Here is a 56,907-nt window from a genome sequence, read left to right as displayed (position 1 = left end):
GACCCGGTAGAGCAGGTCGGTGAGCAGGTTGACGATGACGAAGGCGAGCGCGATCACCAGCACGGTGCTCTGCACGAGCGCGTACTCCTTCTGCTGGATGCCGAGCAGCACCTGACGGCCGATCCCGGGCAGCGAGAAGATCTGCTCGACCACGACGGCACCGCCGAGGAGGTAGCCGAACTGCAGGCCGGTCATGGTGACGATCGGCACGAGCGCGTTGCCGAGCACGTGGCGCACCTGGAGGCGGCGGGGAGGCACGCCCTTGGCCCGCGCGGTGCGGATGAAGTCGTTGGCGCGGATCTCCAGCACGGCGGTGCGCGTCGTGCGCATGATGGGCGCGGCGATGCCGAAGCCGAGCACGATCGACGGCAGCAGCATCTGCTGGAGGTTCAGCAGCGGGTCGTCGAACAGCCGCGCGTAGCCCTGGCCGTTGGGGTTGAAGCCGAGCGACTGCGCGAGGATCGCCAGCAGCGCGGTGCCGAGCAGGAACGCGGGGATGGAGAGCCCGGCGAGTCCGACGACCTGGCCCACGCCGTCGCGGAGCGAGTCGGGCTTCGAGGCCGACAGCATGCCCAGCGGGATGCCGATCGCGAGGGCGATCACGATCGACAGGATCGCGAGCTCGAACGTGACGGGCAGGGCGGCCGCGGTCAGGTCGAGCACGCTGGTCTGCGCCCGCGACGAGAAGCCGAGGTTGCCGGTGAAGATGTTGCCGAGCCAGGAGAAGAACTGCACGAACAGCGGCTGGTCGAGGCCGTAGTAGGCCTCCAGCGCCTCGCGCTGCGCGGGGGTGAGCGCCGCGGCCTCGGTGCCCAGTCCCGAGCTGATCTGGTCGCCGGGGATGGCGCGCAGCATCAGGAAGACGAACACGGCGACGCCGAAGAGGGTGCCGAGGGCTGCGAGGATGCGTCGCAGCACGCTGTTGCGGAGGAGCTGTCTGAACATGCGCGTGTGAGGATGCCTGTCGTCGGTGGGGAGCGAGGGGGCGCGGACGGCCGCGCCCCCTCGGTCCGCTACTGGATGGAGGTGGTCCGCAGGTACTGCAGCGAGCCGTTCGCCATCGGGGTGAAGCCGTTCACGCTCGTGGCGGTGGCCGTGTAGGTGTAGCTGGTGAACAGCCAGATCCACGCGGCGTTGTCCTCGAGGTTCTCGGAGACCTCGGCGTAGATCTCCTTGCGCTTCTCGGTGTCGGCGGTCTGACGGCCCTCGGCGAACAGCGCGTCGAGCTCCGGCGAGGAGTAGCCGGCGACCTTGTTCAGGTTGCCCGTGCTGGTGAAGTAGCGCCCGTACATGCCGTCGGGGTCGGGGCGTCCGCCGTTGAGGGCGACCGCGGCGTCGAAGTCGGCGGCGATCCAGCGGTCGACGAACGCACCGGACTCGAGCACCTCGAGGTCGAGCGTGATGTTCGCGTCGGCGAGCTGCGCCTTCAGGTTCTGCGCCTCGTTGACGGAGGTGGCGTACTCGCCCTGCGAGACGATCGTCTGGATGGTGACGCCGTCCTCCTTGCCCGCCTTCTTCAGGTACTCGGCCGCCTTGTCGAGGTCGCGCTCGGGGCACGGGCGCGCGTCGGGGTCGGACTTGAACGCGGGAGAGGTGATCGGGCCGGTGACCTCGCCCTCGCCGAGCGCGGCGGTCTCCAGCACCTCCTCGCGGTCGATGGCGCACTGGATCGCCAGGCGCACGTTCACGTCGGCCAGGTCGCCGCGCGTGGCGTTGAGCTGCAGGGCGTGGTAGCTGAGCTGCGGGGTGGTGGCGACCTCGACGTTCGCGCCCTCGGCGGTCTGCGCGACCAGCGGGTCGTCGAACACGGCGAGCTGCACGTTGCCCGACTGCATGGCAGACACGATGGACGACTCGTCGGGGATCACGCGGAACTCGACCGTGTCGAGCAGCGCCTTGTCGCCCCAGTAGTCGTCGTTCTTGGCGAGCGTGAGCGACTGGCTGGCGGTGCGGTCCTCCAGCACGAACGGGCCGGTGCCGTTGGGGGTGGTGTTGAGCGCCTCCTCGGTGTCGTCGGAGGAGAGCATGGCCATGTTGATCACGGCGAGGTTCGCGGGCAGCGCAGCGTCGGGGGCGCTGAGGGTGAGCGTGACGGTGTTCTCGTCGGTGGCCTCGACCGCGGTGACGGAGGCGAGCGAGCTGCGCGCGACCGCGGCTGTGGCCTCGGCGGCGATCGCGTCCAGCGAGTACTTCACGTCTTCGGAGCCGAACGTGCTGCCGTCGGCGAACGTGACGCCCTCGCGGAGGTGGAAGGTGACGGTGAGGCCGTCGTCGGAGACGTCCCACGACTCGGCGAGGCCGGGCACGACGTTGAGGTCCTCGTCGAACTCGGTCAGCGTGCCGTACAGGTTCTGCAGCACGTTGACGGCCTGGAACTGGGTGGCCTTCCACGGGAACAGGGTGTCGGGGTCGCTGGTGACGCCGATCACGAGGTCGCCGCCGGCCGATCCGCCCGCGGAGGGCGAGGGGTTCGACGCCGGCGCGGAACACCCGGTGATGACGAGCGCCATGGCGACGCCCGCGGCGGAGAGAGCGCCGAATGACGCCCGCCGTACTGTGCTCATGCTGTTTCCTCCTGGCTGGGGACCGCGTCGCCCTGGCTCGGATCAGGCGGTGCTGCCTGACGTCCCGCGGAACATCGTCGGTCTGGGTGGTACCAAAAGTACACGAACGTCGCTGTTGATGTAACAGAAGTTCCTCTACTGTTATGAACACCGATCGGAGAACACATGTCCCACGATGCCGCCCGCGACGACGCCGGCGCTCCCCCCGTGCTGGTGCGCATGCGCGCGATCCGCCCCGAGCTCCGCCCCAGCGAGCAGCGCATCGCCGACCTGTTCCTCGCCGATCCCGCCGCGACCGCGGGACTCTCGGTCGCCGAGCTCGCGCACCGCTGCGACACCTCCACCACCTCCGTCGTGCGCTTCTGCAAGCGACTCGGCTACGAGCACGTGCGGGAGCTGCGCAACCACGTGCTGCGCGAGGTCGAGCGCGAGACCTACGACACCGCCGCACTCCCCGCCGTGTCGGGCGACATCGACCGCAACGACACCCTGGCCGACATCGTGGCCAAGGTCTCCCTCGCCGAGACCCTGTCACTGGCCGATACCGCGAAGGTGCTCGACACCGAGTCGCTGCGCGCCGCGGTCGAGGCGATCACCTCCGCCACCCGTGTCGACATCTTCGGCGTCGGCGCGAGCTCGATCGTCGGACTCGACCTCCAGCGCAAGCTCACCCGCATCGGCCGCACCGCGCTGGAGTGGTCGGACCCGCACGCCGCCTGGACCTCTGCGGCGACGCTCGGACCGGGCAACGTCGCCATCGCGGTGTCGCACAGCGGCGCGACCACCGACACGATCGAGTTCCTGCTGCTCGCCCGCACGGCCGGCGCGACCACCATCGCGATCACCAACCACGCGGGCGCCCCGCTCGCCGGGCAGGCCGACGTCGTGCTGACCACCGCGGCGAGGGAGACCGGATTCCGCTCCGGCGCGCTGGGCAGCCGCATCGCGCAGCTCATGGTCGTGGACTGCATCTTCATCGGTGTCGCGCAATCGAACTACGACCGGTCGATGGAGGCACTCCGCGACACCTTCGCCGCCGTGCACCACGCGCGGGCCAGCGGCGCATGACCCCCGCGCCCCGCCGCATCCGGGTGGGACTCTTCAGCGCGTTCGCCGGGCTCGGCGTGACCGCGGCGTTCGTGCCGGCGCTGCTGCCCGCCGCGGAGCGCGACCTGAGCGCCGGCCTGAGCGCTGCCGTTCCCGCGCTGTTCGCCGGGCTCCTGGTGGGCGTGCTCGCGTCCGGGCCGCTGTTGACCGGGCGTCCGCCGCGCACGACGCTCCTGCTGGGCAGCGCCGTGCAGGCCGTCGCGGTCGCTGCGGCGGCCCTGGCTCCCGCCCCGGCGGTGTTCCTCGTCGCGGCGACGCTGTGCGGGTTCGGGTTCGGGCTGGTCGAGGCCTCGGGGGCCGTCGCGGCCAAGAGCCTGAGCACGGGCAGCACGACCGGGCTGCTGAGCGCCCTGCTCGGAACGGTGGCGGTGTGCGCCGCGATCACCCCGCTCGTGGTCGCTGCCGGTGCCGGCTCGCGCTCTCTGCTCGCGCTGCTCGGCCTGGTGCCGCTGCTCGCCGTCGTCCTGCTCGCCGGACGCACGCCGGCCGCGCAGCCGGTGGACGCTCCGCCGCAGCGCGACCTGCGAGCGCTGTCGGTGCTGCTGCCGTTCGCCCTCGCGCTGCCGCTGTACGTCGGGGTCGAGACCGTGCTGTCCGGCTGGTCGGCCGTGATCCCCGAGCGGATCCTCCCGATCGATCCGGCCGCCGCGGCACTCGGCACCTCAGCGTTCTGGGCGCTGATGGCGCTCGGGCGCTTCACGGCCGCCGGGCTGCGACGGCGGGACGTGCCCCCGGTCGCGATCCTCACGGGCGGCACGGCGACCGCGGCGGTGCTGCTGGCGGTGGCCGGGCTGCTCGTCGCCTCGCAGCCGGTGGGGGCGCTGATCGCGCTGGCCGCCGTCGTGGTGCTGCTCGCCCCCAGCTACGGCCTCATCCTCGGGCTCGCGCTCGACCGGCTCGACCCCGCGCGGGGGGCCGCCGTGACCGGGGCGCTGGTGGCGTGCGGAGCGGTGGGCGGAACGGCCGTGCCGACGCTGGTGCTGCTGGCGGGCGGGGACCCCGCGGCCACCCCGACGTTCCTCGTGACGGCGGCGCTGTGCGCGGTCGTCCCGCTGCTGCTGTGGCGCGCGGCCGGAGTGCCGCGGACCGCCGTGGTCGACTGAGCCCCGGCGCTTCTCCTCCACACCCGGCGCTCCGCGACGATCGCTCGCAGATACCGGAATACCCGCGACCCCTCGGCAGGCTGCGACGTACTCTCGAAGCCACCCCTCCGAACGAAGGACCATCCATGTCGCCCGAGATCCTCGCCGTCGTCGTCAGCGCGATCGGCATCGTGCTCACGCTCGGCACGAGCCTGTTCGGCGCCATGACCTGGGTGGTCCGCCGCATCGACGCTCGCGTCGACGGACTCGACGAGAAGCTCAGCCGCCGGATCGACGCGGTCGCGGCCGACGTCACCGAACTCAAGATCTCCGTTGCCCGACTCGAGGGGCCGCCACGACACCTCCTGACCGCCCGCAACTGACCGCCAGACCGAACCGGAGAAGACCATGTCGCCCGAGATCCTCGCCGTCGTCGTCAGCGCGATCGGCATCGTGCTCACGCTCGGCACGAGCCTGTTCGGCGCCATGACCTGGGTCGTCCGCCGCATCGACGCCGTCGACGAGAAACTCAGCACCCGGATCGACGTCGTCGACGAGAAGCTCAGCCGCCGGATCGACGCCGTGGACGACAAGCTCAGCGCCCAGATCGACGCGGTCGCGGCCGACGTCACCGAACTCAAGATCTCCGTCGCCCGACTCGAGGGGCCGCCACGACACCTGCTGACCGCCCGCCGCTGAGGGCGCGGTCGCCTAGCGGAGCACGAGCGCGGCAGCCCCGATCAGCGGCCCCTCGTCGCCCAAGCCCGAGCGCACCACGCGGGTGCGTCGGGAGTACGGATGCACCGCGTGCGCCGTGAGCGCCTGCTGCACGAGGTCGACGTAGTCATCCGACACCCGCGAGAAGCCGCCGCCGATCGCGACGACGTCCAGGTCGACCAGGGTCGCGGCGTCGGCCAGCGCCTCCCCGACCGCGCGGGCCGAGCGCTCGATCGCGGCGCGGGCGACGGCGTCTCCCGCTGCGGCGTCGCGCGCCAGGTCTTCCCCCGTCGCCCCCTGCCAGCCCTGCTCGCGCGCCCACGCCGCGCTCGCGGGTCCGGCCGCGATCTCCTCCAGCGTCAGACCGCCCTCACGACGGACCTGGCCGAGGTGCCCGGCGTTGCCCGTCGCACCGGGCACGTAGGCACCCGCGACCACGAAGCCCCCGCCGACCCCGGTCGAGACCACGATCGACAGCGAGGCACGGGCCTCCCGCGTGGCGCCCAGCCACGACTCGGCGAGCGCGAGCGCCCCGCCGTCGTGCCCGAGCACGGTCGGCAGTTCCTCGCCCCGCACCGCGGTGACGGCCGCGCGCACCGCAGCGACGAGGCCGAAGCCGTGCGCGAGCGGCATGTTCACCGGCAGGATCGTTCCGTCGGTGCGGTCGACCGGCCCGGCGCTGCCGATGCCCGCCCCCACGAGCTCGGCGTCGGCGGGCAGCGCGGCCAGGGCGTGCCGCACGATCGCGTCGACCGCGGCGATCAGCGTCTCCGGGGTGGCCTCGCGACCGGTCGCCTGCCGGCTGCGGCTGCCGTCGACCAGCGTGCCGTCCTCGGTGACGAGCGCGGCCTCCATCTTGGTGCCGCCCACGTCGACGGCCAGCGCGTGGCGGGTCACTGCGGGTCGAGCCCGAGGTCGTCGAGGTCGAACGCGGCCCGCCACTCCAGGCCCTCCGCCTCGATGGCAGCCTGCGCGCCGGTCTTGCGGTCGACGATCACCGCGACCGCCACGACCTCGGCGCCCTCCTTGCGCAGCGCCTCGACGGCCTTGAGCGCGGACTGCCCGGTGGTCGAGGTGTCTTCGAGCACGACGACGCGCTTGCCCTTCACGTCGGCACCCTCGATCTGCCGGCCGCGACCGTGGTCCTTGGGCTCCTTGCGCACCACGAACGCGTCGAGCGGACGGTCGGTGGCGACGGAGGCGTGCAGCACCGAGTTCGCGATGGGGTCGGCGCCGAGCGTCAGGCCGCCGACCGCCACGACGTCGAGGTCGGCGATCAGGTCGAGCATGATGCGGCCGATCGCGGGCGCGGCTCGGTGGTCGAGCGTGAGCTTGCGCATGTCGACGTAGTAGGTGGCCTTCTTGCCGCTGGAGAGGGTGAAGTCGCCGTGGAACACCGCTTCGTCGGTGATGAGGTCGAGGAGGGTCTGGCGGTCTGCGTCGAGTGCGGTCACGGCATCCAGTGTAGAAGGCGGTGTGGGGCCGTTCCGCGCGGATTCCGTGTCGGAGGCCGCAACTAGGCTGGGGGCATGCGCTTGGCCACCTGGAACGTCAACTCCATCCGCACCCGTGTCGCCCGCACCGTCGAGTTCGCCGTCCGTGAAGACATCGACGTGCTCGCGATGCAGGAGGTGAAGTGCAAGCCGGAGCAGTTCCCGTACGGGCCGTTCGAGGAGGCCGGGTACCACGTGGAGGTGCACGGCCTGAACCAGTGGAACGGCGTGGCGATCGCCAGCCGCCTGCCCATCACCGACGTGCGCACGGCGTTCGACGGCATGCCCGGCTTCGCCAAGGGTCACGAGGGGCCCGACGCCCCGCAGGAGGCCAGGGCGCTCGGCGTCATGGTCGACGGCGTGCGCGTGTGGAGCCTCTACGTGCCGAACGGCCGCTCCCTCGACGACCCGCACTACGTGTACAAGCTGCACTGGCTCGAGCAGCTGAAGCAGTCCACCGCCGCCGAGCTGTCGGCCAACCCCGACCTGCCGCTCGCCCTCGTCGGCGACTTCAACATCATCCCGTTCGACCACGACAACGGCGATCCCGACATCGTGGTCGGCCGTTCGACGCACGTCTCCCCCGCCGAGCGCGACGCGTTCTTCGCGCTCGCCGACGCCGGAGTCACCGATGTGGTGCGCCCGCTGCTGCCGGAGGGGTACACGTACTGGGACTACCAGCGGCTCAAGTTCCCGCGCAACGAGGGCATCCGCATCGACTTCATCCTGGGCTCGAAGACCCTGGCCGACGCGGTCACGGGCGCGTCGATCCACCGCAACGAACGCAAGGGCGAGCAGCCCAGCGACCACGTGCCGGTCGTGGTCGATCTCGATTTCGGCGGGGCCGACGCCGACGACGACCTGCCGATGATCTTCTCCTGAGCGCCCCGCGGCGCGCATCGTGACTCTCCGCCTGATCGCGACGGACCTCGACGGGACCCTGCTCGACCCGTCGGCCGCTGTCACGCCGCGTACCCGTGCGGCGCTCGACGCGGCACGGGCGGCGGGCGTCGTCGTGGTCCCGGTCACCGCCCGGCAGCCGATCGGGCTGCGCGTGATCGCGGCGGATGCGGGGTTCGAGGGCTGGACGCTGTGCGGCAACGGCGCGTATGCCACGCACCTCACCGAGGGGCGGATGCTGTTCGCCGAGGAACTGCCTCCCGCCACGCTGCGCACTCTCGCGGACGCCCTGAGCGCGAGCGTGCCGGGGCTGCTGTTCGCGAGCGTGCGCGAGGGCGGCGAGACGTTCGTGGCGCAGCACGGGTACGCCGCGGTCGCACAGCTGTCCGATCACAAGCGCGACCCCGCGACCATGGGCGGGGTGCCGCTCGACCAGGTGCTGGCCGCCCCGACGCTCAAGCTCGTGATCCGGCACCCGGAGCTCGCGCCCGCCGAGCTGTTCGCGACGCTGCGGTCGCTCGGGCTCACCGGCTTCGAGGCGACGCTGTCTGGCGCGCCGTTCGTGGAGGTCATGGCGCAGGGGGTCACCAAGGCCACGGGGCTCGCGCGGCTGTGCACGCACCTGGGCATCGACCGGGCCGAGGTCGTGGCCTTCGGCGATGCGCTCAACGACGTGGAGATGCTGCGCTGGGCCGGCCACGGCGTCGCGATGGCGCACGCCGACGCGGTGGTGCAGGAGGCGGCCGACGAGGTGGCGCCGTCGAACGCGGACGACGGCGTGGCACGGGTGATCGAGCGCCTGCTGGGCTGACCCGGGCGGTGAGGGGGTCGATCAGGATGCGGCCGCGGTCCGCGGCTTCACTCCTGTTACCTCTCCGCTCCGCCGGTTGATCCGTCTTCTCCCGCGGCCCCCCATGCCCGCAGCGCGTCGATCGCTTCACGCAGCGCGAGACCGCGTTCGGTGAGCGCGTAGGCGCGGGTGTTGTGATGGAGCGGGAGGCGTGCGAGCACACCGGCGGCCTCCAGCTCGCGCAGACGGGTCGCGAGGATGTTGGTCGGGACCCCGAGGTCGCGCTGCAGGTCGCCGTAGCGCTGGGGCCCGTCGAGCAGTCGCTCCACGATCAGCAGCGCCCAGCGCGCCCCGACGACGCCGAGTGCGGCGGCGAGGTCGCTCACGCGTCCGCGTCGGCGTCCGGCTTCATCCAGAAGGGCGAGTAGTGGTACCCGTCTGGGTCGTCGAACTGGCGCTGGTACATGAAGGGGTAGTCGTCGGTGTCGCCGATGCGCCCTCCGGCCGCTCCCGCCCGCTCGACGAGCTCGTCGACCGCCTCGCGGCTGCCGAGGTCGAAGGAGACGGTGACCTTCGAGGGCGTGTCGGCGCCGCCGACGACGTCCTCGGTGCCGCCGACGCTGGCGTACATCTCCCGGCTTCCGAGCATGACGTACTGCTCGGGGGCGATGGCGAAGCACGACACGTTGTGGTCGGACATGTCGGCGTTGAGGGTCCAGCCGATGGCCGTGTAGAAGGCGGTCGCGCGCTCGACGCTCTCGACCGGACAGGTGATGAAGAGGCTCATGCGGAGATACTTGCAAAAAACAAGTACGCGGTCAAGAGGCTCCGCTCCGCCATCCGTCCCACGGGGGATGCCGCCGCCCGGACGCCCGCCCTACGGTGGAGGAATGCCCTTCACCCGCACGCCGACCGAGCGCGACCGGCGCGGCGATCTGCTGCTGGCCCTCGTGCTGTTCGTCGGGGCCGTCCTCAGCGCCGCGCTCTCCTCCATCGCGCAGGTGTACGGCGACGAGCAGGCCGACCTGTGGACGGCCCTGGTCTACGCCGCCGTCCTCGCCGGACCCCTCGCCTTCCGGCGGCGCTGGCCCGCCACGGTCGCGGTGATCGTGTGCGCCGCCTACTTCGCCGCCGTCACGATCCGCGTGCCGGAGATCTACGTCGGCAACATCGCCATGTTCATCGCCCTCTTCACGGTGGGCGCCTGGTTGAACGACCGACGGCGGGCCCTCCTCGTGCGCGTCGCCATCATCGTCGGGATGTTCGTGTGGCTGCTGATCACGATGTACCGCGACGCGATCAGCGAGGCCGACAAGGCCGAGGTCGTCGCGGGGGCCATGTCGCCCTACGTCGCGTTCATGCTCATCCAGATCCTGCTCAACGGACTGTACTTCGGCGGGGCGTACTACTTCGGCGAGCGCTCCTGGGCGGCCGCGGAGCAGCGGGCCGTGCTCGAACAGCGCACGGTCGAGCTCGAGCGCGAGCGCGAGGTGACCGCGGCGCAGGCCGTCGCCCTCGACCGCGTGCGCATCGCCAGGGAGCTGCACGACGTGGTCGCCCATCACGTGTCGGTCATGGGGGTGCAGGCCGGAGCCGCGCGACTCGTGCTCGAACAGGACCCCGCGCAGGCCGCCCGCATCCTCACCGGGGTCGAAGCCTCGGCGCGCGACGCGATCCACGAACTGCGGCAGCTGCTGGAGACCCTGCGCACTCCGGGCGGCGAGACCGCGGACGGTGCGTCGACGCTGGAGCTCGACGACATCGCCGAACTCGCGGACGCCTCGACCGCGGCCGGACTGCCCACCGCCTACACGGTCATCGGCGACCCGGTGCCGGTGCCCTCGCTCGTGGCCGTCAACCTCTACCGCATCGCCCAGGAGTCGCTCACGAACGCCCGGCGTCACGCGGGGCCCGGCGCCACGGCCGACGTGCGGGTGCGCTACGACCACGACGGCGTCGAGGTCGAGGTCGTCAACTCCGGACGGGCGATCGGGCAGCTGCGACCGGGGCTCGGGCAGCTCGGGATGCGCGAGCGCGCCGCCGCCTCCGGGGGCACCCTCGACGTGACGCCGCGACCGAACGGCGGCGTGCGGGTGCGGGCGCGCGTGCCCCTGGCGACCGCCGGCGCGGGAGCGGTCCGATGAGCGGCCCCCCCATCCGCGTGCTCCTGGTCGACGACCACGCGCTGCTGCGCGCCGGGTTCCGCACGATCCTCGACACGCAGCCCGACATCACCGTGGTCGGCGAGGCCGCGACGGGGGCGGAGGCCGTGGCGCTGGCCGCACAGCTACGACCCGACGTCATCACGATGGACGTGCAGATGCCCGACATGGACGGCATCGAGGCGACCTCGCGCCTGGTCGCAGACCCGGAGGTCCGCGCGGCCATCGCGATCGTGACCACGTTCGACCGCGACGACTACCTGTACCGGGCGCTCGACGCGGGCGCGAGCGGCTTCCTGCTCAAGAACGCGGGCGCCGAAGACCTGATCGCTGCCGTGCGCGCCCTGGCCGCGGGCGACGGGATGCTCGCCCCGGAGGTCACGCGACGGGTGCTCGCGCGCTTCGCCACGCACGGGCGCCAGGGCGACCCCCTCCCCTCCCCCCGGCCCCTCAGCGAGCGGAGCGAGACATCCCCCCGGCCCCTGAGCGAGCGGAGCGAGAAGAAGGGCGTGCTCGCGGAACCCCTCACGGAGCGGGAGGCCGAGGTGCTGGCGCTGCTCGCCGACGCCCGCAGCAACGGGGAGATCGCGCGGGCGCTCTACATCGGCGAGGCCACCGTGAAGACCCACGTCTCGCGCATCCTGCAGAAGCTGGGCGCGCGCGACCGGGTGCAGGCGGTGGTCCTGGCCCATCGCCTCGGGCTCACCTGACGCGAGGCGGGCCGCGGCCCGCGATAGCCTCTGAGCCATGCCTGACACCGCTCCTCTGTCGCGCCCGATCCTGGCCGGGGTGGTCACCGCCCTCGTGGGTTTCACGAGCTCGTTCGCCGTGGTGCTGACCGGGCTCGATGCGATGGGGGCGACCGCGGCCCAGGCGGCCAGCGGGCTGCTCGCCGTGACCGTGACGATGGGCGTCGCCTGCGTCGTGCTGGCGTGGCGCTACCGCATGCCGATCACGGTCGCGTGGTCCACGCCCGGGGCCGCCCTGCTGGCCTCCACCGGCTCGATCGAGGGCGGGTGGCCCGCGGCGGTCGGCGCGTTCCTGGTCACGGCGGCCCTGATCCTGCTCACGGCGCTGTGGCCCGCTCTCGGTGCGCTGATCGCCCGCATTCCGCCGTCGATCGCGCAGGCGATGCTCGCGGGGGTGCTGCTGCCGCTGTGTCTTGCGCCGATCACGGGCGTCGTGGCCAATCCGTGGGGCGTGATCCCGGTCGTGCTCACGTGGCTGGTGTTCGCGCGTCTCGCTCCGCGGTGGGCGGTCCCGCTCGCGTTCCTCGCCGCGGCCCTGGTCGTCGCGGTGTCCCTGGTGACCTCGGGCGACGCGGTCGACCCCGCGGTGCTGCTGCCGCGGGTGGAGCTGACCGCGCCGGTGTTCACGGTCGGAGCACTGGTGGGGGTCGCGCTGCCGCTGTTCATCGTGACGATGGCGTCGCAGAACGTGCCGGGCATCGCGATCATGCGCAGCTTCGGCTACGAGGTGCCGTGGCGCCCCGCGATGCTGGTGACCGGACTCGGCACGGCCGTCGGTGCCACCGCGGGCGGACACGCGATCAACCTCGCCGCGATCAGTGCGGCCCTCGCGGCCTCGCCCGACGCCGACCCCGACGCGAAGCGCCGCTGGGTCGCCGGAGTGTCGACCGGGGTGTCGTACCTGGTGCTCGGCGGGTTCTCGGCGGCGTTCGCGACGCTCGTGGTGCTGGCGCCGGAGGCCGTGATCCCCGCCGTCGCCGGGCTCGCCCTGTTCGCGGCCTTCGGGTCGGCCGTGCAGCAGGCGATCGACGATCCGGGCGAGCGCCTCCCGGCGGTGGTCACGTTCCTCGTCGCCGCCTCCGGCATCGCGGTGCTGGGCGTGAGCGCGGCGTTCTGGGCGCTCGTGGCCGGGCTGCTCGTGCGCACCGCGCTGCACGCCGGCCGCCGCTGAGGTCTCCGCTCCCCCGCGCGGCGCCCGCTCACCCGCGCGGCGGACGCCCGGGACTCCGCCGCGTGGGGGATGTCGTGCGCCCCGTCGCTCCGTAGCGTGAGGGGCATGACAGGACTGCTCGAACTCTCCGGCATCACCAAGAGCTACGGCTCTCGGCGCGTGCTCGACGACGTCTCCTTCACGGTCGCCCCCGGGCGCCTGACGGGGTTCGTCGGCGGCAATGGCGCCGGCAAGACCACCACCATGCGCATCGTGCTCGGTCTGCTGTCGTCCGACGGCGGCCGCGTGGACCTCGACGGCGCGCCGCTCACCACCGCGGACCGTCGCCGATTCGGCTACATGCCGGAGGAGCGCGGCCTGTACCCGAAGATGAAGGTGCTGGAGCAGATCGTCTATCTCGCCCGGCTGCACGGCTTCGGCAAGCAGGACGCGACGCAGCGGGCGACCACGCTGCTCACCGAGCTGGGTCTGGGCGAGCGTCTGAACGACACCATCGAGTCGCTGTCGCTCGGCAACCAGCAGCGCGCGCAGATCGCGGCGTCGCTCGTGCACGACCCCGAGGTGCTGATCCTCGACGAGCCGTTCTCCGGGCTCGACCCGCTCGCGGTCGACGTGGTCGCCGGGGTGCTGCAGTCCAGCGCCGCGAAGGGGGCATCGATCCTGTTCTCCTCCCACCAGCTCGACGTGGTGGAGCGCCTGTGCGACGACCTCGTGATCCTCGCCGGTGGCACGATCCGCGCGGCGGGGTCGCGTGACGCGCTGCGCTCCGAGCACGCCCGCAACCGCTACGAGCTGGTGTCCGCGGGCGATGCGGGCTGGGTGCGCACCGAGCCCGGCGTCACCGTGATCGACTTCGAGGGCGGCTACGCGCTGTTCGACGCCGACAGCCCCGAGACCGCGCAGCGCGTGCTCCAGTCGGCCGTGCAGCGCGGCGACGTCGCGAGCTTCGCCCCGCAGCATCCGTCCCTCGCCCAGATCTTCAAGGAGGTCATCCAGTGAGCGCCCCCACCCCCACTCGCACGCCCAGCGGCATCTGGCTCGTCGCGGAGCGCGAGATCGGCTCGAAGCTGCGCAGCAAAGCCTTCCTGATCTCCACGGGCATCCTGCTCGTGCTCGCTCTCGCCGGCGTGCTGTTCGGCGGCTTCGCGAGCAAGAACACCGACACCATGCCGGTCGCGGCGACCGCGGACACCGCGTCCGTCGTGTCGAAGATCCCCGGTGTCGAGGTCACGCAGGTCGCCGACCAGGCCGAGGCGGAGAAGCTGGTGCGCGACGACACGGTCGATGCGGCCGTGCTGCCCGCGAGCGGCACCGAAGGACACACGGGGTACACGATCGTCGCACTGCAGGACGCCCCGGGCTCGCTCGTGTCGGCGCTGTCGCTGTCACCCGAGGTCGAGATCCTCGAACCGGTCACCACCAACCCGCTGTTGCGGTACTTCATCGCGATCGCGTTCGGCCTGGTGTTCATGATGGCCGCGGCGACCTTCGGCGGCACGATCGCCCAGAGCGTCGTCGAGGAGAAGCAGACCCGCGTGGTGGAGGTGCTGCTGTCGGCGATCCCCGCCCGCACGCTGCTCGCCGGGAAGGTCATCGGCAACACCGTGCTGGCGATGGGGCAGATCCTGGCCCTGGCGGCGGTGGCGACCATCGGCCTGATCGTGACCGGGCAGCGCGAGGTGCTGACCACGCTCGGCGCCCCGATCATCTGGTTCGCGGTGTTCTTCCTGTTCGGCTTCGTGCTGCTCGCCGCGATGTTCGCGGCCGCGGCGTCGATGGTGTCGCGCCAGGAGGACATCGGCTCGACCACCACTCCGATCACGATGCTGATCATGGCGCCGTACATCCTGGTGATCGTCTTCAACGACAACCCGCTGGTGCTGACGATCATGTCGTATGTGCCGTTCTCGGCCCCGGTCGGCATGCCCATGCGCCTGTTCGTGGGCGAGGCGCAGTGGTGGGAGCCGCTGCTGAGCCTGGTGATCCTGCTCGCGAGCTGCGTGGCGGCGATCGTCGTGGGCGCGAAGATCTACGAGAACTCGCTGCTGCGGATGGGCTCGCGCGTCAAGCTCGCCGAAGCGCTGCGCGGCTGAGCCCGCATGACGACGCCCCCTGCTCCGCATCGCGCGGGGCAGGGGGCGTCGCCGTGGAAGCCTCGGGTCAGATCACACCCTCGGACAGCGAGGTCGGGTTGCCGAAGCGGTGGTTCGTGATCGACACGGCCTGCTCGTGCAGGAACGGCAGGATCTCCACGCGCCCCGCCCCCGTCACCGCGTGCGACCACACGGCCACGTCGGGCGAACCGTCGAGCGCCTCGAACAGGGCCGAGGCGTCGCCGCCCACCAGCCGCACGCGCTGCCACGACCGGGCGGCCTTGGCGTAGCGCTTGGTCCAGGCCGCGTCGGACTCCGTCTTCACCGAGACCCCGGCGCCGGAGAGCACCTTGGTCACGCGCGACGGCAGGGCCGCAGCCGACACGGTGAACGGGCTGCCGCTGCGCAGGGCGGCCGCGAGCACGCGCACACCGTCGGCGAGGGTCGCGTCCTCCGAGAGTCGCACGTCGACCGCGACCGGACGATAGCGGAACACGTTGCGCTCCACCCCGAGACCGGACTTGTCGCTGACCGCACCGAACTCGTCGACCCAGGCGCGCTCGTCGGAGGCGGCCGCACGGTGCAGCCACTCCATCGCGGCGGGGTCGAGGTCGGCGGCGGCCGCGTCGATCAGCGCGGTCACGGCGGGTGTCACGGCGGCACCGGTTGCGGCGGCGGGAAGCTCGGCCGGACGCCACTCACCCAGGCCGAACAGGTAGTTCGGGCCACCGGCCTTGGCACCGGCACCCACGGCCGAACGCTTCCAGCCGCCGAACGGCTGCCGCTGCACGATCGCGCCGGTGATGCCGCGGTTCACGTACAGGTTGCCCGCCTCGACGCGGTCGAGCCACGTGGCGACCTCGGCGGAGTCGAGCGAGTGCAGGCCGGCGGTCAGGCCGTAGTCGACCGCGTTCTGCAGCCGGATGGCCTCGTCGAGGTCCTTCGCGTGCATGATGCCGAGCACCGGGCCGAAGAACTCCGTGAGGTGGAAGTACGAGCCCTCGCGCACGCCCGTCTTCACGCCCGGCGTCCACTGCTTCCCCTCGTCGTCGAGCTTGCGGGGCTCGACCAGCCAGCGCTCGCCCTTGTCGAGCGTGGTCAGGGCGGTGAGCAGCTTGCCGTTGGCCGGCTCGATGATCGGGCCCATCTGGGTGGCCGGGTCGTCGGGCAGGCCCACGCGCATGGAGGTCACGGCGTCGACCAGCTGCCGCTCGAACCGCTTCGAGTCGGCGACCGAGCCGACGAGGATCGCGAGCGACGCGGCCGAGCACTTCTGACCCGCGTGACCGAACGCGCTGCGCGCCACGTCGGCGGCCGCCAGGTCGAGGTCGGCCGAGGGCGTGACGATGATGGCGTTCTTGCCGCTGGTCTCGGCGAGCAGCGGCAGGTCGGCGCGGAACGAACGGAACAGCTGCGCGGTCTCGTAGGCGCCGGTGAGGATGACCCGGTCGACCTGCGGGCTCGCGACCAGGCGGGTGCCGAGGTCGCGCGAGCCGAGGTCGACGAGCGCGAGCAGGTCGCGCGGCACGCCCGCGGCCCACAGCGCCTCCACCATGACGGCACCGCAGCGCTGCGTGAGCTTGGCCGGCTTGATGATCACGCCGGAGCCCGATGCGAGGCCGGCCAGCACGCCGCCCGCGGGAATCGCGACGGGGAAGTTCCAGGGAGGGGTGACCACGGTGACCTTCGACGGCACGAACTCCGCACCGGACACGGCCTCCAGCTCCTTCGCGCGCTCGGCGTAGTAGTGCGCGAAGTCGATCGCCTCGCTCACCTCCGGGTCGGCCTCGGCGATGGTCTTGCCCGCCTCGTTCGCCATGATCTCGATGAGCTGACCACGGCGTGCGGCGAGCTCGTCGCCCGCGCGGTGCAGCACGGCGGCGCGCTCGGCGGCCGGGAGCGCCGCCCACTTTTCGGCGGCGGCGGTCGCGGCGGAGAACACGGCGTCGAGCTCGGCCTCGGTTTCGATGCGGGCGGCGGCGATCGCGTCGCGGCCCAGAGTGGTGGTGACCGAGCGCCGGAGGATGTCGCGGCCCCAGGCGCGGTTCGCCGCGAGGGCCGGGTCGCTGTCGGGCTGGTTTGCGAAGCCCTCGGTCACACCGGCCGGGCGCTCGGCCGTGCGGTCCTGCGTGCGGTGCGGTGCGGGCACGCGCTGGTCTTCCGGCAGCGAGGCGTCGGCGGCGAGCGCGGCCAGGGACCGCTCGAAGCGCTCCCGTTCGCGCGTGAGCAGCGCGGGGTTCGACGCCAGCTCGAACACGGCCGACATGAAGTTCTCCGGGCTCGCGTTCTCCTCCAAGCGGCGCACGAGGTAGGCGATCGCCACGTCGAACTCGGCCGGGTTCACGACCGGCGTGTACAGCAGCAGGCGGCCGACGTCCTTGCGCACGGCCTCGGCCTGCCCGGTGGCCATGCCGAGCAGCATCTCGTACTCGACCGCATCGGTCACGCCGCGCTGCTTCGCGAGCAGCCAGGTGTAGGCGATGTCGAACAGGTTGTGACCGGCGACGCCGATGCGCACGGCGTCGAGGCGCTCCGGGGTCATGGCCCAGTCGAGCACGCGCTTGTAGTTGGTGTCGGAGTCCTGCTTGGTGCCGTAGGTCGCGAGCGGCCAGCCGTGCACCTTCGCGTCGACCTCCTCCATCGCCAGGTTCGCGCCCTTGACGACGCGCACCTTGATCGGCGCACCGCCCTTCGCGCGGCGGGCGGCCGCCCACTCCTGCAGGCGCTGCATGGCCGCGAGCGCATCGGGGAGGTAGGCCTGCAGCACGATGCCGGCCTCGAGGTTCTCCAGCCCCGGCTGGTCGAGGATGCTCGTGAACGCCGCGATCGTGAGGTCGAGGTCGCGGTACTCCTCCATGTCGAGGTTGATGAACTTGGCCTTGCCCTTGGCCTCGGCCTCGGCCGCGAGGCGGTACAGCGGCGTGAGCTTCTCGACCACGTCGGCGACGGCCTCGTCGAACGACCACATCGACAGCTGGCTGACCACGCTCGACACCTTGATGGAGACGTAGTCGACGTCGGGGCGGGCGAGGAAGTCGTAGGTGCCCTGGAGGCGGCGGCCCGCTTCGCGCTCGCCCAGCACGGCCTCGCCGAGCAGATTGAGGTTGAGCCGGTTGCCGCTCTTGCGGAGCTTGGCGATCGCCGGGCCGAGCTTCGACGGGGTGGCGTCGAGCACGAGGTGGCCCACCATCGCACGCAGCACGCGACGGGAGATGGGGACGACCACGCCGGGCAGCTTGGGCGCCCAGAAGCCGCCGGCCTTGATCGCGGCGCGCAGGTAGCCGGGCAGCAGGGTGGGGGTGATGTCGCTGAGCTCGGCGAGCTTGCGGCCGGCGACGCGGAGGTCTTCCGGACGCATGACGCCGTCGACGAAGCCGACCGTGAAGTCGAGACCGTTGGGGTCCTTGAGCACTTCGGAGAGGCGCTGGGCGGCGGGCTCGACCGGGTGGGTCTCGCTCTCGGCGAGCCAGCGCTGCACGAGCGCGGCCACCTCTTCCGTGCGGGGCGTGGTGTCGTCGATGACGGTCATGGGCGGGTTACCTTCCTCGGCAGCGCACACCCGGGTGTCGTGTGCGGCTGGATCATTGTCCAGCCGCTCGGTAGGCTCCGTCTATCAACCGATTCGAGTGGATTCTGTTCACTCTGGCCTAACGATCGCGAGGCGCCCGTGCTCGACATCACCCGCCTGCGCATGCTGGTCGAACTGTCGCGCCGCGGCACGCTCTCCGCCGTCGCCGACGCCCTCTCCTACAGCAAGGCCTCGGTGTCCCAGCAGCTCGCGGCGCTCGAGCGCGACGTGGGCGTTCCGCTGCTGCGCCGGGTGGGCCGCGGCGTGCAGCTCACCCCCCAGGGCACCGTGCTGGTGTCGGAGGCGATCGGCATCCTCGACCAGCTCGAGCACGCCAGGGTCGCGGTCGCCGAGTCGCTCACCGAGGTGACCGGTACCGTGCGCCTCGCGGTGTTCCAGTCCACCGCCCACTCCCTGCTCCCGCGCGCCCTCGCCGCCCTCGCGGAACGGCACCCGGCACTGCGGGTCGAGGTGACCGAGCGCGATCCGGAGTCGGGCCTCGTCGCGGTGTCCAGCCGCGACGACGACCTCATCCTCGCGGAGCAGTACCCCGGGCACAGCCGCCCGATCCACGCCGACCTCGACCGTGTGGCGCTGGCACACGACGCGATCGCCCTCGCCCGGCAGCCCGGGTCCACGGCGCACAGCGACCCCGGCACCGCGCTGCGCGCCACCAGCACCGAGCCGTGGGTGCTGGAGCCCGCCGGCACCGCGTCCCGCGCGTGGGCCGAGCAGCTGTGTCGCACCGCGGGGTTCGAACCGGACGTGCGCTACGAGCTCGCCGACCTCACGGCGCACATCCGCCTGATCCACGCCGGGCTCGCGGTCGGGCTGCTCCCCGAGCTGGTGTGGGCGGGCGACACCCCCACCGTCGACCTCTCCCCGCTGCCCCGCGCGCCACGCCGCGAGATCTTCTCGTCCGCGCGACGCGTGTCGGCCGATGCCCCGTCGATCCGCGCCGTCCGGGCGGCCCTCGCCGACGCCGCCTCGCACAACCTGCTCGACTGATCTGCCGGGTCATCCGCGGGGAGGACGCGGTGCGGGAAGCCCCGGGCTATCCTCGGCAAGATGTCGCTCTTCCCTCCCCGCCTCCCGGCCGCCCGACATTTCGCCCTCACCTGGGGCATCACGGAGCAGTTCGGCGGGATGACGAGCGCGATGCTGCGCCGGTCCCGCTCGTTCCGTCGGATCGGCGGCGTCGACGTCGACCTGCTCACGCTCGACGACGGGCCGGACTACCCCGAGCTCTCGGAGCGCCTGCGCGCCAAGGGCGAGTTGATCGACGGCCTGCGCATCCGCAATCTGTGGGACGAGCTGCGCGCCACCGCACCGGCGCCACGCGGCGTCATCCCCGCGCTGCCGCCGCTGCTGGTCCCCGAAGCGGGCGACGCCGTGCGCGAGCACGACGGAGTGGTGCTCAGCCGCTCGCGCCGCGACGAGGAGGGTCTCCTCGCGGTGGACCGGTTCCGTCGCGACGGCTCGCTCCTCGCGACCGAGCGGGAAGGGGCCGAGCGACGCGTGGTCGTCTACGGCGTCGACGGCACGCCGCTGCGCTCGTGGCGCAGCACGTGGGGGCTCTACCGCTGGTGGTTCGACCGGCTCACGGCCGGGCGCACGAGCTTCCTGCTCGTGGATTCGAAGACCGCCGCGCGGCCGGTCGCCGGGTACCGCCGCGACCACGTGACCACGGTGCACATCGTGCACGCCTCGCACCGGCTGGCCGGACGCCCGCGCACGCTCCGCGAGTCCCGCGCCTCGGTGCTGCGGCGCGCGGGCGACTTCGACGAGATCGTGGTGCTCACGCAGCGGCAGCGCAGCGACCTCGAGGAGGATCTGACCGCCCTGGGCGTCGAGGCCCGCATCCGCACCATCCCGAACGAGGTGGCGCTGCCGCCCGCGGTGTCCGCCGCCCGCTCGGCCACCCGCGGCGTGGTGGTCGCGTCGCTCGACAAGCGCAAGCGCCTCGGTCACGCGGTCGACGCGCTCGCCCTCGCCCACCGGGCCGACCCCCGGATCGAGGCCGACCTGATCGGCGAGGGGCCGGACGCGTCGAAGCTCGCCGAGCGCATCCGCCGGCGCGATGCCGAGGGGTGGATCCGGCTGCGCGGATTCGACCCGCGCGCGCGGGAGGAGTTCGCGACCGCCGGGTTCAGCCTGCTCACCTCGACCTCGGAGGGCCTGCCGCTCGTGCTGGTGGAGAGCATGGCGGCCGGCTGCATCCCGCTCGCCTACGACATCCGCTACGGTCCGGCCGACATGATCCACGACGGCGTCGACGGTTTCCTCCTGCCGGAGGGCGACGTGGAGGGGATGGCGCGGCGCATCGTGGAGCTGGCCGCGCTGCCGCCCGCACGCCTGGAGGCCATGCGGCGCAAGGCCAGGGCGAAGGCCGCGTCGTTCTCCGACCGCGCCGTGACGCGGCGGTGGGCGCACGAGCTGCGGGCGGCGTACGACGCCAAGCTGCTGGAGGCCGCGCGCGAGCAGCCACGCGGTGTGCGGCTGCGGCGCCGGGCGGGCGCGGTGCGCCGTCGGCTGCGCTGGGCGATCGGACGCTGACACCCGGGAATATGCATGCGCATGTATGGGTTGGGGGGAGGGTAGCCGGACGACGGAGTCCGATCCATCCCACCGTCCGAAAGGCACATCCGTGAGCACTCCCGTCATCGACCGCACCGCGCCCACCGAGCACCCCGTCCTCGACGTCCTCGCCGGCCGGTGGAGCCCCCGCGCCTACGACGCACAGCACGCGATCGACGAGGCCAAGCTCGCCACCGCCCTGGAGGCGGCGCGCTGGAGCCCCTCCGCGAACAACACCCAGCCCTGGCGCTTCCTCGTCGCCCGCCGCGGCACCGCCCTCCACGCGCAGATCGTCGACGCGCTCATGGGCTTCAACCAGGCGTGGGCCGGCAACGCGGCCGCGCTGATCGTCGCGATCGCCGAGACCGAGACCGCCGACGGCACGCCCCTCACCCACGCGCTGTACGACCTCGGTCAGGCCGTCGCGCACCTCTCGGTGCAGGCCCACCACGACGGCCTGGTCGTGCACCAGATGAGCGGCTTCGACCCCGAGGTCGTGCGCGAGTTCGCCGACCTGGAGCCCCGCTTCACCCCCACCACCGTCATCGCGCTCGGTGAGCTGGGCGACATCGCCGCCCTGCCGGAGCCGCTGCAGGAGCGCGAGGTCGCGCCGCGCGTTCGTCGCCCCATCGACGAGACCGTCATCCTGAGCGCCTGACACGCACGCACCAGGAAGGCCCGGGAGGCACTGCCTCCCGGGCCTTCTCTGTACCGTGCCGCGGCCGGAGCCGCCCGACTCAGTCGTCGAGCAGTTCGGCCTCGATCACGTCGTCGTCGTCCGACTCCGGCTCCGGCGCGGGCGAGGTGGCGGTGAGCACCAGGCCCGTGCCGTCGGCGGCCACGTCCACACGGACCGTGTCGCCGTCGTGCACGTTGCCGGACAGCAGCGCGGTCGCGAGCTTGTTCTGCACCTCGGTCTGGATGAGGCGCCGCAGCGGCCGCGCCCCGAACATCGGGTCGTAGCCGCGCTCGGCCAGCCACGCCCTGGCATCCGGGGTGACCGCGAGCGTGAGCCGGCGATCCCGCAGCCGGTCGTGCAGCTGGTCGACCGACAGCTCCACGATCTGCGCGAGGTCGTCCTCGCTCAGGGCGCTGAACATCACGATGTCGTCCAGCCGGTTGAGGAACTCCGGACGGAACGCCTGCCGCACGAGCGCCATCACCTGCTCGCGCTTCTCCTCGGGCGACAGGACCGGATCGATCAGGATCGGCGAGCCGAGGTTCGACGTGAGGATGAGGATGACGTTCGTGAAGTCGACCGTGCGGCCCTGGCCGTCCGTGAGACGCCCGTCGTCGAGCACCTGCAGCAGCACGTCGAACACCTCGGGGTGCGCCTTCTCCACCTCATCGAGCAGCACGACGCTGTAGGGGCGCCGCCGCACGGCCTCGGTGAGCTGCCCGCCCTGCTCGTAGCCGACGTACCCGGGAGGGGCGCCGACGAGCCGGGACACGGAGTGCTTCTCGCCGTACTCCGACATGTCGATGCGCACCATGGCGTGCTCGTCGTCGAACAGGAACGCGGCGAGCGCCTTGGCCAGCTCGGTCTTGCCGACGCCGGTCGGGCCGAGGAACAGGAACGATCCGGTCGGGCGGCCGGGGTCGCTGATGCCCGCGCGGGAGCGGCGCACCGCGTCGGACACGGCCTTCACGGCGTCCTTCTGCCCGATCAGGCGCTTGCCGAGCTCGTTCTCCAGGTGCAGCAGCTTCTCGCTCTCGCCCTGGAGCAGTCTCCCGACGGGGATGCCCGTCCACGCGGCGATCACGGCGGCGATGTCTTCCTCGGTGACCTGCTCGTTGACCATGCGCGGCTCGGTGGACGACGTCGCCTCGGCCTGCTCGGCTTCCGCGATGTCGCGCTCCAGGCGCTTGATGGTCTCGTACTCGAGCTTGGACGCCTTGGTGTAGTCGGCGTTGCGCATCGCGAGGTCGCGCTGGGTGATCGCGTCGTCGAGCTGCTTCTTCAGCTCACCGACCCGGTTCAGGCCCTGCCGTTCGCGCGCCCAGCGGGCTTCGAGCTCGGCGAGCTCCTTCTCCAGTTCGACCAGGTGCTCGCGCAGGGCACCCAGACGCTCCTTCGAGGCGGCGTCCTTCTCGCGCTTGAGCGCCAGCTCCTCCAGCTTGAGGCGGTCCACCTGGCGCTTGAGCTGGTCGATCTCCACCGGCGAGGAGTCGATCTCCATCTTGAGACGGGACATCGACTCGTCGATCAGGTCGATCGCCTTGTCGGGCAGCTGCCGGGCGGGCAGGTACCGGTTGGAGAGTGCGGCGGCGGCGACGAGGGCGCTGTCGGAGATGGTGACCCCGTGGTGCGCCTCGTAGCGGCCCTTGAGCCCGCGGAGGATCGCGATCGTGTCCTCGACGGACGGCTCGCCGACGTACACCTGCTGGAATCGCCGCTCGAGTGCCGCGTCCTTCTCGATGAACTCGCGGTACTCGTTGAGCGTGGTGGCGCCGATGAGCCGCAGCTCGCCGCGGGCGAGCATCGGCTTGAGCATGTTGGACGCCGCGACGGAGCCCTCGCCGCCGCCCGCGCCCATCAGCACGTGCAGCTCGTCGATGAAGGTGATGACGCGCCCGTCCGACTCGGTGATCTCCTTGAGCACCTGCTTCAGCCGCTCCTCGAACTGACCGCGGTACATGGCTCCGGCCACGAGGGCGGAGATGTCGAGCGTGACGAGCTCCTTGTCCTTCAGCGACTCGGCCACGTCGCCGGCGACGATGCGCTGCGCGAGCCCTTCGACCACGGCGGTCTTGCCGACGCCGGGCTCACCGATCAGCACCGGGTTGTTTTTGGTGCGGCGCGTGAGGACCTGGCTGACGCGCCGGATCTCACTGTCCCGTCCGATGACGGGGTCGAGCTTGCCCTCGCGGGCGCGGTCGGTCAGGTTGATGCCGAACTGCTCGAGGGCGGACTGCTGTTCCTGGTTCGGGGATCCGGTCTGCGGGGTGGTCATGCGCTCCTCCTGGAGGTACTCCTTCTGGTCGCTCCCGCCGCCGAGGTCCGGGGCGGGATTAAAAGTTGAGCCTTGTTGACTCAAGTTTACCATTCCGGGGGTCGCGCCTCCAGCCCGTCGTCACCTCTCCCGGACGATGGCATCCCACACGGCCGCGGCGACCTGACGCTTCGACCCCGCCGCGCTCGCGGCCACGACACCACCGCGACCCAGCACGTGCACGGCGTTCTCCGCACGCTCGAAGCCGCGGTCCCAGCCCACCTCGTTCACCACCAGGAGGTCGACCCCCTTGCGCTCCTGCTTCGCGCGTGCGCGGGCGAGCATCTCCGCCTCGTCCTCGGGCGTCTCGGCGGCGAACGCGACCACGAGCTGCCCCGCGCGCCGCCCGGCGGCGAGCCCCGCGACGATGTCCTCGTTCTCCACGAGCTCGATCGGCGGCACGCCCCCGCCCTCCTTCGTGAGCTTGCGTGCCGACACCTCGACGGGGCGGTAGTCGGCCACCGCCGCCGCCATCACCACGACATCCGCCTCCGCCGCAGCCTCGTGCATCGCGGCGGCCAGCTCCGCCGCGGTGCCCACCTCGACCACGCGCACGCCCGGATGCCGCGCGCCCTCGCGCACGTCGTGCGACACGTTCGCGGCCACCAGGGTCACCTCGGCCCCGCGCGCTGCGGCCTCGGCGGCCAGCGCGACCCCCTGCCGCCCACTGGAGCGGTTGCCGAGGAAGCGCACCGGATCGATGGGCTCCCGCGTGCCGCCCGCCGACACCACGACCCGCACGCCGTCGAGGTCGCCCGGGCTCAGCAGCGCCTGCGCGGCCGCGAACACCTCCTCGGGCTCCGACATCCGTCCGGGGCCGCTGTCGCCGCCCGCGAGCTCGCCGTCGGCCGGCCCCACCACGTGCACGCCGCGGTCGCGCAGCGTGGCGATGTTCGCCTGCGTCGCCGGGTGCCGCCACATCTCCGCGTGCATCGCGGGGGCCACCAGCACCGGCGCCTCGGTCGCGAGCAGCGTGGTGCCCAGCAGGTCGTCGGCCAGCCCGGCGGCCATCTTCGCGAGCGTGTTGGCGGTCGCGGGGGCCACCACCACGAGCTCCGCGGCCTGGCCGAGCGCGACGTGGCGCACCTTCGCCACGTCGTCGTGCACGCTCGTGGTGACCGGGTGCCGGCTGATCGCCTCCCACGTCGGCAGGCCCACGAACCGCAGCGCATCCTCGGTGGGCACCACCGTCACGTCGTGACCCGCCTTCGTGAGCAGGCGCACCAGGTGCACCGTCTTGTAGGCGGCGATACCGCCCGTGACCCCGACCACGATGTTCACGTCTCGATTCTGCCGCAGGCACGGGGCCGCCGGGCCGGTGTGCTGTGGCCGCGACCTAGACTCGGGAGGGTGTGCACGGTCGTGATCGATGTCGAGACTGCCGGTTCGGCGCGGCTGCTGGCCGTGCGCGACGAGGATCCCCACCGCGAGTGGGACGCGCTCGGCCCGTGGTGGCCGGAGCAGTATCCGGGGGTGATCGGCATCCGCGACCGCCGCGCGGGCGGTGCCTGGCTGGCGGTGAACCCGCACGAGCGGCGACTCGCCGTGCTGCTCAACCGTGCCGACGTGCACGACCTCCCCGGCACCGCGGAGTCGCGCGGATCGCTGCCGCTGGAGTCGGTGTCGGGCCGTTCGCCGCAGGGCCTTCCCCGCATGCACGGCTTCAACCTGCTCGAGGTGGGGCCGGACGGGGCGCGGGTCGTGTCGTGGGACGGCGCGACGCTGCGCGAGACCCCCGTGACGCCCGGCACGCACATGATCGCGCACGACGACCTCGACGACGAGGAGACCCCGCGCATCACCGCGTGGCTGCCCGAGTTCCGCGCCCTGGGGCCCGCCGCGGCGAGTGCCGACTGGGTCGCGGAGTGGACGGCGCTGCTCGGCGCCTCCGCGGAACTGCCGCCCGAGGACGACCGCGCGATCATCCGCGACAACCGTCCGCACGGCTACCCCACGCAGTCGCTGCTGTACGCCGTGGCCGCGGTCACCCCCGCGGGTGTCGAGGTGCGCGACGTGACGCTGCCGTCCCCCGCCCACTGGACCGCCTGAGCCCGGACCGGCTCACGCGGCCGGCACCGCGTCGTCGGCGCAGGAGAACCGCGCACGATAGGCCGTGGGGGTCAGCCCGAGCACCCTGGCGAAGTTCTGCCGCAGCACGGCCGCGGAGCCGAAGCCGCATTCGCCCGCGATGTGCTCGAGCGGCAGGTCGGTGCGCTCCAGCAGGCGCTGCGCGTGGATGATGCGCTGCCGGGCGAGCCACGCCGCGGGCGTCGCGCCGTACTCGGCCTTGAACCGTCGCGCGAAGGTGCGGGGCGACATGAGCGCCCGCCCGGCCAGGTGGTCGACGCTGAGTTCTTCGCGCAGGTTCTCCACGGCCCAGTCGGCCACCGCGGCCAGGGAGTCGGAGGGGGCGACCGGGATGGGGCGGTCGATGAACTGCGCCTGGCCGCCGTCGCGCTGCGGGGGCACGACCATGCGGCGCGCGATGCGGTTGGTGATCTCGGCGCCGAGTTCGTGGCGCAGCAGGTGGAGGCACGCGTCGATGCCCGCGGCGGTGCCGGCGCTGGTGATGATGCGGTCGTCCTGCACGAACAGCACGTCGGGGTCGATGTCTATCTGCGGGTACATCTCGGCCATGGTGTGCGCATACATCCAGTGCGTCGTGGCCCGGCGGCCGTCGAGCACTCCGGCCGCGGCGAGGATGAACGATCCGCTGCACACGCTCATGACCCACGCCCCGCGCTCGACCGCGGCGCGGGCGAGGTCGAGCAGCCGCGCGTCGATACGGCCCCAGTACTGGCGAGGGACGGGGCAGAACACCACGAGGTCGGCCTCGTAGGCGAAGCTCAGGTCGTGCTCGACGTTGATCGAGAAGCCGAGCTTGGAGTGCACCACTCCCGGGTCGGGCGCGACGATGCGGAAGTCGAAGTTCGGCACGCCGTCGTCGGAGCGGTCGAGGCCGAACGCCTCGCACGCCACACCGAACTCGAAGGGGGCGAACCCGTCCTGCACGACACAGGCGACCGTCTTCATGCTCTCTCCCGGGTTTGGCAGTTTTCTGCCGTAGAGGGTCATTTCTGCCACTCGTGGCCGTAAGGCACCGCGCGTAGCTTTTCTGCCATGATACTCACCATCGCTCTCCTCGCCATCGCCGGATGGGCGGCCGTCGCCACGATCGTGGAACTGCGCCGCGACGGCTACCGCCCCACCCCGACCGACTGGAACCGCGTCGCCGGCCGCGACGTGCACCAGCAGGCCGAGTCGGGCCACGGCTACCGCTGACCCGCGCAACCCCCTCGTCGCGGCGCGAGGGCGCGGCTACGCTCGGGGCATGAGCGACCCCCAGCAGCCCGCCGAGCCCGCCCCCGTGCCGCCGCCCGCCCCCTCCGCGGCTCCCGTCCCTCCCCTCGCCGCCGAGCCCCGCTACCCCGCAGCCCCGGTGCCCGGAACGCCGGGCCCCGCCGCTCACCCCTCCCCGCCCCCGGTGTCCGCGACCTCGAACCCGTATCCGACCGCCCCGTCCGCGGCGCCGACGGGCTCGCCGTACCCGCCCGCCTATCCCACGGCCGCAGCACCCGGCCATCCGGCGTACCCGCAGTTCCCCTCCTCCGCGCCCACCCGCACCGACCGCGGCAGTTCCCTCGGACGGGTCGCGTTCATCGTCGCCGCGGTGGTGTTCGTGCTCGACCTGCTGCTGATCCTGGGCCGCCCGTTCCTCTACATGGGCGACCGCGGCTACTCGCTGATCGGGTTCGTCGAGGGCGCGGCGTCCGTGGTCGGCTTCCTCGGCTACGCGGTCGCGCTCGTGCTCGGCATCGTCGCGGCACGCCGTCCGGGCACGCGGCTGTACGCCGGGATCGCGATCGGCATCTCCGCGGTCGGGCTGCTCAGCATCGTGACCGTGTGGCTGGCCTCGATGTTCTACCGATTCCTCTGACGGGAGCAGCAGGCGCTCACCGTCCGCCCCGCACGCGCTCGTACACGCCGAGCATCGCAGCAGTGCGCGACGACTGCCGGAACGCCTCCGCCACCGCGGGCACGGGTGTCGGCGCCGTCCCCGCAGCGATGTCGGCGGCGGCGCGACGGAGAGTGTCCGCGAGTGCCGCCGCCCGCTGTGCCTCCCGCTCACGCCCCGCCGCGGCCGCGTCGGCTTCCGGCACGGCCCACAGACCGCCCTCGAGCTCGGCCGCGATGTCGGGGTCGCACACCACCGACGGGGTGCCCAGCGTCGCCGCCTCGAACGGTGTCATGCCCTGCGTCTCGAACCCGATCGACGTCTGCACCAGCGCGTCGGCGGCCGCGATGCGCGCGAGCGTCTGCGCATAGGTGAGCCGCCCCGCGAAGGTCACGCCGTCACGCCCGGCGACGATCCGCTCCGCCGCCGCCCGCTGCGCGCCGCCGCCGATGATCTCCAGATCGGCGTCGACGCCCGAGGCCACGAACGCCTCCAGGAACGGCAGCAGCCGCTTCTCCGGGCTCATCCGGCCGAGCCACACGAACCGCGGACGCCCGGGGTGGCGCTCGGCGGGAGCCGCGGCGAGGGTGCTCGCACGGACGTCGTCGTCGATCCCGTTCCAGATCACGTCGACGCGCGGGAACACGCCGTTCTGCTCGAGGCGCCTGGCGAAGTGACCGGACGGCGCGGTGACGGCCGAGGCCCCGGCAGCGAGCCCGCGCAGGTACGACCACCCGTCGCTGCCGCCCGTGGGGATGCCGATGCCCCGCAGGGCCCGACGGCGCCACGCGTTGAGCACCGCGAGCACGGGCCGGTGCAGCGGAGTGACCGCCGCGAGGCCCACGTCCACCCGGTTGTGCATGGTGTGCACCACCGGCAGGCCGTGCCGCTGCGCGTACCGGTGGCCGATGAACGCCCCCCAGAAGTCGGCCTGCACGTGCACCAGGTCGACCGGGGGTCGCTGCGTCATGGCGCGGTCGAGCGCGCGGTCGGTGCCGCGGCCCGGCCAGCTCATCGCATACTCGCGGTCGAGCGTGATCGGCACGGACGGCAGGTCGACGTACGCCCCGGCCGGCACATCCCCCTCGGCGTCGCGGCGGGCGTGCATGCGCGGCGCGACCACGGTGACCGTGTGCCCCGCACGCTCCAGGAACGTCCGCTGCAACCGCATCGACACCTGCGCCCCGCCGAGCGAGTTCAGGTGCTGATCGCCGAAGAAGACGATGTGCATGCGGTCACTCCGGCAGCGGCTCGTCGCGGTACAGCGCCTCGAAGGTGTCGAGCGTGCGGTTGATGTCGTGGATCGCGACGCCGTCGAGCGACGCGTGCTGCATGCGCTCATACTCCCCCGGCGAGGCCGTGAGCACATCGGTCAGGCGGGCGGCGAGCTCGTCGACGTTGCCCGGCTGGAACAGGTGGCCGTTCTCGCCGTCGTGCACGAGGTGCGGGAGCGCGACCGCGTCGGCAGCCACGATCGGCAGCGCCGAGGCCATGGCCTCCATGGTGGCGATGGACTGCAGCTCGGCGATCGACGCGATCACGAACAGGCTCGCCCGCGAGAGCAGCGCGCGCAGCTCCTCGTCGGTGGTGCGGCCGTGGAAGGTGACGCGGTCGGCGAGCCCGAGCTGTGCGGTGAGGTGCTCCAGCTGCTTGCGCTGGTCGCCGCCGCCGACGATGTCGAACGTGGCGTTCAGCGCCGGATCGAGCTTCGTCATGGCCTTGAGGATGACCTCGACCTGCTTCTCCGCCGTGAGCCGGCCGACGAACACGAGCCGGTTCTCGGTGCGCGGGGCGATGACGGGCGTGTACTGCGAACGGTCGATGCCGCAGCTCACCGGGATCACGCCCGTCACCTCGACGGTCCTCTCCAGGAAGTCGGCGGCGCGGCGGGTGGGCGTGGTGATCGCGCGCGTCAGGTCGAACGTGCGCTTGGCGTCGGCCCAGGCGAACTTCAGCACCAGGTCGTCGATGAACTTCGGCATGGTCGTGTGGTCGAGGATGTTCTCGGCCATCACGTGGTTGGTCGCGATGACCGGGATGCCGCGCTGCTTGGCGATGCGGGCGAGACCGCGCCCGATCACGATGTGCGACTGGATGTGCACGACGTCGGGCTGCACGCGATCGAGCACCTTCCTCGCGTAGTGCTTGGAGCGCCACGGCCACACGAACCGCAGCCAGTCGTGGGGCGCCCAGCGCACGGACGGCAGGCGGTGCAGGGTCATCGGCTCGCCCTCGATCACCTCGGTGTGCGGTGCGGCGCGGCGGTACGCCTGGTTGGGGGCGACCACGTGCACGTCGTGTCCGCGCTGCACGAGGCCGGCCGCGAGACGCTCGGCGAAGCGGGCGGCACCGTTGATGTCGGGCGCGAACGTGTCGCAGCCGATCAGGATCTTCAGCGGACGGGGTGTGGCGGCGTCGCGCGACGCATCGATCGGATCGTCGGAGGGGGTCACAGACATGCTGCCTTACGATGGGGCGGCCAAGGGAAAGCCCTGGTCGGGCGCTGGCAACTCTACCCGAGGCCCCTGTCTGCGCCGCCGAGGCATACCGGGGTCGCCCAGCCTGAGCCGTTAGCGTGGGGCCATGCGACTGAACGCCGACGCCGACCCCCAGCTGTGGATCCCCGTCACGGACTCGCTCGGATGGAAGGGTCGCCGGCACCGCAAGGCCGCGATCCGCATGCTGCTCGGCCAGGTGAACGCGGCGGTGGGGGCGACCGAGCGTCCCGGCTCCCGCTTCGGCGCGTGGGCGATGAGCCAGGCGGCACCCATGCTGATGAAGAAGGCCGACGGTCGCGTGCTGGTGTGGACGTGGAAGGCCGAGCCCGAACTGGTGGTGGCGATGGCGACCGCCCAGGTGCTGACCGCCGACGTGCGCATCGCCCGGGCGTCGATGCCGATGGAGTACGACGACACCACGTCGTTCCCGACGCGGCTCGGGGTCGGCGAGAAGCTGGTCGTGGCGATGCCGCCCTCGCCCGCGACACCCCCGTTCACCACCTATACGTGGGACACCGGCACACACCTGATCACGCTGACCGCGGTGTGCAGTGACCGCGAGCGCTTCGGCACTCTGGACGGCGCGCTCGACGACCTGGCCCGCAGCCTCCGCATCGCAGACGACCTCACGGGCGGCGAGTCGCCCACGGTGCTGCGCCTCCCTCCCGCCTGAGCGCGACCCCGCGCGCGGCCCCCGAGCGAGCGCGACCCCACGCACCGGCCCCTGAGCGAGCGCCAGCCCCACGCCACGGTCCCTGAGCGAGCGCCAGCGAGACGAAGGGCGTCACTCCAGGCCGTGCGCGGCGAGCCACTCCTTCGCGACGGTGGCCGGAGCGCGGAGCAGCCAGGCGTCCGTCACGAGCTCCGCCAGCCGATCGGGGTCGAGCGCGTCCAGACGCACGAGCAGCCCGGGGAACCCGTCGAAGTGCGGGATGGAGAACAGCGCCTCCGGCTCCGCCGCGAGCAGCGCCTCCTTCTCGCCCTGATCGGCCACGCGCACCGCCAGCACGGGGCCGTCCGGCCAGCTCCGGCCGAGCGCGGCCAGCTGCCGGAGGTCGGTGTCCCTGGCATCGCGCAGCCACGCGAACTGGCCGCTCTTCACGCGCCACGCGGGAAGGCTCGTGTGGCCGTTGACCGTCTCCGTCACGCCGGGGAAACCGCCCGCGATGCGCCGCACGTCCTCGATGCTCGCCATCCCGTCATGCTCCCGCGCTCCCGCACCCGGCACAAGGCCGCCGCGTGCGGGAATCCGACGAATCCGGGCGGGCGGCGGGGAGCCGGGTTCAGCGGACGATACGGAGGGTGCGCACCTCGAACGGACGCAGCCGCAGCTCGCCGCCCGTCCGCGCCCCGTCGAGGTCGTCCTCGATCAGGCTCACCTCGCGGATCTCGCGATGCTCGAAGCCGACCGACAGGGCGCCGACGGTGCGCCGCCCGAGCGCCTCGTACACGCGCACGATCACGTCGCCGGAACCGTCGTCCGCGAGCTTGACCGCCGAGACCACGATGCCCTCACCGTCCACCGAGACCAGCGGCTCGACCTCGCGCGCACCCCGCACGAGCGTGGGCTGGGCGTTCAGGCGGATGCCCTCGGCCGTGGCGGTCGCGGCGTCGGCCCCGATCACGAAGCCCACCTCGATCGCGTGGTGCCCGTGGTCGGTGTCGGGGTCGGGGAAGCGCGGCGCGCGCAGCAGCGAGAGCCGCACGGTCGTGGTCACGCCGTCGTCGCCGGCCTCGCGCGTGGTGTCGTAGCCGTAGATCGAGTCGTTCACGAGTGCGGCACCGAAGTCCTGCTCGCGCACCAGCACGAACCGGTGCATCGACGTCTCGAACTTGGCCGCCTCCCAGCTCGTGTTCGTGTGCGTGACCCGCGCCTGGTAGCCGAACTGCGTCTCCGCCTCGGTGTGCGTCGCCTGGATGTCGAGCGGGAAGGCGAGCTTGAGCAGCTTCTCGGTCTCGTGCCAGTCGATGTCGTTGCGCAGCTGCACGGTGCGCGATCCCGGCGCCAGGACGATCGTCTGGGTGATGCTCGACTCCGAGAACGAGCGCACCACGGTCACCGTGGCCACGCCGTCGACGAGCGCCGTCTCGATCGACGACACCGCGGTGAGGTCGTGCACACTGTTGCGGTAGTAGCGGTCGATGTCCCACGCGTCCCACATGTTCGGGAGGTCCTGGTGCAGCTGGAACAGGTTCGCCGCCCGCCCCGGCGCGACCGTCTCCCGGCCGGATGCGCGATCGACCGCCGACACGATGAGCCCCTCGGCCGACACGAGCACCGACACCAGCTCGTTCTCGAGGCGCCACCCGCCGTCCGTCTCCGTCAGCGTCACCGGGGCCGCGGCCGACGCCTCGACGAACGCCGCCCCCAGGGCACGGCCGCCCGCGACCGAGGTGGGCTCGAACCGCAGCTCGCGGTCGCCCTCCCCCGCGAGCGAGCGGCGTGCGGCGGCCGCGATGTCGCGCGCATCCGACAGCACCTCGGACAGTACGGCGACGGCCTCGCGGTGCACCCACGCGATCGAGGTGCCGGGGAGGATGTCGTGGAACTCGTGCAGCAGCACGGTCTGCCACAGCCGGTCGAGCTCGGCCTGCGGGTACGCGGCGCCCGTGCGCACGGCGTCGGTCGCGGCCCACAGCTCCGCCTCCACCAGGGCGTGCTCGGCCCAGCGGTGCAGCGCCTTCGTGGCGTGCTGGCTGGTGAGGGTGCCGCGGTGCAGCTCGAGGTACAGCTCGCCCACCCACACGGCGGGGTGCGGCAGCTCGGCCTTCGCGGCGTCGAAGAAGTCGTCCGGGTGCTCCCACACCACCTGCGCGCTGCCCTCGAGGTCGCGCAGGCGCTCGGCCTTGCCGGTCATCTCGCGGGTCGTGCCGCCGCCGCCGTCGCCCCAGCCGACCGGGGCGATCGACCGCGACGTGACCCGGTTCTCCTTGAACTGCCGCGACGCCTTCGCGACCTCCATGCCGCTGAGCTGCGAGTTGTAGGTGTCCATCGACGGGAAGTGCGTGAACACCTGCGAGCCGTCGATGCCCTCCCACAGGAACGAGTGGTGCGGGAACACGTTCTGCTGGTTCCACGAGATCTTCTGCGTGAAGAACCACTCGAAGCCGGCGCGACGCATCAGCTGCGGCAGTGCGGGCGAGTAGCCGAAGCTGTCCGGCAGCCACACGCCCTTCGAGCGAATGCCGAACTCGCGCTCGAAGAACCGCTGTCCCTGCGCGAACTGCCGCACGAGCGACTCACCCGTGGGCATCACGGTGTCGGACTCGACCCACATGCCGCCCAGCGGGAGGAAGCGCCCGGCGGCCACCGCGGCCTTGACCCGCTCCCACACCTCGGGACGGTGCTCCTTGATCCAGGCGTACTGCTGCGCGCTGGACATGCCGTACTGGAAGTCGGGCTGCTCCTCGATGAGCGTGGTCATGGAGGAGGTGGTGCGGGCGACCTTGCGGATCGTCTCGCGCACGGGCCACAGCCACGCCGAGTCGATGTGGGCGTGGCCGACCGCGGAGATGCGGTGGGCGCTGGCCTCGGCCGGGGCGGCGAGCACGTCGGCGAGGCGGGCGCGGGCGTCGGGCGCGGTCTCGACGATGCGCTGCAGGTCGAGCACGTCGAGCGCGTCGTCGAGGGCCTGGAGGATGCGCATGCGTCGCGGCGAGGTGGCGGGCAGCTCGGCCTGCAGCTCGAACAGCACCTCCACGTCGAGCGACAGGTCGAACACCTCGGGCTCGAACACGGCGAGGTCGAGGCGGCGCAGGCGGTACAGCGGCTCGGGCGACGACGTGAGGATGTCGCCCTCCTGCGTGGGAAGGAAGGGGTGGTAGTCGAGCAGCACGGGGTTGGACGCGCCCTCCAGGTACAGCTCGACCGGCTCGTCGCCCGCGGCGGTGTCGGCGATCGGCACCCACTGGTTGCGCGGGTTGATGCTCTTGATCGGCGTGCCGTCCGGCCGGTACGCGAGGGCCTCGCACTGGAACCCGGTCATGTTCACGTCGAAGCCGAGGTCGATCAGCGCCTCGACCCGGCGGCCCGCCCACTCCGCCGGAACGCGGCCGGTGAGCTTGAACCAGGTGGTGCCCCACGCGGGGCCCCAGAGCGCGCCGACAGCGCCGGGCGCGTAGTCGAGGGCGAGACCCTCGCTCGGCGGGATCGGCTCCCCGGGCAGCTGATGCACCTCGACCGTCAGCGGCACGGAGGCGGAGTGGATCGCGGGGCGGATGCGTTCGTCGAGCACTCGCTTGACGCGTCCGACGGTGAGCGAGGTGTCGTCATGCATAGGTCAGTTCTCCGGGCTCGACGGTGAGGGTTGGTGTGATGCTATCGGATTTACTAAAACGATCTAGTGATTCGAGTGTAGGGCACGTCCACCCCGGTTCCGAAGGGCTAAACCGATCAAGTAGGGTGATGCCTATGGCCACGGGGAAACGCGTCACGATCGCGGATATCGCGCGACTGGCCGGCGTCTCCCCCGGCGCCGTGTCCTTCGCCCTGAACGGCCGTCCCGGCGTGAGCGAGGAGACGCGGCAGCGCATCCTCGCGATCATCGAGGAGCACCACTGGCAGCCGAGCTCGGCGGCCCGCGCCCTGGTCGGCGCCCGGGCGAACGCGGTGGGCTTCGCGCTCGCCCGTCCTGCCCGCTCCCTCGGCTCCGAGGCCTTCTTCACCGACCTCATCGCCGGCATCGAGTCGCGGCTGTCGGAGAGCAAGGTCAGCCTGCAGCTGCGCCTGGTCGCCGATATCGACGAGGAGATGGAGGTGCACCGACAGTGGCGGTCGTCGAACCAGGTCGACGGCATCATCTTCATCGATCCCCGTGACGACGACCCCCGCGGCGACAACATCGCCGCGCTCGACGCCCGCGCCGTCATGATCGGCTCCAAGCCCTCGCCCGACGGCGCCGTCCCGAGCGTGTGGATCGGCGACGAGGAGGTGGCCGAGACGCTCTTCTCGTATCTCGCCGCCCTCGGCCACAGTCGCATCGCCTACGTCGCCGGACCCGCCGAGCTGGAGCACACCCGCCTGCGGGTCGCGGTGATCGAGCGCATGACCGCCGACGGCGTCACGGGCGAGGTGATCGCCACCGACTTCTCCCCCTCCCGGGCGTCTGCGGTGACGCGCGCCCTCCTCTCCGGCAAGCAGCGGCCGACCGCGATCGTCTACGACAACGACGTGATGGCGGTCGCCGGGCTCCGCGTCGCGCAGGAGATGGGCCGCACCGTGCCGCGCGACGTGTCGCTCGCGTCGTTCGACGACTCCGTGATCGCGGGGCTCATCAACCCGTCCATCACCGCCATGACGCGCGACACGTTCGAGCTGGGCGAGCAGGCCGCCACGCTGCTGCTGCAGCAGATCGACGCGGGCGCGACGCTGCCGAGCGTGGCCGGTCCGACGCCGACGCTCACGGCGCGCGAGAGCACTGCGCCGCCCGCGGCCTGACCCGCGCGACCGGTGTCAGGCGTCGACGACGGTGTTGACCGAGCCGTAGCGGTCCACCGCGCCGTCGGCCAGGTCGGGTCGGATGAGCTGCACGATGCCGCGCGCCTCGAGCGCCACCGGGTCCTGCGCGGTCTGCGAGGTCACGAGGGCCGGGTCGAGCCCCGCCGCGCACGCATCCACCCACGCCTGGAACACCGCGCCGCCGGGGCTCAGCGCCGCGCGGCTCACGGGCACCTCGCGCTCGTCGACCTCGACCACGATCGCGGTGGGCCGTGCGGGGGCGGCCACGCGGGCGCGCAGCTCGGGGATCAGTTCGGCGAACCGGCGGCCGAGGGGCTTGGCCGCACCGTTCTGGCCGATCAGGCCGAGCGAGTACTCCAGCTCGGGGAAGTCGCCCAGCTCGCGGCTCACGTCGTGGGAGCACCACCACGTGACACCCCACAGGTTGTGCGTGCGGACCGAGGAACGCAGCGTCGCCTCCAGGAACCCGGGCATCTCATCGGGCTCCAGGCAGTTCGACGGTGCGCCCACCTCCTGCAGCCACACGGGTCGCTGCGGATCGGTCGCGAACGCCCGCGACAGCTCGATCAGGTACTCCGCGTGCCGGTCGGCCGCGACCGAACGCCCGCCGTAGCGCTGCGCCGTGCCGTTGAAGATCCAGGAGTGGATGGTGGTCATGGCGCCCAGGCGCGAGGCGTGGGCCGGCGTGAAGCCGTGGTCGTCCATGTACCAGACCGCGTCGTACTCGCTGTGCACGTGCGGCAGCCCGGGCGCCGCGCCCTCGGCCGCCGCGAGCAGCGTCTCGATCCAGGCGCCCGCCTCGTCGACCGTGACCGGCCACGGCGAGGGGTGCGTGTGCGCCGAGAACTGGTTGACCTCGTTGCCGAGCGTGAGCCCGAGGAAGTTGGGCGCGTCGCGCAGGGTCTCGGCGAGCCGCTGCACCAGCGCGACCTGGCCGTCGAGGGCCTTCGGGTCGGTGAACATGTTGCGGTCGTGCCACGTGTACAGCCACGCGGGCACGAAGTCGAAGCTCGACAGGTGCCCCTGGATCACGTCGACGCTCGCGTCGAGCCCGAACTCGGCGGCGATGTCGACCATGGCGCGCACGTCGTCGAGCGCCTTGGCGCGGATGAGCGTGCGGTTGGGCTGCAGCACCGTCCACAGGGGGAACACGCGCACGTGGTCGAGGCCCAGCTCGGCGAGCGCGGCGAAGTCGCGGCGCACGTCGTCGGGCGTGAAGTCGAGCCAGGAGTGCATCCAGTCCTTCGACGGCGTGTAGTTCGCCCCGAATCTCAGGGGAGCGTCGAGAGCGCCACGCTGCGTCATGTGTTCGCACCTTTCGGAGGGAGTCCTTCGACGAGGACAGGTCGCCCCACTATAACGCTTGAGCAGCGGATGCAGGAGACGGGATTCCGCTCGCCGCGCGACCTCGGAGCCGGGTCCCTTGACAGCGACGGAATCGGATGGTTTCATCAGCTAAAGCGCTGTAGTCCCGCTCTCGCGGAGCCGCGCCGAATCGCCCGCCTCGAGGAAGAAGCACGATGAGAGTTCCCGCACGCCTGGCTGCACTGGCAACCTTCACGATCGGCGCCCTCGCGCTCGCCGGTTGCACCGGCGGTGGCGCCGGCTCCGCAGACGCCGGACCGATCGACACCTCCGGCGATCTGAGCGGCACGATCCAGTTCCAGACCTGGTCGCTCAAGAACGAGAAGTTCACGCCCTACTTCGAAGACCTCATCGCGGCATTCGAGAAGGAGCACCCCGACGTCACGGTCGAATGGCTCGACCAGCCCGGCGACGGCTACCAGGAGAAGATCCTCAGCCAGGCCAACGCCGACACCCTCCCCGACGTGCTCAACCTGCCGCCCGACATCGCCTACCCGCTCGTCGCCGCCGGCAAGCTCGTCGACCTCGACACCGCCGACCCCGACCTGAAGTCCGCGTACAACACCGGCGCGTGGGAGGCCTACAGCCAGTACCCGGGCGTCGACGGCACCTACGGCCTGCCCTGGTACCTCTCCAGCGACGCGTCGTGGTGGAACCTGGCCCAGCTCGCGCCCTACGGCGTGACCGCCGACAACCTGCCCACCACGGTCGACGAACTGCTCACGCTCGCGACCGACGTGGCCACCGAGTCGGGCGGGAAGGTGCAGCTGCTCTCCTCCATCCCCGCACTCGACACCTTCACGGCCGCCGGCATGGAGGTCATCAACGACAAGGGCGAGTTCGACTTCAACACCGACGAGGCCGCCGCGATCATCCAGAAGTACGCCGACGCGTACGCCGCGGGCGCCATGCCCGCCGAAGCCCTCACCGGCGACTACGGCGGCAACGCGGAGGCCTACATCCAGGAGAAGGTGGCCTTCACCACCGGCGGTACGGGCTTCACGACCGACCTCCAGAAGGACGCACCCTCGCTCCTGGCCAACACGGTCGCCACGCCGCGCCTCGGCATCGCCCCGCTCTACGTGCAGGGCCTGAACGTCTCCGCCGACTCCGACAACAAGGAGGCCGCCCTCGCCTTCGCCGAGTTCGCGACCAACGAGGAGAACCAGATCGCCTTCTCCTCGCTCGCGGTCGGCACGGCGCCCGGCACCGCGGAGGGTGGCGACAAGGTCGTCGAGAACATCGCCTCCACCGTCACCGACGAGAAGCAGCTCGCCGCGATCGACACGGTGTTCGGTGCGATGAAGGACGCCAAGGCGCTGCCGTTCCAGTGGACGTCCGACATGGCGACGTACATGACGCAGCAGATCGCGCTCGCGGTCAACGGCGAGGCCGACCCGAAGACGCAGCTCGACAAGATCGTCGAGTACGCCAACGCGAACCGCGTGGACCAGTGAGCACGCGCGCGGACACCGGCGCCCGGAGCCGGAGGAAGACGATGAGATCGCACCGGTGGTTCACGCCGTGGCTGCTCCTCGCCCCCGCCGTGATCTGGGTGCTGGTGTTCGCGCTCTGGCCGTTCCTCAACACGGTCGTCCTCAGCTTCACGAACGCCCGCCCGCTGCGGACACCCGAATTCGTCGGCGGCGCGAACTACGAGCGCATGTTCGGCGACGAGATGTTCTGGAACGCGCTCACCACGTGCCTCATCTACGTGGTGGTGTGCGTGCCGCTGCTCACGATCCTCCCGCTGCTGCTGGCCCTGCTGGTGCAGAAGAAGCTGCCGGGCATCTCGTTCTTCCGCACCACGTTCTACTTCCCGGTGATCGCCTCGGTGGTCGTGGTCGCCCTGATCTGGACCTGGCTGTTCGACAGCCGCGGCATCATCAACCAGACGCTCGAGTTCCTCGGCCTCATCGACAAGCCCATGGCGTTCCTGGTCGACCGGTGGCTGCTGCTCGGCTGCGCCATCCTGCTCACGGTGTGGAAGGGCCTGGGCTACTACATGGTGGTGTACCTCGCCGCTCTCGGGAACGTCGGCAAGGAGCTGCACGAGGCGGCCATGCTCGACGGCGCCGGGTCGTTCCGCCGCTTCCTCTCCGTGACCGTGCCGTCGGTGCGCGGCGCCATGCTCCTGATCGCGGTGCTCATCGCCGTATCGGCCATGCGGGTGTTCGCCGAGCTCGACGTGCTGTCGAAGAGCACGGGCGGCCCCGGCGGCTACGACATGTCGCTCGTGATGCTGATCCGTCAGGTGGGCTCCGGGCTCAACGGCAACATCGGCTACGCGTCCGCGATCAGCGTGGCGCTGTTCCTGCTGACACTCGTGCCGCTGGCGGCGATCGCGTTCATGAACCGTGAGAAGAAGGCGAAGGCGTCCGCATGACCACGCTCACCCCGCCGCGCACCGACGACCGCCGCCCCGAGCAGGCCCCGGCCCGACCGGCACGCGAGCGCATCTTCCGCCGCCGCGGCTCCGGCGACTTCAGCAAGCCGACGCTGGGCGGACTGATCGGCCGCTACGCGCTGCTGCTCCTGGTGCTGTTCCTGGTGATCGGGCCGTTCGTGTGGCAGCTGTCCACGTCGTTCAAGGGCCCGCAGGAGAACATCTACTCGTTCCCGCCCGAGCTCATCCCGCGCGACCCCACGCTGCGGAACTACAGCACGGTGGCCGACATCGTGCCGGTGTACCTCTACGCCTGGCACTCGCTGCTGGTGTCGCTGGGCACCGTGCTGAGCAACGTGATCCTGGCGACGTTCGCCGGCTACGCGCTGGGGTGCATGCGGTTCCGCGGCAAGTGGATCGTGATGGGCATCCTGCTGTCCACCCTGCTGTTCCCCGGCGAGGTGACCGTGACCAGCAACTTCCTCACGATCCGGGCGCTCGGCCTCGCCGACACCCTGTGGGGCGTGTTCCTCCCCGGGGCGATCAGCGCCATGAACGTGCTGCTCGTGGCGACCGCCTGCCGCATGATCCCGAAGGACGTGCTCGACGCGGCGACCGTGGACGGCGCGACCACCTGGCAGCGCATCCGGCACATCGTGTGGCCGAACATCCGCGGCATGGTGTCGGTCGTGGCGATCTTCGCGTTCATCGGCGCGTGGGACGACTACCTGTGGCCGCTGATCGTGCTGTCCGACCCCGCCAAGTACACCCTCACGGTGGGCATGGCCTATCTGAACAGCAGCTTCTCGGTCGACCCTCGCCTGATCGCGGCGGGCACCATGATCGCGCTCGTGCCGATCGTGATCATGTTCTCCTTCACGCAGCGGTTCTTCTTCAAGGGCGTGCAGGAGGGTGCGCTGAAGGGGTGACCGCGGCGGAGCTGACCCCGGCCGCCGGTCCGGCCGATCCCCCGTCGTCGCGCCCGCACGCCGGGGTGCTGCGGGGCGACGTGTTCGCGTTCGCGTTCGACCCCGCCCTCGGGCCGCAGCGCCTCGACGCGCCGGGGCTCACCGACGTCGCGGTCACGCCGGACACGGTGATGCACTGGGCATTCTACGCGGACGGGCCCGATGCGACGCACGCTCCGCACGCCGCGCTCGCGGTGACGGTCGACGTGCGACGGGGCGATCGCCGGCTGAGCGACCACACGGCCGTGCGCGACCGCTACGACACCCCGATCACGCCCGAGGCGCAGTTCGCGGCGCGGTGGAGCCTGCCGGAGCAGTGGAACGCCGACACGGTCGCCCTCGCGCCGCTGGCCGACGAGGGCGAGGGCGGCTGGACGGTCGAGCTCGTGCTGGGCGCGCCGTCGCTCGGCGGCGCAGAGGGTTTGCCCGCTCGCGCGACCGGGTTCGTGCAGGTCGTGGTGGCCGAGCAGCCCCCGGTGGGTGAGGTGACACCGGTGGAGCGCGTGGACACCCGCCGCGGCAGCCACTCCGGTCCACGGTTCTCGCGCGGCAACACGATCCCCGCGGTCGCGGTGCCGCACGGCTTCACGTTCCTGACGCCCGCGACCGATGCCGCCGACGCCCGCTGGCCGTACCGCCCGTTCGTGCACGACGACCCGCAGGGCCGCCGGCTGGAGGCGCTGCAGTTCTCGCACCAGCCCAGCCCGTGGATCGGCGACCGCTCGGTGCTGCAGCTCATGCCGTTCCTCAGCCGCGCGCACTCCGCCCGCGCGGCGCGGCGGCGGTGGATCGTGCCGGGCACCGAACGAGCGCGGCCGCACGAGTACGCGGCTGCCCTCGGCGACGGGCTGCACTGCGCCATGACCGCGACCTCGCACACGGGCGTGTTCCGCGTGACCGCGGACGACCCCGCCGCCGCGGTCGGCATGGTGATCGATCAGCTCACCGACGACGGACGGCTCACGTGGACGGACGACGGCGGCTTCGAGGGGTGGATCCCGGAGGGTCCGGAGGACTGGGGCAACGCCCCGCGGTGCTACTTCGCCGGCGTCGCGGTCGGCGGCTCGGGTGCGGGGGTGCAGCGGGCGCGGCTCGACGACGACGGGCGCTCCCGCGTGGCCGGGTCCCTCGGCGCGCGCGGCAGCCTCGAGGTGCGCGTGGCGGTGTCGTTCCTGTCGGTCGCGCAGGCCCGCCGCAGCCTCGCACTGGAGGCTCCTCCCTCCCGCTCGTTCGACGAGCTCCGCGCCGACGCCGCCGCCGCGTGGAACCGGCTGCTCGGGCGCGTGACGATCCCGCCGCTGCCCGCCGCGGAGCAGCCGTACCGCGGGCTCGCCGACGAGGAGCATCGCGCGCGGATCGCGGCCGCCCTGCACCGCATGCACCTGTACCCGAACACGGCGAGCGAGAACGCGGGCACCGTCGCCGCGCCCGAGTGGCGGTTCGCCGACGTGTTCGCGCCGCGGCAGCCGTTCGGCGAGACGGCCACGAGCGCCCCCGTGGCCGAGGGCGAGCTGGTGGTGAACAACGGCTACTGGGACACGTACCGCACCGAGTGGCCCGCGCTCGCCCTGCTCGACCCCGCGCTCACGGGCCGACTGCTCGACGGGCAGCTGGCGCAGTACCGGCGCGGGGGCTGGATGGCGCGGTGGAGTGCCCCGGGGTACGTCGACAGCATGGTGGGCACGTCGAGCGACCAGATCTTCGCGGATGCCGCGCGCTGGGGTGTCGCGTTCGACCGGGAGGCCGCGTTCGAGAGCGGCTGGCGTCACGCGTGCGAACCCGGGCCCGACGCACGCCGCGGCCGCAAGGGCATCGAGCGCGGGCGCTTCACGGGGTACATCGCGTCCGAGGTGCCGGAGGGCATGAGCTGGAGCATCGAGAACGCCGTGAGCGACGCCGCCCTCGGCCGCTTCGCGCAGCAGCTCGCCGACGACGCCGCCTCTCCCGCGGACGCCGCCCGCTACCGCGTCTTCGCCCGCTACCTCACCAATCGCTCGCGCTCCGCCCGGATGCTGTTCGATCCCGGGTCGGGCTTCTTCCGCGGCCGCGACGCCGACGGCGCGTTCGCGGCGGACTTCGACCCGCGGCGGTGGGGCGGCGACAACGTCGAGACCAACGGCTGGGGGATGTCGGTGGGCACGGTGCACGACGGCCCCGCGCTCGCGGCGCTGCATGGTGGCCCGGCCGCGTTCGGCCACCACCTCGATGCGCTGTTCGCCGAGCCGGAGACCGCGGACGAGCGCTTCGGCGGCACGTACGGCACCGTGATCCACGAGCAGCGGGAGGCGCGGGCGCTGCGTTCCGGCATGTGCGCGATCTCGAACCAGCCCGCCCACCACATCCCCGCGATGTACGCGTTCAGCGACCGCCCGTGGCTCGCGGGCGCGGTCACGCACGACCTCGCCCGTCGCCTGTTCGCCGGCGCGCACATCGGCCAGGGCTTCCCGGGCGACGAGGACAACGGCGAGATGAGCGCCTGGTGGCTGTGGGCCGCCCTGGGCCTGTACCCGCTGGAGCTCGCGGCCGGCACCCTGCGCATTGGTTCCCCCCTGTTCGACGACCTCCGCGTGGACCGGGGCGACGGATCGACGCTGCGCCTCCGCGTGCACCGCACCGAGCCCGGCGCACACGTGCTCACGGCCGCCCGGCTCGACGGCATGCGCCTGCCCACGGCCGACCTCCCGATCGACGCGCTGACGGGCGACGCGGTGCTGGAGCTCGAGTTCGGCACGGACCCCGCGGCGGCCCTGGAACGCGCCGACCGCCACCCGCCCGTGGAGCCGTGGCACCGCGACCTGACCTCGGGCGACGGCACGGCGTTCTCCTCCCCCGGCATCGGCCACGCGGCGCGGCTGTTCGACGACGGAGCCCCGGCGGGCGCGGCCGGTGTCACCCTGCGCCCCGGCGACAGCATCGGATGGCGGTTCCCCGTGCCGACGGCCGTGAGCGACGTCACCGTGACCGCGGTGACGGCGGCCGCGGCGGGCGCCTGGCACTGGGAGGTCGAGGGGCCGGACGGCACCTGGCTCCGGGCGCCCCTGACCCATGCGGAGGCGCTGCCCGCCGACCGCACGACCCCGTTCACCCTCGCCGCACGCACCGTGACCCCGGCGATCCGCCTGTGCGCGGATGCCGAGGTCACGATCCGTCAGCTCGAGCTGTTCGACCTGGGCTGAGTCACTTCGTCAGGATGAACGCGACCTCGGTCGTGTTGCCCGCCGCGTCGACGACCTGCAGCGTGTTGACGCCCACGGTCGCGCCGAGCACTCCGGGCTTCACGACGTCGAGGTCGTGCCACTCGGCGTCGTCCAGGTCGGTGGGCACGCTGTTGAGGACGATGCGGTCGATCAGCCCCGTGTCGTGCAGCTGGAAGCTCACCCGCTTGTAGCCGCCGTCCTTGGTCTTCGTGAATCGGGCCCCGTCCTTGACGCTCACCGTGGGCGGCGTGGTGTCGGCGGCGGGCGCGCGGTAGACGGTGGCCTCGCCCTTGAGCGCCTGCGTGATGCCGGAGAGGTAGGCGGACTGGTCGGTCGCGGTCAGGTTGTACGCGACGTACACGCCGTAGCCGTCGTCGACCGTGCGCTGCGCGAAGTCCTCGGCGGTCGCGGCATCGGTGCGGGAGAGGTCGATCGCCGCCGCACCGAGCCGCGAGCGGTCTTCCAGCCTGGGCACCGTGGGGGCGTCGTAGGTGGGGTAGTACGGGTTCCAGGCGTAGTCGATCACGGCGCCCGCGTCGAACTGCGTGAAGTCGGTGGTCGTGTACGACGGGCCGATCGCGTAGAGGGTGATGAGCTTGTCCGGCCCGAGCCGGTCACGGAGCGCGGTGGTGAGCCAGCCGAACGACTGGGCGTTGGGCTGCGGCGTGCCGTTGGCGCCGTACTCGGTCCACTCGTCGTCGAAGTCGATGCCGTCGAGCCCGTACCGGGTGACCGCGTCGGCGAGCTGCGCCGCGAAGGCATCGGCCGCGGCGTACGACGTGAAGTTCGCGAAACCGGCGCCCTGGTGGTTGCCGAGGACCGACAGCAGGACCTTCGTGCCCTGGGCCTGCAGGGGGCGGATCTGGTTCTCCGCGTCCGCCAGGGTCTCGGTCACCCGGTCGTTGAGGTGCAGGTACGCCTGCTGCCCGTCGTAGTTGATGTTCGCGGCGAAGATCATCGCCAGATCGACCGCGGGGCGCCCGGAATCCGCGAGGGTGTAATCGGCCACGTTCGCTAAATCGTTCGAGTTCACCTCGACGTAGACGGCGAGTTTCGGCTCGTCGGTCGTGGTGTCTGCCGTGGCGGAGGCGGTTCCCGCGAGAGAGGCCACGCCGGCGGCGGCAAGCACTGCAGCGGCCGCGATGGCTCGACGGAAGCGGGGCGGACGGGATGATGACGGACTCATGGGGGATCGTCTCCTTCGGCATCGTTGTCGAATGCGGGTCGCGGCGGCGCAACCCGCGGCCGACTATATCGCTTAAGTGAATTTGTCGGAAGCCTCCGCGATCCTGCCCTGGCCTCGACCGCGGTTCCGCGGGATGCTGGGTGCCATGCGCCCCCTCCGAATCCTCTGGCGGTATCCGGTCATCACCCTCACGGTGCTCGTGTTCGCCGCGGTGGGCCTGCTGCACGCGGCGGACCAGGAGGCCGTCGGGCGATGGGTGGCGACCGTGTACGTGGCTGGCGTCGTCGTCTGGACGCTCGTGGGCATGGTGCGCGACGTGCTGAAGGGTCACGTGGGGCTCGACATCCTCGCGGTCGTGGCGATGGTCGCGACCCTCGCGGTGGGCGAGTACATCGCCGCGCTCATCATCGTGCTGATGCTGTCGGGCGGGGAGGCGCTGGAGGACTTCGCCGGACGCCGCGCCCGCCGCGACCTGTCGGCCCTGCTCGACCGCTCGCCGCGCATCGCCCACGTGCTGCGCGAGCCCGACGACGCGGAGTCCGACGAGGCGGCGGACACCCCGATCGACGAGGTCGCGGTCGGCGACGTGCTGCTCGTGCGACCCTCGGAGATCGTGCCCGTCGACGGCTCGCTGCTGTCGCCCACCGGCACGTTCGACGAGTCGTCGCTGACCGGCGAGAGCATGCCGGTCACGCGCGAGCACGGCGAGGAGGTGCTGTCGGGGGCGATCAACGGCTCCCGCGCGATCCGCATCCGCGCGCTGCGCACGGGCGCCGACAGCCAGTATCAGCAGATCGTCGCCCTGGTGCACGATGCCGAGGCCTCGCATGCGCCGATCGTGCGGCTGGCCGACCGCTTCGCGATCCCCTTCACGGCGGTCGCGCTGGTGCTCGCCGGTGCCGCGTGGGCGCTGTCGGGCGATTCGACGCGCTTCGCGGAGGTGCTGGTGCTCGCCACGCCCTGCCCGCTGCTGATCGCGGCACCGGTGGCGTTCCTGGGCGGGCTGTCGCGTGCCGCGAAGTCGGGCGTGATCATGAAGAGCGGCGCCGTGGTCGAGCAGATCGCGCGCGTGCGGTCGGCCGCGTTCGACAAGACGGGCACGCTGACGCAGGGCCGCCCCGAGCTCGTCGACGTGCGCCCCGCGGCCGGGTTCCGCGCGGACGAGATCCTGCAGCTCGCGGCCTCGGCCGAGCAGTACTCCTCGCACGTGCTCGCCGACGGCATCCGTCGGGCCGCGGCCGCGCGCGGGCTGGGGCTGCATGCGGCCCAGGAGGCGAGCGAGACCGCCACGAACGGGGTGTCGGCGACGATCGGCGGGCGGACGGTCGTGGTGGGCAAGCCCGCCTACGTGGCCTCCCTCGCCCCGGACACGGTGCGCGCGCAGCTGGGCACGGGCGAGGCGGCGGCCTATGTCGCGGTGGACGGACGGTTCGCCGGGGTGCTCGTGCTCGCCGACGCCGCGCGGCCGGAGGCGGCCGCGGTCGTCTCGTGGCTCCGGCTGCACGAGGTGGAGCGCATCGCGATGCTCACGGGCGACGTGCGGTCGACGGCCGAGTCGGTGGGGCACCAGCTGGGCATCGACGAGATCCACGCGGAGCTGCTGCCGCCGGAGAAGGTGCGCCTCGCGGCCGAGCTGACCCCGCGCCCCGTGCTGATGGTGGGCGACGGCGTGAACGACGCGCCCGTGCTGGCCGCGGCCGACATCGGCATCGCGATGGGGGCGAAGGGCGCGACGGCCGCGGGAGACGCCGCCGACGTGGTGATCCTGGTGGATTCGCTCGCGAAGGTGGTGGACGCGATCGCGATCGGGCGGCACACGCTGCGCGTCGCCCTCACCGCCATCTGGATCGGCATCGGCCTGAGCGTGGGGCTGATGGTCGTGGCGATGACCGGGGTGATCCCGGCCGTGGTCGGCGCGCTGGTGCAGGAGCTGGTCGACCTCGCCACGATCCTCTACGCGCTGCGGGCTCTGAGCGGCCCGCCGAGCGGCCTGCGCCCCGGCACCGACGGCTCGCGTCCGGACGCGACGCCCGCGGTCGCTGCCGCTTCCGTGCCCCGCGGCTGATCCGCTCTCACCCCTCCTCCCCGGGTCCGCCGGGTGAGATCGCCTCCACCGATGGCGTCTGCGCGTGCCGCCGCCACCGGAATACCGTGACAGCCTCGACGTGCTGGCAGACACTGGAGGCATGCCCATGAACGACCCGCAGATCTGGACGCTGCTCGGCGTGTTCGCCGCCGTGATGCTCGGCGGGATGACCCTCATGTCGACGCAGCTCAGTCGGGTGATCCGCTCCGAGGTCGGCCGGGTCGAGGGCACGCTCTCCGCCCGCATCGACCGGGTCGAGGGCACGCTCTCCGCCCGCATCGACGGCATCGACGCGCGGCTCGGCCGCATCGAGTCGAAGGTGGAAGACCTCGACAAGGAGGTCACGAACCTCGCCGTGAGGTTCTGGCGCTCGCAGTGACCCGCCGCCCGGAGTCCGCTCAGGAACTCCGGGCGGCGGTCTCTGTCAGAGCCGCACGTCCCCCACGAGGTTCACGCGGATGCCCATGCCGTTCAGCATCGCGGCCTTCGCGACCAGGGCCCGGTCCGCGGTCTCGGCGTCGGGCGCATACACGAGCTGCGCGTGGTTGGCCTTGTGCCGTGCCATGAACTGGTCGCGCGTGATGCCGTGCAGCACCACGTGGGCGATCGGCCACTCCGGGTTCGTGGCGTCCTTGCGGCGCTGCGTCTCCTCCTCGGGCAGCTCCACGACCGAGGCGCGGAAGATGTCGGCCTGCAGCACGCCGTCCGCGATGAACACGCGCGACAGCACGACCTCGCCGGGCTTCGAGACGCCGTTGATCGTGGCGCCGCCCGCGGGGAAGAACACGTGGCCCTGGCGCCAGCCCTCCGCGTGCTCCCAGCCGCCGAGGTGCGAGGCCGGCACGGAGCCGGAGATCTCGTACACCCACACGAACTGTCCGTCGACGTCTTCGCCCCAGCGCACGTCGTGCAGCGTGTTGTCGGGCACGAGGCCCATCGCCCGCCACACCCGGTCGGTCACGAGCGCGTCGACCGCGACGCCCTCGTCGGCCTCGTTGAAGTGCGGGAAGGCGCGCCCCTCGTGCAGCACGCGCGAGCCGTCGCGCGAGGTGACCGGCGGGCGCTCGGTGGTGTTGAGGATGCCTTCGGCCAGGTCGGACGCGGGCACCAGATCCTTGAGGCCCTGCTGGTACTGGATGCCGACGGCGTCGAGCCCGAAGTCGTCGGCGATGCGCAGCGCGGCGATGTACATCTTGAGCTGCCACTGCACCTGCTCGCGCGTGAGCTCGGTCGCGGGGTCGTCGCCGAAGCGGAAGGTCATGCCGTGGTCGACGAGCCAGTCGTACGCGGCGTCGGCCTCGTCCTCGGTCACGTTCAGCATCTCGGCGTACAGCGCCGACTGCGACAGCCGCTCCTTGTAGATGCCGGTGGTGTTGAGCAGCTCGTCGTCGAAGATGGCGTTGTACATGCCCATGCAGCCCTCGTCGAACACGCCGATGATGGCCTTGTCGGCGAGCAGCTCCGCGGCGAGCGCCTCGCCGAGCTGCTTCTCGGGGCTGTCGGGCAGCGCGGGCAGGGCCCGCACGTGCGAGTCGTCGTGCGTGATGGTGCCGGTCTCGGTCCACTCCCGGATGCCGTCGATGAACCAGTCGTCGGTGTAGTCGACCGACCAGGTGGTGGCGTACGGCGTGCCCATCTTGGTGAGTCCGGCGTTGAGGCCGAGCAGCCCGACGAGTCCGGGCCAGTCGCCCGCGAAGTTCGCCACGGTGAGGATGGGCCCGCGGTGCGTGCGCAGCCCGGCGAGCACGTGGTGCGAGTACTGCCAGTTGGCGATCGCGACGACCAGCGGCGCCTCGGTGGGGATGCTGCGGAAGACCTCCAGGCCCATGCGCTGGCTGGAGATGAAGCCGTGACCGGTCTCGGGGTCGACGCCGAAGGGGCGGATCACCTGCCACCCGAGGTCGTTCAGCACGCCCGTCACGCCTGCCTCCAGCTCGACCTGGGTGGGCCAGCCGGCGAGGTTCGCGGACTCGCGCAGGTCGCCCGAGGTGATGAGGTACGCGGTCTTCGGCGCGGCGGCCGGGCGCGTGGCCGGCGCGGGCAGGGTGTACGTGGTCATGGTGCCTCCGGGGTCGGGGTGGTCGGGGTGGCGTCGCGCTGGGCGGCGGCGAGGTCGTGGACGACGGATCGGCTTCCCTCGTACAGCCGCACGTAGCGCTCGAACAGGGTGTCGTAGAAGGGGCGCAGGGCGGGATCGGGCTCGACGGTCTCGGCGATCGGGTTCCAGTCGCCGATCGCGGGAGCGGCACCGGGGGCCGCGGTCGCCCCGGCGGCGAGGAACGCGGCGCCGTAGCTCGCCCCGATGGTGGTCTCCGGCACCTCCTGCACGAGCCCCGTGACGTCGGACACGACCTGCAGCCACAGGCGCCCCTGGGTCCCGCCGCCGACCGCGACGATGCGGCGGATGTCGGCCCCGGCGGCCCGCATGGTCTCGACGTTGTGCCGCACGCCGAGCGCCGTGGCCTCGAGGGCCGCGCGGTACAGGTCGCCGCGGGTGTGCTCCAGGGTGAGCCCGGCGATGACCCCGCGCGCGTCCGGGTCTTGGATGGGCGTGCGCTCGCCCGCGAAGTACGGCAGCACGAGCAGCCCGCGGGCGCCGGGGCCCGAGGTCGCGGCCTCGGCCAGCAGCTCCGGGTAGTCGGCGCCGGTGAGGCCCTTCAGCCACGCGGTGAGCGCGCCGGAGGTCGAGAGTCCACCGGCGAGGTTGCGGGTGCCGGCGAACGCACCGGCGGTCGTCCACATGGAGGGCGTGCGGAGGGTCTCCGGGCCGGTGGCGACGAGGAACATCGTGGTGCCGTACATCAGCATGAGGTCGCCGAGCTCGTGCGCGCCGACGCTGACGGCCTCGGTCCAGGCGTCGATCGTGCCCGTGATCACCGGGGTGCCGGCGGGGATGCCTGTTGCGGCGGCCGCGTCGTCCGTCACGCGACCGGCGATGTCGCCCGCCCAGGCGAGCGCGGGCGGCTCGACGGCCCCCGCGTAGCGCTCCCACCACGGGGCGTGCCACTCCTCGGCCTCGATGTCGTACAGCGGCGAGACCTGGCTGGCGGACTGGTGGTCGAGCACGTAGGCGCCGGTGAGGCGGCGGGCGAGCCACGACGCGGGCATGTACAGGCGGCGGGCGCGGGCGAACGCCTCGGGCTCTTCGTCGGCCACCCAGGCGATCTTGGGGCCGCCCGCCTGCGAGGTGAGGGTCGAGCCGCCGACGCGCGTGATCTCCTCGACGCCCAGTTCGGCGGTGAGGCGCTGGATCTGCGCGGTCGAGCGGGTGTCGACGCCATAGAGGATCGCGGGGCGCACCGGCACGTCGTTCTCGTCGGCGAGCAGGATGCACGGTCCCATGCCGCTCACGCCCACGCCCGCGATGTCCGCCTCGGGGACGGCGGCGAGCAGCTCGCGGGAGATCGCGACGAACTCGTCCCACCACACCTCGCCGTCCATCTCGACCCAGCCGGTGTGCGGGCGGTTCACGTCGTGCGCGCGGGTCGCGGAGGCGAGGATCGCACCGCGTTCGTCGACGAGCACGCCCTTGCTGCTGGACGTGCCGATGTCGACGCCGATGGTGCAGCGCATGTGTCCTCCTCGACGCGATGACGGGCGGTGATCCGACCTTTCGCCATGCTAAGCGAAATCGATTTCAACACGCAAGGCGATGTACCCCTCCCCACGCCGCCGCTCGCCTGGGTTCTCCCCATCCGCCGGGCTCGTCGACACGCTCCCTCCGGCAGCCCTGAAATACCGTGACAACCTGGGGCTTCCGACTCACACTGGGGGCATGCTCTTGAACGATTTGCAGGTCTGGACGCTGATCGGCGTCTTCACGACGATGATGCTCGGCGGGATGACCGTCATGACGACGCAGTTCAGTCGCGTGATCCGCGCGGAGGTCGGCGGTCTACGCGCCGAGCTGACCGGCCGGATGGAGGGGCTCGAGGGCCGGCTCACGGGTCGGATCGACGCGCTCGAGAACAAGGTCGACGGCCTGGACAGAGTGGTGGCCAACCTCGCCGCGCGCTTCTGGCGCTCGCAGTAGCCGGGGTCAGGCGCGGGGCGCGCTCGCGGACTGCACCTCGTTGCGCAGCACCACGGTCCGCGCGGGCTGGGTGTCGCCCTTGATGCGCTCGAGCAGCATGCGCGCCGCCGTGACCCCCATGTGCCGCGCGGGGAGCCGCACGACCGTGACCGCGGTGGGCGACAGCGTGGTGAACGGCAGCGATCCGATGACCGCGACCCCCACGGCCGGCGGCGTGAGGCCCCGCTCCGTGAGCACCTGGAGGGCGCCGACCCCGATGAGGTTGTTGCCGGCGACCACCGCGTCGGGCGGCTCCGGCAGTTCCAGCAACTCGGTCATGGCCGCGCGGCCGCCGTCCACGCGGAACGTCGCGAAGCGCACGAGCTCGTCCAGGTCGAGGTCGGGTTGGGCGGCCGAGAGCGCCGACCGCCACCCCGCCGCGCGTTCGGCCGCGGTGTCGATGTGCGCGGGGCCGCCGATGTAGGCGATGCGACGGTAGCCCGCGGCGATCAGATCCTGCGTGGCGGAGGTCCCCGCGGCGCGGTTGGCCATGACCACGCCGTCGATGTCGTACGTGGTGCTGCGGTCGACCGCGACGACCGGGCGGCCGGTCGCGAGGATCGCGCTGAGGTCGCTGCTCTCGTCGGCCGTGGCGATGATGACACCCGACATGTGCTCGGCGATCGCGATGCGGAGGTAGGCGGCCTCCTTCTCCTGCTGCGCGTCGGAGTTGCACAGCACCACGGAGTAGCCCGCCTCCGACGCCACATCCTCGACCCCGCGCGCCATCTCGGTGAAGTAGGGGTTCTCGATGTCGGGGATCACGAGCGCGATCACCTCGGAGCTCTGCCGACGCAGCGTGCGGGCCGTGCGGTTCGGCGTGAAGTTGAGCTTCGCGGCGGCCTCGCGGACGGCGGCCACCTTCTCCTCCGAGACGCTCGTGCCGTTGAAGACGCGGGAGACCGTCGCGGGAGAGACCCCGGCGAGCTCCGCGACGTCGTAGATCGTGGCCATGCACCCTCACTGCCCTCGCCCGGTCTGCCCGGGCGTGAAGCAACAGTATCGCGCGGTCGGGGCATCCCTGGTGCATCACCGTGAAATCGATTACATTGGCGCGCATGACGCCTGCCCCCTCCTCCCTCTCCACGCTCGCAGCGCTGCGCTCCGTGCAGACCCGGTCCATCTCCCCCGAGAACTTCGACGGCTCGCCCGGTGGCGGTGGCCGCGCCACCGAGGGAACCGGCGCCGCGAGCGCCCGCGACCTCGGCCCCGGCTGGAAGATCTCGCCGAGCGTCGACATCCCGGCCGGCGAGACCTTCGAGCTCGCCGCGATCGACGGGCCGGGCAAGATCACGCACATCTGGATCACGACACACACCGACAACTGGCGCACCCTGCTGCTGCGCGCCTACTGGGACGGCGCCGCGGAGCCCGCCGTCGAGGTGCCGTACGGCGACTTCTTCTGCAACGGATGGGGCGTGTTCGCGCAGGTGAACTCGCAGACCATCGCCGCCAACCCGCACGGCGGCTTCAACTCCTACTGGCCGATGCCGTTCCGCGACGGCGCCCGGCTCACGCTCGAGAACACCTCGACCGTCGACGTGCGCGTCTACTACCAGGTGACCTACGAGATCGGCGGGGATCACACGGAGGACGCGTACTTCCACGCGCAGTGGCGGCGGTCGAACCCGCTGGAGGACCGCACCCCGCACATCCTGCTGGAGGGCATCGAGGGGCGCGGGCAGTACGTCGGCACCTACATCGCCTGGGGCGTGAACTCGAACGGCTGGTGGGGTGAGGGCGAGATCAAGTTCTACCTCGACGACGACACCGACCACCCGACCATCTGCGGCACGGGCACCGAGGACTACTTCGGCGGCGCGTGGAACTTCGACATCCCCGGCCAGGGGTACACCGCGTTCTCCACCCCGTACCTGGGCATGCCGCAGGTGATCCGGCCGGACGGCCTCTACGTCTCGCAGCAGCGGTTCGGTATGTACCGCTGGCACGTGCTCGACCCGATCCACTTCGCCACGGGCATCCCCCGCGTCGACATCCAGGCCCTCGGCTGGCGCAGCGGCTGGCGCTACCTCCCCCTGCGCGACGACATCGCCTCCACCGCGCTGTTCTACCTCAACCGCCCGACCGCCCGGCGCCCGCGCACGCCCAGCGCCGACGACCTGGAGGTGCACCTGGGCAGCGCGGCCGTGCCCGACATCGGCGCCTCGCCCTCCCGGCCCCCGCAGGGCTGAACGACCCACGACCGCACGGAAGGGGCGCCCACCCACGGCGGGCGCCCCGTCTCGCGCGAGCCGGATCAGCTCGCGCGCACCACGGTGAGCGGGCAGTCCCCCTCGATCACGTCGATCTCCACCCGCTCGCCCACCGTGACGGTGCCGTAGCCCGAGGTGCCGATCCACGGCCACCGCCCCTCGGCGCCGACGTGCAGCTCGCCCGCGGCCTCGTCCACGCGCACCCCGGACCGCGCCTGCAGCAGCGTCCACCCCGCCATGGCCCTCGCGTAGTGGTCGCCGCACTCGATCTCGTTGTACGGGTTGCGGCGCCGGCCGTCGTGCCGGGACCACAGCCCGTCCAGCACCGCACGTCCCTCGTCCTCCAGCCCCTCGAAGAAGCAGTGCGCCGCGACCTGCCACTCGATGCCGGTCCACACCTCGTCGGCGTAGCGCGTCGGCACCTCGGGCCGTCCGCCCTCCGGCCACGTGCACATCAGCAGCCCCACGTCGTCGGCGGTGTCGGCGTACACGCGGTACGGGTGCGCGAAGTCGGCGAACCCGTGCCGCAGGTTCGAGGCGACCACGTGCCGCAGGGCACTGCGCACGTGCTCGGGCGGCAGGATGTGCCCGAGCCCGAGCTGGTGCGCCCACCACTGGCCGATCACCTGGTCGGAGAGCACCCCGGTGCGCCACTGGAAGTCCTCCGGGTCGCCGTCGTCGAGCACCTGGATGTAATGCGTACCGTCGAACAGCAGCTCGTCGTAGCCCGCGGAGCCTCGGCGGAACCGCTCGCGCGCCTCGTCCGCGGCCTCCGTGTCCCCGACGAGCAGCGCGAGCTCCTCGTACGCCCGCAGCGCCGCGAGCCACAGCGTGCCCATGAACGGGTTGACCCCGGCCAGGTCGATGTCGTGCGTGCTGGGCTGGATGCCGCGCAGCACGCCGTCACCGTCCGCGTCCCACCGGTCGCGGATGTGGGTGTACAGCCGCACGAGCTGCGGCCACCGGCGCTCCAGCCACGCGGTTCCCGCCCCGCGCTGCACGTCTCGCAGCGACTTGAGGATGGTGGCCAGCATGCCGTCGAGCGCGGGCTCCTCCGGCCCGCCGATGAACTCGTCCGTCATCTGATGCAGGTAGGTGGGCACGCGCAGCCGATGCGGGATCGCGCCGTTCGCCGCCTGCATCACGTCGAACTCGGTGTCGCGCATGTTGCGCTCGAGGCTGGGCCAGAGTCCCGCGAGCGCGGCCTCGTACTGCCACACGTGCGTGCAGTTGAGTGGGCAGGAGCCGCCGAACACGCCCGACCACATCCAGGTGGAGTCGCCGAGCGAGCCCTCGTAGCCGTAGAAGCGGCCGTCCGCGCCGATGAAGCACGTGGGGCTGCGCACGTAGGCGGCCTGGGCGGCCAGGTGCTCCATCTCCCGCCCGTCGAGGCTGGAGTCGGCGAGCGCCCCGGTCCACCGCAGCGTGCGCTCGACCAGCTCGTCCCAGCGGCGCTCCACCGTGGCCTGCACGTCGAGCGCGTCGAGGTGGCGGAGGGCGTAGGCGTTGCCGAGGTAGAACGTGGAGGCACCCCACTCCGGGTGCGGCGTACCGAACTGCTCGATGTCGACGAAGCGGTTGGGCAGGTGCCAGGAGATGGAGAAGCGGACGGTGCGCGAAGCCCCCGGCTCGATCGCGAACGGCACCCCGACCACGCCCAGCCACGACCGCCCCTGCGGGCTGGCCCCGGTTCCGCCCTGCGGGGCGTTGAGCTGCGGATCGCCGATGGTGGGCGCGAGCGCCAGGCGGGAGCGGCCGTCGTTGCCGGCGCGGGAGCGCAGGAACGCGTCGAGGTGCTCCAGGCCGCTGCACCGCGTGAGCACGGCGGCGGTCTCGTCGTCGGCCGCGAGCACGAGCTGCCCCGCCAGCCGGTCGCTCTCGTCGAGCGAGGGGTTGTCCATCACCACGCGCGACCATCCGCGACCCCGACGCAGCCGGTTCACGTTGCCGCCCAACCCCGGGGTGCTCTCCGCGATGGGCGTGATGCCGTCCCAGCCGATCGCGTTCAGCAGCGAGCCGGCGAGCGTGCCGTGCACCGGGATCTGTCCGGTGTTGGTGAGCGTGAACTCGAACATGCCGGTGGGGATCGAGCTGAACTCCACGTCGCGCGGCGCCATCGGGTTGAGCACGCGCATGCGCACCTCGACCGGGTGCCGCTGGTCGGTCAGCTCGACCTCGGCGACCGGGTAGGTGCCGCGGAACACGGCGCTCTCGAACGTGCCGAACGCCTCGGCCGCGGCACTCATCCACTCCGGCACGTGTCCGTCGGTCGTGAGAGAGGCCTGCGGGTCGGGCACCGGCGACCCCTGCACCATCGAGATCACGTTCAGCGGCGGCTCCACCTGGGTGACCCGCAGCCAGAAGCCCGTGCCGGGCAGCGCGCCGAGGTGGTTCGGCATGCCCTGCAGCTGCCACTGGCGCAGCGATCCGTCGGCGTTCACCGCGAAGCCGCCGGTGCCGATCCCGCCGATGGGCATCGCGAGCGCCGGGGCCTCGGTGTGCGGGTGGGACGTCGGCGAGCGGTCGGTCATGATTCTCCTCGAGCGGGTCGGCGGCCGGGGGTGAGCGGCGGCAGCGCCACTCCGGATTCCGCGGCGACCGGCCACGCCGCGGCGACGGACAGCAGAACGAGCAGCGGCGCCACGAGCAGCAGCAGCCCCCCGAACCAGGTGAGCCCGAGCCACGCGACCGCGATCGGCACGGCGAGCGCGGCAACGGGGGCGAGCGGGCGGCGCAGCGCGGCGACGGCGCACACGACCGCGACCGTACGAAGGCTCACGTCGTCGCGCAGTGCCGCGACGGGCACGGCGACCACGGCGACGACCGAGAGCGCCGCGGCCCCGAGCACCGCGGCGAGCGCGAGCACCGGGAACAGCGGCACCTCCGCCACCCCGGCGACCACGCCGATGAGCTGCGCCCACGCCAGCAGCAGCGCGGGAGCGCCGGCACCGACCGCGACCGTGAGCACGCGGCGGCGCAGGCGCACGGCCGCGTGGTCGAAGAGCCCGTCGTGCAGCGCGCCGAGGGCCCAGGCGGCCGGAGTCGCACACGCGGCGACCACGAGCACGGGCACCGCGGGCGACCCCGGTCCGAGCAGCGCCGCCCCGAACGCCCACGCCGCGAGCCCGGTCGCCCCGGTCACCGCGAGGGGCGCGAGGGCCCGCCACGCTGCGGCCGGGAGGCGCCGCAGCACCGGGTCGACCGCGGCGGGACCGGAGCCCTCCCCCGCGGTGACCCCGGTGACGGAGGCGGCGGCGCTCATCCCTTGAGTCCCGTCGACGCGACACTCTCCACGATCTGCCGTTGGAAGGCCAGGAACACCACGAGCAGCGGCACCACGACCAGGGTGATGGCGGCGAACACGATCACGGCGGGGGCGGCACCGAAGCCGTTCTGCAGGGTGACCAGTCCGAGCGGCAGGGTCATGTTCTCCGGGCTGGACAGGAAGATCAGCGGCCCGAAGTACCCGTTCCATGACGCCTCGAACCCGAGGATCGCGAGAGCGGCGACCGCGGGGGCCGAGAGCGGGATGAGCATGCGGAACAGGATCCACAGGT

General features: G+C 72.1%; 49 protein-coding genes (2 of these 49 running past the window's edge). 27 read left to right on the top strand and 22 right to left on the bottom strand.

Going from position 1 to position 56,907, the window contains the following annotated elements:
* Positions 1-945: the 5' portion of an ABC transporter permease gene (locus KE274_RS06700; protein ID WP_136030810.1), read on the bottom strand. 27 nt of this gene lie to the left of the window's left edge; 945 of the gene's 972 nt are visible here — the first part of the coding sequence; its start codon is at positions 943-945; its stop codon lies beyond the left edge, outside the window.
* Positions 946-1,013: 68 nt separating this feature from the next.
* Positions 1,014-2,564 carry an ABC transporter substrate-binding protein gene (locus KE274_RS06695; protein ID WP_211542099.1) on the bottom strand — a complete coding sequence of 517 codons (1,551 nt, stop codon included), beginning with the start codon at positions 2,562-2,564 and terminating at the stop codon, positions 1,014-1,016.
* 165 nt (positions 2,565-2,729) lie between these two features.
* Here KE274_RS06695 and KE274_RS06690 point away from each other — a divergent pair, with 165 nt between their 5' ends.
* The 4 genes from KE274_RS06690 (at position 2,730) to KE274_RS06675 (ending at position 5,452) form a co-directional block, all read left to right on the top strand.
* A complete protein-coding gene (locus tag KE274_RS06690) occupies positions 2,730-3,632 on the top strand; it encodes a MurR/RpiR family transcriptional regulator (protein ID WP_211542097.1) in 903 nt (300 codons plus the stop codon).
* Entirely contained in the window at positions 3,629-4,774 is a 1,146-nt protein-coding gene (locus KE274_RS06685) for an MFS transporter (RefSeq protein ID WP_211542095.1), read from the top strand. Before KE274_RS06690 ends, KE274_RS06685 begins: the two co-directional genes overlap by 4 nt.
* A gap of 125 nt (positions 4,775-4,899) precedes the next feature.
* Positions 4,900-5,136, top strand: coding sequence for a hypothetical protein (locus tag KE274_RS06680; protein ID WP_211542093.1), 237 nt, complete (start codon positions 4,900-4,902; stop codon positions 5,134-5,136).
* Positions 5,137-5,161: 25 nt separating this feature from the next.
* On the top strand, positions 5,162-5,452 hold the full coding sequence (locus tag KE274_RS06675) for a hypothetical protein (RefSeq protein WP_211542091.1): 291 nt from the start codon (positions 5,162-5,164) through the stop codon (positions 5,450-5,452).
* Positions 5,453-5,464: 12 nt separating this feature from the next.
* On the opposite strand, the gene KE274_RS06670 is transcribed toward KE274_RS06675, so the two are convergent.
* Positions 5,465-6,367: an ROK family protein gene (locus KE274_RS06670; RefSeq protein ID WP_211542089.1), complete on the bottom strand. Its 903-nt coding sequence runs from the start codon at positions 6,365-6,367 to the stop codon at positions 5,465-5,467.
* Positions 6,364-6,924 (bottom strand): orotate phosphoribosyltransferase, encoded by a 561-nt coding sequence (gene pyrE / locus KE274_RS06665; RefSeq protein ID WP_211542087.1) that lies wholly within the window; start codon positions 6,922-6,924, stop codon positions 6,364-6,366. Before pyrE ends, KE274_RS06670 begins: the two co-directional genes overlap by 4 nt.
* A gap of 75 nt (positions 6,925-6,999) precedes the next feature.
* On the opposite strand from pyrE, the gene KE274_RS06660 reads away from it, so the two are divergent.
* Positions 7,000-7,845, top strand: coding sequence for an exodeoxyribonuclease III (locus KE274_RS06660; protein ID WP_211542086.1), 846 nt, complete (start codon positions 7,000-7,002; stop codon positions 7,843-7,845).
* 19 nt (positions 7,846-7,864) lie between these two features.
* Positions 7,865-8,674 (top strand): HAD family hydrolase, encoded by an 810-nt coding sequence (locus tag KE274_RS06655; RefSeq protein WP_211542083.1) that lies wholly within the window; start codon positions 7,865-7,867, stop codon positions 8,672-8,674.
* 56 nt (positions 8,675-8,730) lie between these two features.
* On the opposite strand, the gene KE274_RS06650 is transcribed toward KE274_RS06655, so the two are convergent.
* Positions 8,731-9,039 (bottom strand): winged helix-turn-helix transcriptional regulator, encoded by a 309-nt coding sequence (locus KE274_RS06650; RefSeq protein WP_211542082.1) that lies wholly within the window; start codon positions 9,037-9,039, stop codon positions 8,731-8,733.
* Positions 9,036-9,440 (bottom strand): VOC family protein, encoded by a 405-nt coding sequence (locus KE274_RS06645; protein WP_211542080.1) that lies wholly within the window; start codon positions 9,438-9,440, stop codon positions 9,036-9,038. Before KE274_RS06645 ends, KE274_RS06650 begins: the two co-directional genes overlap by 4 nt.
* Before the next feature lie 103 nt (positions 9,441-9,543).
* Between KE274_RS06645 and KE274_RS06640 the strand changes: the two genes are divergently transcribed.
* The 5 genes from KE274_RS06640 to KE274_RS06620 all read left to right on the top strand — a co-directional run bounded on the left by KE274_RS06640 (position 9,544) and on the right by KE274_RS06620 (position 14,828).
* Positions 9,544-10,797 (top strand): sensor histidine kinase, encoded by a 1,254-nt coding sequence (locus KE274_RS06640; protein WP_211542078.1) that lies wholly within the window; start codon positions 9,544-9,546, stop codon positions 10,795-10,797.
* Positions 10,794-11,525 carry a response regulator gene (locus KE274_RS06635; RefSeq protein ID WP_211542076.1) on the top strand — a complete coding sequence of 244 codons (732 nt, stop codon included), beginning with the start codon at positions 10,794-10,796 and terminating at the stop codon, positions 11,523-11,525. Before KE274_RS06640 ends, KE274_RS06635 begins: the two co-directional genes overlap by 4 nt.
* 37 nt (positions 11,526-11,562) lie before the next feature.
* Positions 11,563-12,735, top strand: coding sequence for a benzoate/H(+) symporter BenE family transporter (locus KE274_RS06630; protein WP_211542074.1), 1,173 nt, complete (start codon positions 11,563-11,565; stop codon positions 12,733-12,735).
* A gap of 114 nt (positions 12,736-12,849) precedes the next feature.
* The gene (locus tag KE274_RS06625) at positions 12,850-13,734 is read left to right on the top strand and encodes an ABC transporter ATP-binding protein (protein ID WP_211543335.1); all 885 of its coding nucleotides are present in this window, start codon (positions 12,850-12,852) and stop codon (positions 13,732-13,734) included.
* Positions 13,731-14,828 (top strand): ABC transporter permease, encoded by a 1,098-nt coding sequence (locus KE274_RS06620; protein ID WP_211542072.1) that lies wholly within the window; start codon positions 13,731-13,733, stop codon positions 14,826-14,828. The genes KE274_RS06625 and KE274_RS06620 overlap by 4 nt, the downstream gene beginning before the upstream one ends.
* A 67-nt stretch (positions 14,829-14,895) precedes the next feature.
* Here the strand turns inward: KE274_RS06620 and KE274_RS06615 are convergent, their stop codons facing one another.
* Entirely contained in the window at positions 14,896-18,357 is a 3,462-nt protein-coding gene (locus KE274_RS06615) for a proline dehydrogenase family protein (protein ID WP_211542070.1), read from the bottom strand.
* A 138-nt stretch (positions 18,358-18,495) separates the two neighbouring features.
* Between KE274_RS06615 and KE274_RS06610 the strand changes: the two genes are divergently transcribed.
* From KE274_RS06610 to KE274_RS06600, 3 genes are all read left to right on the top strand, one after another.
* Positions 18,496-19,404, top strand: a complete 909-nt coding sequence (locus KE274_RS06610; RefSeq protein ID WP_211542068.1) for a LysR family transcriptional regulator — start codon at positions 18,496-18,498, stop codon at positions 19,402-19,404.
* Between the two features lie 60 nt (positions 19,405-19,464).
* Positions 19,465-20,952 carry a glycosyltransferase gene (locus tag KE274_RS06605; protein ID WP_211542067.1) on the top strand — a complete coding sequence of 496 codons (1,488 nt, stop codon included), beginning with the start codon at positions 19,465-19,467 and terminating at the stop codon, positions 20,950-20,952.
* A 91-nt stretch (positions 20,953-21,043) separates the two neighbouring features.
* Positions 21,044-21,631 (top strand): nitroreductase family protein, encoded by a 588-nt coding sequence (locus KE274_RS06600; RefSeq protein ID WP_211542065.1) that lies wholly within the window; start codon positions 21,044-21,046, stop codon positions 21,629-21,631.
* Positions 21,632-21,710: 79 nt separating this feature from the next.
* Here KE274_RS06600 and KE274_RS06595 read toward each other — a convergent pair whose 3' ends face one another.
* A complete protein-coding gene (locus tag KE274_RS06595; RefSeq protein ID WP_211542063.1) occupies positions 21,711-23,927 on the bottom strand; it encodes an ATP-dependent Clp protease ATP-binding subunit in 2,217 nt (738 codons plus the stop codon).
* A gap of 120 nt (positions 23,928-24,047) precedes the next feature.
* Positions 24,048-25,247: a bifunctional phosphopantothenoylcysteine decarboxylase/phosphopantothenate--cysteine ligase CoaBC gene (gene coaBC / locus KE274_RS06590; protein WP_211542061.1), complete on the bottom strand. Its 1,200-nt coding sequence runs from the start codon at positions 25,245-25,247 to the stop codon at positions 24,048-24,050.
* Between the two features lie 69 nt (positions 25,248-25,316).
* Between coaBC and KE274_RS06585 the strand changes: the two genes are divergently transcribed.
* The gene (locus KE274_RS06585; RefSeq protein WP_211542059.1) at positions 25,317-26,015 is read left to right on the top strand and encodes an NRDE family protein; all 699 of its coding nucleotides are present in this window, start codon (positions 25,317-25,319) and stop codon (positions 26,013-26,015) included.
* Between the two features lie 12 nt (positions 26,016-26,027).
* Here KE274_RS06585 and KE274_RS06580 read toward each other — a convergent pair whose 3' ends face one another.
* The gene (locus KE274_RS06580) at positions 26,028-26,999 is read right to left on the bottom strand and encodes a GlxA family transcriptional regulator (protein WP_211542057.1); all 972 of its coding nucleotides are present in this window, start codon (positions 26,997-26,999) and stop codon (positions 26,028-26,030) included.
* Positions 27,000-27,086: 87 nt separating this feature from the next.
* Between KE274_RS06580 and KE274_RS06575 the strand changes: the two genes are divergently transcribed.
* On the top strand, positions 27,087-27,248 hold the full coding sequence (locus KE274_RS06575; protein WP_211542055.1) for a hypothetical protein: 162 nt from the start codon (positions 27,087-27,089) through the stop codon (positions 27,246-27,248).
* 49 nt (positions 27,249-27,297) lie between these two features.
* Complete coding sequence (locus KE274_RS06570) at positions 27,298-27,903, top strand: hypothetical protein (protein WP_211542053.1); 606 nt, start codon at positions 27,298-27,300, stop codon at positions 27,901-27,903.
* Positions 27,904-27,919: 16 nt separating this feature from the next.
* Here KE274_RS06570 and KE274_RS06565 read toward each other — a convergent pair whose 3' ends face one another.
* On the bottom strand, positions 27,920-29,152 hold the full coding sequence (locus tag KE274_RS06565; RefSeq protein ID WP_211542051.1) for a glycosyltransferase: 1,233 nt from the start codon (positions 29,150-29,152) through the stop codon (positions 27,920-27,922).
* Positions 29,153-29,156: 4 nt separating this feature from the next.
* Positions 29,157-30,380, bottom strand: coding sequence for a glycosyltransferase (locus tag KE274_RS06560; RefSeq protein WP_211542049.1), 1,224 nt, complete (start codon positions 30,378-30,380; stop codon positions 29,157-29,159).
* A 124-nt stretch (positions 30,381-30,504) separates the two neighbouring features.
* Here KE274_RS06560 and KE274_RS06555 point away from each other — a divergent pair, with 124 nt between their 5' ends.
* Positions 30,505-31,092, top strand: a complete 588-nt coding sequence (locus KE274_RS06555; protein ID WP_211542047.1) for a hypothetical protein — start codon at positions 30,505-30,507, stop codon at positions 31,090-31,092.
* A 111-nt stretch (positions 31,093-31,203) separates the two neighbouring features.
* Here the strand turns inward: KE274_RS06555 and KE274_RS06550 are convergent, their stop codons facing one another.
* Positions 31,204-31,614, bottom strand: a complete 411-nt coding sequence (locus KE274_RS06550) for an MmcQ/YjbR family DNA-binding protein (protein WP_211542045.1) — start codon at positions 31,612-31,614, stop codon at positions 31,204-31,206.
* 88 nt (positions 31,615-31,702) lie between these two features.
* Positions 31,703-34,696 carry an alpha-mannosidase gene (locus KE274_RS06545; protein WP_211542043.1) on the bottom strand — a complete coding sequence of 998 codons (2,994 nt, stop codon included), beginning with the start codon at positions 34,694-34,696 and terminating at the stop codon, positions 31,703-31,705.
* 134 nt (positions 34,697-34,830) lie between these two features.
* On the opposite strand from KE274_RS06545, the gene KE274_RS06540 reads away from it, so the two are divergent.
* A complete protein-coding gene (locus KE274_RS06540; RefSeq protein WP_211542041.1) occupies positions 34,831-35,856 on the top strand; it encodes a LacI family DNA-binding transcriptional regulator in 1,026 nt (341 codons plus the stop codon).
* 15 nt (positions 35,857-35,871) lie between these two features.
* Here KE274_RS06540 and KE274_RS06535 read toward each other — a convergent pair whose 3' ends face one another.
* Positions 35,872-37,182, bottom strand: coding sequence for a glycoside hydrolase 5 family protein (locus tag KE274_RS06535; RefSeq protein ID WP_211542039.1), 1,311 nt, complete (start codon positions 37,180-37,182; stop codon positions 35,872-35,874).
* Positions 37,183-37,397: 215 nt separating this feature from the next.
* Between KE274_RS06535 and KE274_RS06530 the strand changes: the two genes are divergently transcribed.
* Genes KE274_RS06530 through KE274_RS06515 form a run of 4 tightly spaced genes read left to right on the top strand, consistent with a single transcriptional unit; the run spans position 37,398 to position 43,772 of the window.
* The gene (locus tag KE274_RS06530) at positions 37,398-38,699 is read left to right on the top strand and encodes an ABC transporter substrate-binding protein (RefSeq protein WP_211542037.1); all 1,302 of its coding nucleotides are present in this window, start codon (positions 37,398-37,400) and stop codon (positions 38,697-38,699) included.
* 41 nt (positions 38,700-38,740) lie between these two features.
* A complete protein-coding gene (locus KE274_RS06525) occupies positions 38,741-39,628 on the top strand; it encodes a carbohydrate ABC transporter permease (protein ID WP_211542035.1) in 888 nt (295 codons plus the stop codon).
* Positions 39,625-40,557 (top strand): carbohydrate ABC transporter permease, encoded by a 933-nt coding sequence (locus KE274_RS06520; protein WP_211542033.1) that lies wholly within the window; start codon positions 39,625-39,627, stop codon positions 40,555-40,557. The genes KE274_RS06525 and KE274_RS06520 overlap by 4 nt, the downstream gene beginning before the upstream one ends.
* Positions 40,554-43,772 carry a glycoside hydrolase domain-containing protein gene (locus KE274_RS06515; RefSeq protein WP_211542032.1) on the top strand — a complete coding sequence of 1,073 codons (3,219 nt, stop codon included), beginning with the start codon at positions 40,554-40,556 and terminating at the stop codon, positions 43,770-43,772. Before KE274_RS06520 ends, KE274_RS06515 begins: the two co-directional genes overlap by 4 nt.
* A gap of 1 nt (position 43,773) precedes the next feature.
* On the opposite strand, the gene KE274_RS16515 is transcribed toward KE274_RS06515, so the two are convergent.
* Entirely contained in the window at positions 43,774-44,979 is a 1,206-nt protein-coding gene (locus tag KE274_RS16515) for an endo-beta-N-acetylglucosaminidase H (RefSeq protein WP_249186122.1), read from the bottom strand.
* Positions 44,980-45,124: 145 nt separating this feature from the next.
* On the opposite strand from KE274_RS16515, the gene KE274_RS06505 reads away from it, so the two are divergent.
* Positions 45,125-47,044, top strand: coding sequence for a heavy metal translocating P-type ATPase (locus tag KE274_RS06505; protein WP_211542029.1), 1,920 nt, complete (start codon positions 45,125-45,127; stop codon positions 47,042-47,044).
* 121 nt (positions 47,045-47,165) lie between these two features.
* Positions 47,166-47,444 carry a hypothetical protein gene (locus KE274_RS06500; RefSeq protein ID WP_211542027.1) on the top strand — a complete coding sequence of 93 codons (279 nt, stop codon included), beginning with the start codon at positions 47,166-47,168 and terminating at the stop codon, positions 47,442-47,444.
* A gap of 45 nt (positions 47,445-47,489) precedes the next feature.
* Here the strand turns inward: KE274_RS06500 and KE274_RS06495 are convergent, their stop codons facing one another.
* Together KE274_RS06495 and KE274_RS06490 are read right to left on the bottom strand one after the other, a co-directional pair.
* Positions 47,490-49,124 (bottom strand): fucose isomerase, encoded by a 1,635-nt coding sequence (locus tag KE274_RS06495; RefSeq protein WP_211542025.1) that lies wholly within the window; start codon positions 49,122-49,124, stop codon positions 47,490-47,492.
* Positions 49,121-50,638, bottom strand: coding sequence for an FGGY-family carbohydrate kinase (locus tag KE274_RS06490; protein ID WP_211542023.1), 1,518 nt, complete (start codon positions 50,636-50,638; stop codon positions 49,121-49,123). Before KE274_RS06490 ends, KE274_RS06495 begins: the two co-directional genes overlap by 4 nt.
* Positions 50,639-50,840: 202 nt before the next feature.
* On the opposite strand from KE274_RS06490, the gene KE274_RS06485 reads away from it, so the two are divergent.
* Positions 50,841-51,098, top strand: a complete 258-nt coding sequence (locus tag KE274_RS06485; RefSeq protein WP_211542021.1) for a hypothetical protein — start codon at positions 50,841-50,843, stop codon at positions 51,096-51,098.
* A gap of 6 nt (positions 51,099-51,104) precedes the next feature.
* Here KE274_RS06485 and KE274_RS06480 read toward each other — a convergent pair whose 3' ends face one another.
* Positions 51,105-52,091 (bottom strand): LacI family DNA-binding transcriptional regulator, encoded by a 987-nt coding sequence (locus tag KE274_RS06480; RefSeq protein ID WP_211542019.1) that lies wholly within the window; start codon positions 52,089-52,091, stop codon positions 51,105-51,107.
* A gap of 104 nt (positions 52,092-52,195) precedes the next feature.
* On the opposite strand from KE274_RS06480, the gene KE274_RS06475 reads away from it, so the two are divergent.
* A complete protein-coding gene (locus KE274_RS06475) occupies positions 52,196-53,329 on the top strand; it encodes a glycoside hydrolase family 172 protein (RefSeq protein ID WP_211542018.1) in 1,134 nt (377 codons plus the stop codon).
* 65 nt (positions 53,330-53,394) lie between these two features.
* Here KE274_RS06475 and KE274_RS06470 read toward each other — a convergent pair whose 3' ends face one another.
* The 3 genes in view from KE274_RS06470 to KE274_RS06460 are tightly spaced (each overlapping or abutting the next) and all read right to left on the bottom strand, a layout consistent with a single transcriptional unit that may run on beyond the window.
* Positions 53,395-55,881, bottom strand: a complete 2,487-nt coding sequence (locus tag KE274_RS06470; protein ID WP_211542016.1) for a GH116 family glycosyl-hydrolase — start codon at positions 55,879-55,881, stop codon at positions 53,395-53,397.
* Positions 55,878-56,612 carry a hypothetical protein gene (locus KE274_RS06465; RefSeq protein ID WP_211542014.1) on the bottom strand — a complete coding sequence of 245 codons (735 nt, stop codon included), beginning with the start codon at positions 56,610-56,612 and terminating at the stop codon, positions 55,878-55,880. The genes KE274_RS06470 and KE274_RS06465 overlap by 4 nt, the downstream gene beginning before the upstream one ends.
* A protein-coding gene (locus KE274_RS06460) for a carbohydrate ABC transporter permease (RefSeq protein ID WP_211542012.1) crosses the window boundary here: on the bottom strand, positions 56,609-56,907 show its 3' end. 604 nt of this gene lie beyond the right edge of the window; 299 of the gene's 903 nt are visible here — the last part of the coding sequence; the start codon falls outside the window, past its right edge — the gene reads right to left on this strand; its stop codon occupies positions 56,609-56,611. The genes KE274_RS06465 and KE274_RS06460 overlap by 4 nt, the downstream gene beginning before the upstream one ends.

This window comes from Microbacterium paraoxydans (assembly GCF_018224615.1).
GTDB classification, from domain to species: Bacteria; Actinomycetota; Actinomycetes; order Actinomycetales; family Microbacteriaceae; genus Microbacterium; species Microbacterium paraoxydans_B.
The sequence above is the reverse complement of the archived record's forward strand: the minus strand, read 5'-3'. Positions and strand labels throughout refer to the sequence as shown.

Coding starts and splice junctions, on each gene's coding strand:
- KE274_RS06570 (WP_211542053.1), top strand. CDS start 27,298: ATGAGCGACCCCCAGCAGCCCGCCGAGCCCGCCCCCGTGCCGCCGCCC.
- KE274_RS06680 (WP_211542093.1), top strand. CDS start 4,900: ATGTCGCCCGAGATCCTCGCCGTCGTCGTCAGCGCGATCGGCATCGTG.
- KE274_RS06495 (WP_211542025.1), bottom strand. CDS start 49,124: ATGACCACGTACACCCTGCCCGCGCCGGCCACGCGCCCGGCCGCCGCG.
- KE274_RS06470 (WP_211542016.1), bottom strand. CDS start 55,881: ATGACCGACCGCTCGCCGACGTCCCACCCGCACACCGAGGCCCCGGCG.
- KE274_RS06535 (WP_211542039.1), bottom strand. CDS start 37,182: ATGACGCAGCGTGGCGCTCTCGACGCTCCCCTGAGATTCGGGGCGAAC.
- KE274_RS06690 (WP_211542097.1), top strand. CDS start 2,730: ATGTCCCACGATGCCGCCCGCGACGACGCCGGCGCTCCCCCCGTGCTG.
- KE274_RS06465 (WP_211542014.1), bottom strand. CDS start 56,612: ATGAGCGCCGCCGCCTCCGTCACCGGGGTCACCGCGGGGGAGGGCTCC.
- KE274_RS06605 (WP_211542067.1), top strand. CDS start 19,465: ATGTCGCTCTTCCCTCCCCGCCTCCCGGCCGCCCGACATTTCGCCCTC.
- KE274_RS06525 (WP_211542035.1), top strand. CDS start 38,741: ATGAGATCGCACCGGTGGTTCACGCCGTGGCTGCTCCTCGCCCCCGCC.
- KE274_RS06695 (WP_211542099.1), bottom strand. CDS start 2,564: ATGAGCACAGTACGGCGGGCGTCATTCGGCGCTCTCTCCGCCGCGGGC.
- KE274_RS06685 (WP_211542095.1), top strand. CDS start 3,629: ATGACCCCCGCGCCCCGCCGCATCCGGGTGGGACTCTTCAGCGCGTTC.
- KE274_RS06485 (WP_211542021.1), top strand. CDS start 50,841: ATGCTCTTGAACGATTTGCAGGTCTGGACGCTGATCGGCGTCTTCACG.
- KE274_RS06530 (WP_211542037.1), top strand. CDS start 37,398: ATGAGAGTTCCCGCACGCCTGGCTGCACTGGCAACCTTCACGATCGGC.
- KE274_RS06660 (WP_211542086.1), top strand. CDS start 7,000: ATGCGCTTGGCCACCTGGAACGTCAACTCCATCCGCACCCGTGTCGCC.
- KE274_RS06500 (WP_211542027.1), top strand. CDS start 47,166: ATGCCCATGAACGACCCGCAGATCTGGACGCTGCTCGGCGTGTTCGCC.
- KE274_RS06675 (WP_211542091.1), top strand. CDS start 5,162: ATGTCGCCCGAGATCCTCGCCGTCGTCGTCAGCGCGATCGGCATCGTG.
- KE274_RS06575 (WP_211542055.1), top strand. CDS start 27,087: ATGATACTCACCATCGCTCTCCTCGCCATCGCCGGATGGGCGGCCGTC.
- KE274_RS06630 (WP_211542074.1), top strand. CDS start 11,563: ATGCCTGACACCGCTCCTCTGTCGCGCCCGATCCTGGCCGGGGTGGTC.
- KE274_RS06475 (WP_211542018.1), top strand. CDS start 52,196: ATGACGCCTGCCCCCTCCTCCCTCTCCACGCTCGCAGCGCTGCGCTCC.
- KE274_RS06635 (WP_211542076.1), top strand. CDS start 10,794: ATGAGCGGCCCCCCCATCCGCGTGCTCCTGGTCGACGACCACGCGCTG.
- KE274_RS06505 (WP_211542029.1), top strand. CDS start 45,125: ATGCGCCCCCTCCGAATCCTCTGGCGGTATCCGGTCATCACCCTCACG.
- KE274_RS06520 (WP_211542033.1), top strand. CDS start 39,625: ATGACCACGCTCACCCCGCCGCGCACCGACGACCGCCGCCCCGAGCAG.
- KE274_RS06640 (WP_211542078.1), top strand. CDS start 9,544: ATGCCCTTCACCCGCACGCCGACCGAGCGCGACCGGCGCGGCGATCTG.
- KE274_RS06545 (WP_211542043.1), bottom strand. CDS start 34,696: ATGCATGACGACACCTCGCTCACCGTCGGACGCGTCAAGCGAGTGCTC.
- KE274_RS06540 (WP_211542041.1), top strand. CDS start 34,831: ATGGCCACGGGGAAACGCGTCACGATCGCGGATATCGCGCGACTGGCC.
- KE274_RS06490 (WP_211542023.1), bottom strand. CDS start 50,638: ATGCGCTGCACCATCGGCGTCGACATCGGCACGTCCAGCAGCAAGGGC.
- KE274_RS06580 (WP_211542057.1), bottom strand. CDS start 26,999: ATGAAGACGGTCGCCTGTGTCGTGCAGGACGGGTTCGCCCCCTTCGAG.
- KE274_RS06555 (WP_211542047.1), top strand. CDS start 30,505: ATGCGACTGAACGCCGACGCCGACCCCCAGCTGTGGATCCCCGTCACG.
- KE274_RS06595 (WP_211542063.1), bottom strand. CDS start 23,927: ATGACCACCCCGCAGACCGGATCCCCGAACCAGGAACAGCAGTCCGCC.
- KE274_RS06550 (WP_211542045.1), bottom strand. CDS start 31,614: ATGGCGAGCATCGAGGACGTGCGGCGCATCGCGGGCGGTTTCCCCGGC.
- KE274_RS06480 (WP_211542019.1), bottom strand. CDS start 52,091: ATGGCCACGATCTACGACGTCGCGGAGCTCGCCGGGGTCTCTCCCGCG.
- KE274_RS16515 (WP_249186122.1), bottom strand. CDS start 44,979: ATGAGTCCGTCATCATCCCGTCCGCCCCGCTTCCGTCGAGCCATCGCG.
- KE274_RS06560 (WP_211542049.1), bottom strand. CDS start 30,380: ATGTCTGTGACCCCCTCCGACGATCCGATCGATGCGTCGCGCGACGCC.
- KE274_RS06645 (WP_211542080.1), bottom strand. CDS start 9,440: ATGAGCCTCTTCATCACCTGTCCGGTCGAGAGCGTCGAGCGCGCGACC.
- KE274_RS06615 (WP_211542070.1), bottom strand. CDS start 18,357: ATGACCGTCATCGACGACACCACGCCCCGCACGGAAGAGGTGGCCGCG.
- KE274_RS06565 (WP_211542051.1), bottom strand. CDS start 29,152: ATGCACATCGTCTTCTTCGGCGATCAGCACCTGAACTCGCTCGGCGGG.